Source organism: Pseudomonas sp. GX19020, assembly GCF_023371075.1.
Classification (GTDB): Bacteria; Pseudomonadota; Alphaproteobacteria; order Rhodobacterales; family Rhodobacteraceae; genus Pseudogemmobacter.
This window is the reverse complement of sequence record NZ_JAMCCR010000012.1, coordinates 56,587-110,392: the sequence shown is the minus strand read 5'-3', so window position 1 is coordinate 110,392 and position 53,806 is coordinate 56,587. Positions and strand designations below refer to the sequence as shown.

Annotated in this window: 62 protein-coding genes, 1 tRNA gene and 3 pseudogenes (2 of these 66 running past the window's edge); 40 read left to right on the top strand and 26 right to left on the bottom strand. The window is 62.6% G+C overall.

Going from position 1 to position 53,806, the window contains the following annotated elements; all coding sequences use genetic code 11:
* Positions 1-225, top strand: partial view of an ABC transporter permease gene (locus tag M3484_RS17120; protein WP_249498440.1) — the end only. Its footprint begins 501 nt before the window's first position; only the last 225 of its 726 coding nucleotides appear in the window; its start codon lies beyond the left edge, outside the window; its stop codon occupies positions 223-225.
* The gene (locus M3484_RS17115; RefSeq protein WP_249498434.1) at positions 225-1,001 is read left to right on the top strand and encodes an ABC transporter permease; all 777 of its coding nucleotides are present in this window, start codon (positions 225-227) and stop codon (positions 999-1,001) included. The genes M3484_RS17120 and M3484_RS17115 overlap by 1 nt, the downstream gene beginning before the upstream one ends.
* A 14-nt stretch (positions 1,002-1,015) precedes the next feature.
* On the opposite strand, the gene M3484_RS17110 is transcribed toward M3484_RS17115, so the two are convergent.
* Positions 1,016-1,645, bottom strand: coding sequence for a TetR/AcrR family transcriptional regulator (locus tag M3484_RS17110; RefSeq protein ID WP_249498432.1), 630 nt, complete (start codon positions 1,643-1,645; stop codon positions 1,016-1,018).
* A 168-nt stretch (positions 1,646-1,813) separates the two neighbouring features.
* Between M3484_RS17110 and argB the strand changes: the two genes are divergently transcribed.
* From argB to rpmE, 15 genes and pseudogenes are all read left to right on the top strand, one after another.
* Complete coding sequence (gene argB / locus M3484_RS17105) at positions 1,814-2,716, top strand: acetylglutamate kinase (RefSeq protein ID WP_171909535.1); 903 nt, start codon at positions 1,814-1,816, stop codon at positions 2,714-2,716.
* Positions 2,717-2,839: 123 nt separating this feature from the next.
* Complete coding sequence (locus M3484_RS17100) at positions 2,840-3,502, top strand: hypothetical protein (RefSeq protein WP_249498430.1); 663 nt, start codon at positions 2,840-2,842, stop codon at positions 3,500-3,502.
* Complete coding sequence (locus M3484_RS17095; RefSeq protein WP_092899162.1) at positions 3,499-4,002, top strand: SixA phosphatase family protein; 504 nt, start codon at positions 3,499-3,501, stop codon at positions 4,000-4,002. Before M3484_RS17100 ends, M3484_RS17095 begins: the two co-directional genes overlap by 4 nt.
* Positions 4,003-4,089: 87 nt before the next feature.
* Complete coding sequence (locus M3484_RS17090) at positions 4,090-5,040, top strand: aldo/keto reductase (protein WP_249498429.1); 951 nt, start codon at positions 4,090-4,092, stop codon at positions 5,038-5,040.
* 208 nt (positions 5,041-5,248) lie between these two features.
* Positions 5,249-6,772, top strand: coding sequence for a signal recognition particle protein (ffh, locus tag M3484_RS17085; RefSeq protein ID WP_249498427.1), 1,524 nt, complete (start codon positions 5,249-5,251; stop codon positions 6,770-6,772).
* Positions 6,773-6,840: 68 nt separating this feature from the next.
* Positions 6,841-7,308 carry a GNAT family N-acetyltransferase gene (locus M3484_RS17080; protein WP_249498426.1) on the top strand — a complete coding sequence of 156 codons (468 nt, stop codon included), beginning with the start codon at positions 6,841-6,843 and terminating at the stop codon, positions 7,306-7,308.
* Positions 7,305-7,823 carry a GNAT family N-acetyltransferase gene (locus tag M3484_RS17075; RefSeq protein WP_249498425.1) on the top strand — a complete coding sequence of 173 codons (519 nt, stop codon included), beginning with the start codon at positions 7,305-7,307 and terminating at the stop codon, positions 7,821-7,823. The genes M3484_RS17080 and M3484_RS17075 overlap by 4 nt, the downstream gene beginning before the upstream one ends.
* On the top strand, positions 7,820-8,359 hold the full coding sequence (locus M3484_RS17070) for a GNAT family N-acetyltransferase (RefSeq protein ID WP_092899154.1): 540 nt from the start codon (positions 7,820-7,822) through the stop codon (positions 8,357-8,359). The genes M3484_RS17075 and M3484_RS17070 overlap by 4 nt, the downstream gene beginning before the upstream one ends.
* A complete protein-coding gene (locus tag M3484_RS17065; protein ID WP_092899152.1) occupies positions 8,352-8,648 on the top strand; it encodes a chorismate mutase in 297 nt (98 codons plus the stop codon). Before M3484_RS17070 ends, M3484_RS17065 begins: the two co-directional genes overlap by 8 nt.
* Before the next feature lie 49 nt (positions 8,649-8,697).
* A pseudogene (gene rpsP, locus M3484_RS17060) lies at positions 8,698-8,925 on the top strand (30S ribosomal protein S16); the annotation flags it as partial.
* Between the two features lie 182 nt (positions 8,926-9,107).
* Positions 9,108-9,614: a ribosome maturation factor RimM gene (gene rimM, locus M3484_RS17055; RefSeq protein WP_249498424.1), complete on the top strand. Its 507-nt coding sequence runs from the start codon at positions 9,108-9,110 to the stop codon at positions 9,612-9,614.
* A 392-nt stretch (positions 9,615-10,006) separates the two neighbouring features.
* Positions 10,007-11,014: a hypothetical protein gene (locus M3484_RS17050; RefSeq protein ID WP_249498423.1), complete on the top strand. Its 1,008-nt coding sequence runs from the start codon at positions 10,007-10,009 to the stop codon at positions 11,012-11,014.
* Between the two features lie 124 nt (positions 11,015-11,138).
* Positions 11,139-12,005: a tRNA (guanosine(37)-N1)-methyltransferase TrmD gene (trmD, locus tag M3484_RS17045; protein WP_249498422.1), complete on the top strand. Its 867-nt coding sequence runs from the start codon at positions 11,139-11,141 to the stop codon at positions 12,003-12,005.
* Positions 12,006-12,413: 408 nt separating this feature from the next.
* Positions 12,414-12,788, top strand: coding sequence for a 50S ribosomal protein L19 (gene rplS, locus M3484_RS17040; RefSeq protein WP_092899142.1), 375 nt, complete (start codon positions 12,414-12,416; stop codon positions 12,786-12,788).
* An 11-nt stretch (positions 12,789-12,799) separates the two neighbouring features.
* The gene (rpmE, locus tag M3484_RS17035; RefSeq protein WP_092899140.1) at positions 12,800-13,021 is read left to right on the top strand and encodes a 50S ribosomal protein L31; all 222 of its coding nucleotides are present in this window, start codon (positions 12,800-12,802) and stop codon (positions 13,019-13,021) included.
* A gap of 7 nt (positions 13,022-13,028) precedes the next feature.
* On the opposite strand, the gene M3484_RS17030 is transcribed toward rpmE, so the two are convergent.
* Positions 13,029-13,208 carry a hypothetical protein gene (locus M3484_RS17030; RefSeq protein ID WP_249498421.1) on the bottom strand — a complete coding sequence of 60 codons (180 nt, stop codon included), beginning with the start codon at positions 13,206-13,208 and terminating at the stop codon, positions 13,029-13,031.
* 355 nt (positions 13,209-13,563) lie between these two features.
* Between M3484_RS17030 and M3484_RS17025 the strand changes: the two genes are divergently transcribed.
* Positions 13,564-14,373 carry a division plane positioning ATPase MipZ gene (locus M3484_RS17025; RefSeq protein WP_249498419.1) on the top strand — a complete coding sequence of 270 codons (810 nt, stop codon included), beginning with the start codon at positions 13,564-13,566 and terminating at the stop codon, positions 14,371-14,373.
* On the opposite strand, the gene M3484_RS17020 is transcribed toward M3484_RS17025, so the two are convergent.
* Positions 14,342-14,509, bottom strand: a complete 168-nt coding sequence (locus M3484_RS17020; protein ID WP_249498417.1) for a hypothetical protein — start codon at positions 14,507-14,509, stop codon at positions 14,342-14,344. The two genes, M3484_RS17025 and M3484_RS17020, sit on opposite strands and share 32 nt — an antisense overlap.
* 548 nt (positions 14,510-15,057) lie before the next feature.
* The gene (locus M3484_RS17015) at positions 15,058-15,438 is read right to left on the bottom strand and encodes an ArsR/SmtB family transcription factor (RefSeq protein WP_249498416.1); all 381 of its coding nucleotides are present in this window, start codon (positions 15,436-15,438) and stop codon (positions 15,058-15,060) included.
* 239 nt (positions 15,439-15,677) lie between these two features.
* Between M3484_RS17015 and M3484_RS17010 the strand changes: the two genes are divergently transcribed.
* The 5 genes from M3484_RS17010 to M3484_RS16990 all read left to right on the top strand — a co-directional run bounded on the left by M3484_RS17010 (position 15,678) and on the right by M3484_RS16990 (position 18,311).
* A complete protein-coding gene (locus tag M3484_RS17010; protein WP_249498415.1) occupies positions 15,678-16,046 on the top strand; it encodes an AtpZ/AtpI family protein in 369 nt (122 codons plus the stop codon).
* 2 nt (positions 16,047-16,048) lie between these two features.
* Entirely contained in the window at positions 16,049-16,810 is a 762-nt protein-coding gene (locus M3484_RS17005) for a F0F1 ATP synthase subunit A (RefSeq protein ID WP_249498414.1), read from the top strand.
* A gap of 61 nt (positions 16,811-16,871) precedes the next feature.
* Entirely contained in the window at positions 16,872-17,108 is a 237-nt protein-coding gene (locus M3484_RS17000) for a F0F1 ATP synthase subunit C (RefSeq protein WP_092899130.1), read from the top strand.
* Positions 17,109-17,194: 86 nt separating this feature from the next.
* Complete coding sequence (locus M3484_RS16995) at positions 17,195-17,746, top strand: F0F1 ATP synthase subunit B' (protein WP_249498413.1); 552 nt, start codon at positions 17,195-17,197, stop codon at positions 17,744-17,746.
* A gap of 4 nt (positions 17,747-17,750) precedes the next feature.
* Positions 17,751-18,311, top strand: coding sequence for a F0F1 ATP synthase subunit B (locus M3484_RS16990; RefSeq protein ID WP_249498412.1), 561 nt, complete (start codon positions 17,751-17,753; stop codon positions 18,309-18,311).
* A gap of 79 nt (positions 18,312-18,390) precedes the next feature.
* Here M3484_RS16990 and M3484_RS16985 read toward each other — a convergent pair whose 3' ends face one another.
* From M3484_RS16985 to M3484_RS16960, 6 genes are all read right to left on the bottom strand, one after another.
* Positions 18,391-19,065, bottom strand: a complete 675-nt coding sequence (locus M3484_RS16985; protein WP_249498411.1) for a phosphoribosylanthranilate isomerase — start codon at positions 19,063-19,065, stop codon at positions 18,391-18,393.
* Positions 19,062-19,424, bottom strand: a complete 363-nt coding sequence (locus tag M3484_RS16980) for a lipopolysaccharide assembly protein LapA domain-containing protein (protein WP_249498409.1) — start codon at positions 19,422-19,424, stop codon at positions 19,062-19,064. Before M3484_RS16980 ends, M3484_RS16985 begins: the two co-directional genes overlap by 4 nt.
* A 99-nt stretch (positions 19,425-19,523) precedes the next feature.
* Complete coding sequence (gene ihfB, locus M3484_RS16975) at positions 19,524-19,805, bottom strand: integration host factor subunit beta (RefSeq protein ID WP_092899121.1); 282 nt, start codon at positions 19,803-19,805, stop codon at positions 19,524-19,526.
* Between the two features lie 340 nt (positions 19,806-20,145).
* Positions 20,146-22,218 (bottom strand): 30S ribosomal protein S1, encoded by a 2,073-nt coding sequence (gene rpsA, locus M3484_RS16970; RefSeq protein ID WP_283258477.1) that lies wholly within the window; start codon positions 22,216-22,218, stop codon positions 20,146-20,148.
* 608 nt (positions 22,219-22,826) lie between these two features.
* On the bottom strand, positions 22,827-23,198 hold the full coding sequence (locus tag M3484_RS16965; RefSeq protein ID WP_249498406.1) for a hypothetical protein: 372 nt from the start codon (positions 23,196-23,198) through the stop codon (positions 22,827-22,829).
* 78 nt (positions 23,199-23,276) lie between these two features.
* On the bottom strand, positions 23,277-23,891 hold the full coding sequence (locus tag M3484_RS16960) for a (d)CMP kinase (RefSeq protein WP_092899117.1): 615 nt from the start codon (positions 23,889-23,891) through the stop codon (positions 23,277-23,279).
* A 135-nt stretch (positions 23,892-24,026) separates the two neighbouring features.
* On the opposite strand from M3484_RS16960, the gene trpB reads away from it, so the two are divergent.
* Positions 24,027-25,259: a tryptophan synthase subunit beta gene (trpB, locus tag M3484_RS16955; protein ID WP_092899115.1), complete on the top strand. Its 1,233-nt coding sequence runs from the start codon at positions 24,027-24,029 to the stop codon at positions 25,257-25,259.
* The gene (locus M3484_RS16950) at positions 25,256-25,591 is read left to right on the top strand and encodes a lysozyme inhibitor LprI family protein (RefSeq protein WP_249498405.1); all 336 of its coding nucleotides are present in this window, start codon (positions 25,256-25,258) and stop codon (positions 25,589-25,591) included. The genes trpB and M3484_RS16950 overlap by 4 nt, the downstream gene beginning before the upstream one ends.
* Before the next feature lie 8 nt (positions 25,592-25,599).
* Here M3484_RS16950 and M3484_RS16945 read toward each other — a convergent pair whose 3' ends face one another.
* The 3 genes from M3484_RS16945 to M3484_RS16935 all read right to left on the bottom strand — a co-directional run bounded on the left by M3484_RS16945 (position 25,600) and on the right by M3484_RS16935 (position 27,686).
* Positions 25,600-25,989 carry a group III truncated hemoglobin gene (locus M3484_RS16945; RefSeq protein WP_249498404.1) on the bottom strand — a complete coding sequence of 130 codons (390 nt, stop codon included), beginning with the start codon at positions 25,987-25,989 and terminating at the stop codon, positions 25,600-25,602.
* 42 nt (positions 25,990-26,031) lie between these two features.
* The gene (locus M3484_RS16940; protein WP_092901948.1) at positions 26,032-26,409 is read right to left on the bottom strand and encodes a DUF2237 family protein; all 378 of its coding nucleotides are present in this window, start codon (positions 26,407-26,409) and stop codon (positions 26,032-26,034) included.
* A gap of 62 nt (positions 26,410-26,471) precedes the next feature.
* Positions 26,472-27,686: an FAD-dependent oxidoreductase gene (locus tag M3484_RS16935; protein ID WP_249498403.1), complete on the bottom strand. Its 1,215-nt coding sequence runs from the start codon at positions 27,684-27,686 to the stop codon at positions 26,472-26,474.
* Positions 27,687-27,903: 217 nt separating this feature from the next.
* On the opposite strand from M3484_RS16935, the gene ileS reads away from it, so the two are divergent.
* Together ileS and M3484_RS16925 are read left to right on the top strand one after the other, a co-directional pair.
* The gene (gene ileS / locus M3484_RS16930) at positions 27,904-30,843 is read left to right on the top strand and encodes an isoleucine--tRNA ligase (protein WP_249498402.1); all 2,940 of its coding nucleotides are present in this window, start codon (positions 27,904-27,906) and stop codon (positions 30,841-30,843) included.
* Positions 30,844-31,201: 358 nt separating this feature from the next.
* Positions 31,202-31,789, top strand: a complete 588-nt coding sequence (locus M3484_RS16925; RefSeq protein WP_249498400.1) for a hypothetical protein — start codon at positions 31,202-31,204, stop codon at positions 31,787-31,789.
* A 115-nt stretch (positions 31,790-31,904) separates the two neighbouring features.
* On the opposite strand, the gene M3484_RS16920 is transcribed toward M3484_RS16925, so the two are convergent.
* The gene (locus tag M3484_RS16920) at positions 31,905-32,108 is read right to left on the bottom strand and encodes a YjiS-like domain-containing protein (RefSeq protein ID WP_249498397.1); all 204 of its coding nucleotides are present in this window, start codon (positions 32,106-32,108) and stop codon (positions 31,905-31,907) included.
* Between the two features lie 102 nt (positions 32,109-32,210).
* On the opposite strand from M3484_RS16920, the gene M3484_RS16915 reads away from it, so the two are divergent.
* From M3484_RS16915 to M3484_RS23820, 4 genes are all read left to right on the top strand, one after another.
* Complete coding sequence (locus M3484_RS16915; RefSeq protein ID WP_249498395.1) at positions 32,211-33,140, top strand: LysR family transcriptional regulator; 930 nt, start codon at positions 32,211-32,213, stop codon at positions 33,138-33,140.
* Positions 33,141-33,242: 102 nt separating this feature from the next.
* Complete coding sequence (locus M3484_RS16910) at positions 33,243-33,848, top strand: DUF1176 domain-containing protein (protein ID WP_249498394.1); 606 nt, start codon at positions 33,243-33,245, stop codon at positions 33,846-33,848.
* Positions 33,845-34,291, top strand: a complete 447-nt coding sequence (locus M3484_RS16905) for a methylated-DNA--[protein]-cysteine S-methyltransferase (protein ID WP_249498393.1) — start codon at positions 33,845-33,847, stop codon at positions 34,289-34,291. Before M3484_RS16910 ends, M3484_RS16905 begins: the two co-directional genes overlap by 4 nt.
* Before the next feature lie 67 nt (positions 34,292-34,358).
* Entirely contained in the window at positions 34,359-35,195 is an 837-nt protein-coding gene (locus M3484_RS23820) for an EamA family transporter (RefSeq protein ID WP_092899097.1), read from the top strand.
* Between the two features lie 145 nt (positions 35,196-35,340).
* On the opposite strand, the gene M3484_RS16895 is transcribed toward M3484_RS23820, so the two are convergent.
* The 4 genes from M3484_RS16895 to M3484_RS16880 all read right to left on the bottom strand — a co-directional run bounded on the left by M3484_RS16895 (position 35,341) and on the right by M3484_RS16880 (position 40,115).
* A complete protein-coding gene (locus tag M3484_RS16895) occupies positions 35,341-36,045 on the bottom strand; it encodes a CDP-alcohol phosphatidyltransferase family protein (RefSeq protein WP_171909531.1) in 705 nt (234 codons plus the stop codon).
* Positions 36,046-36,091: 46 nt separating this feature from the next.
* Positions 36,092-37,054 carry a tyrosine recombinase XerC gene (locus M3484_RS16890; protein ID WP_283258476.1) on the bottom strand — a complete coding sequence of 321 codons (963 nt, stop codon included), beginning with the start codon at positions 37,052-37,054 and terminating at the stop codon, positions 36,092-36,094.
* A complete protein-coding gene (locus tag M3484_RS16885; protein WP_092901939.1) occupies positions 37,051-37,761 on the bottom strand; it encodes a DUF484 family protein in 711 nt (236 codons plus the stop codon). The genes M3484_RS16890 and M3484_RS16885 overlap by 4 nt, the downstream gene beginning before the upstream one ends.
* 164 nt (positions 37,762-37,925) lie before the next feature.
* Positions 37,926-40,115, bottom strand: a complete 2,190-nt coding sequence (locus M3484_RS16880; RefSeq protein ID WP_249498391.1) for a primosomal protein N' — start codon at positions 40,113-40,115, stop codon at positions 37,926-37,928.
* A 122-nt stretch (positions 40,116-40,237) separates the two neighbouring features.
* Here M3484_RS16880 and fsa point away from each other — a divergent pair, with 122 nt between their 5' ends.
* Together fsa and M3484_RS16870 are read left to right on the top strand one after the other, a co-directional pair.
* Complete coding sequence (gene fsa, locus M3484_RS16875) at positions 40,238-40,891, top strand: fructose-6-phosphate aldolase (RefSeq protein ID WP_092899093.1); 654 nt, start codon at positions 40,238-40,240, stop codon at positions 40,889-40,891.
* Between the two features lie 239 nt (positions 40,892-41,130).
* Positions 41,131-41,949, top strand: a pseudogene (locus M3484_RS16870) (IS5 family transposase).
* Between the two features lie 8 nt (positions 41,950-41,957).
* Here the strand turns inward: M3484_RS16870 and M3484_RS16865 are convergent.
* The 6 genes and pseudogenes from M3484_RS16865 to M3484_RS16840 form a co-directional block, all read right to left on the bottom strand.
* Positions 41,958-42,089: pseudogene (locus M3484_RS16865) on the bottom strand (IS481 family transposase); the annotation flags it as partial.
* 95 nt (positions 42,090-42,184) lie between these two features.
* Positions 42,185-43,048 carry a DNA alkylation repair protein gene (locus M3484_RS16860; RefSeq protein ID WP_249498388.1) on the bottom strand — a complete coding sequence of 288 codons (864 nt, stop codon included), beginning with the start codon at positions 43,046-43,048 and terminating at the stop codon, positions 42,185-42,187.
* Positions 43,045-43,302, bottom strand: a complete 258-nt coding sequence (locus M3484_RS16855) for a hypothetical protein (protein WP_249498386.1) — start codon at positions 43,300-43,302, stop codon at positions 43,045-43,047. Before M3484_RS16855 ends, M3484_RS16860 begins: the two co-directional genes overlap by 4 nt.
* Positions 43,295-43,855 carry a helix-turn-helix domain-containing protein gene (locus M3484_RS16850; protein ID WP_349306283.1) on the bottom strand — a complete coding sequence of 187 codons (561 nt, stop codon included), beginning with the start codon at positions 43,853-43,855 and terminating at the stop codon, positions 43,295-43,297. The genes M3484_RS16855 and M3484_RS16850 overlap by 8 nt, the downstream gene beginning before the upstream one ends.
* 22 nt (positions 43,856-43,877) lie before the next feature.
* On the bottom strand, positions 43,878-44,030 hold the full coding sequence (locus M3484_RS16845) for a hypothetical protein (RefSeq protein ID WP_249498476.1): 153 nt from the start codon (positions 44,028-44,030) through the stop codon (positions 43,878-43,880).
* Between the two features lie 148 nt (positions 44,031-44,178).
* Positions 44,179-44,262 (bottom strand) — tRNA-Tyr (locus M3484_RS16840).
* A 190-nt stretch (positions 44,263-44,452) separates the two neighbouring features.
* Here M3484_RS16840 and rlmB point away from each other — a divergent pair.
* The 5 genes from rlmB to M3484_RS16815 all read left to right on the top strand — a co-directional run bounded on the left by rlmB (position 44,453) and on the right by M3484_RS16815 (position 49,324).
* Positions 44,453-45,229, top strand: a complete 777-nt coding sequence (rlmB, locus tag M3484_RS16835; protein WP_249498385.1) for a 23S rRNA (guanosine(2251)-2'-O)-methyltransferase RlmB — start codon at positions 44,453-44,455, stop codon at positions 45,227-45,229.
* Positions 45,230-45,644: 415 nt separating this feature from the next.
* Positions 45,645-46,937 carry a crotonyl-CoA carboxylase/reductase gene (gene ccrA, locus M3484_RS16830; RefSeq protein WP_249498383.1) on the top strand — a complete coding sequence of 431 codons (1,293 nt, stop codon included), beginning with the start codon at positions 45,645-45,647 and terminating at the stop codon, positions 46,935-46,937.
* A gap of 179 nt (positions 46,938-47,116) precedes the next feature.
* On the top strand, positions 47,117-47,293 hold the full coding sequence (locus tag M3484_RS16825) for a hypothetical protein (RefSeq protein ID WP_249498382.1): 177 nt from the start codon (positions 47,117-47,119) through the stop codon (positions 47,291-47,293).
* Between the two features lie 123 nt (positions 47,294-47,416).
* On the top strand, positions 47,417-48,958 hold the full coding sequence (locus M3484_RS16820) for an ATP-dependent DNA helicase (protein WP_249498381.1): 1,542 nt from the start codon (positions 47,417-47,419) through the stop codon (positions 48,956-48,958).
* Between the two features lie 129 nt (positions 48,959-49,087).
* Positions 49,088-49,324 (top strand): Lrp/AsnC ligand binding domain-containing protein, encoded by a 237-nt coding sequence (locus M3484_RS16815; protein WP_249498379.1) that lies wholly within the window; start codon positions 49,088-49,090, stop codon positions 49,322-49,324.
* Between the two features lie 576 nt (positions 49,325-49,900).
* Here the strand turns inward: M3484_RS16815 and hpbA are convergent.
* Positions 49,901-51,937, bottom strand: a complete 2,037-nt coding sequence (hpbA, locus tag M3484_RS16810) for an N-methyl-L-proline N-demethylase HpbA (protein ID WP_249498377.1) — start codon at positions 51,935-51,937, stop codon at positions 49,901-49,903.
* A 122-nt stretch (positions 51,938-52,059) separates the two neighbouring features.
* On the opposite strand from hpbA, the gene M3484_RS16805 reads away from it, so the two are divergent.
* Entirely contained in the window at positions 52,060-52,698 is a 639-nt protein-coding gene (locus M3484_RS16805; protein ID WP_249498373.1) for a TetR/AcrR family transcriptional regulator, read from the top strand.
* A 38-nt stretch (positions 52,699-52,736) separates the two neighbouring features.
* Positions 52,737-53,522 carry a YdcF family protein gene (locus M3484_RS16800; protein WP_249498372.1) on the top strand — a complete coding sequence of 262 codons (786 nt, stop codon included), beginning with the start codon at positions 52,737-52,739 and terminating at the stop codon, positions 53,520-53,522.
* A 77-nt stretch (positions 53,523-53,599) separates the two neighbouring features.
* Here the strand turns inward: M3484_RS16800 and M3484_RS16795 are convergent, their stop codons facing one another.
* A protein-coding gene (locus M3484_RS16795; protein WP_249498371.1) for a quinone-dependent dihydroorotate dehydrogenase crosses the window boundary here: on the bottom strand, positions 53,600-53,806 show its end. It continues 855 nt past the right edge of the window; the window shows 207 of its 1,062 coding nt (coding positions 856-1,062); its start codon lies beyond the right edge, outside the window — the gene reads right to left on this strand; it ends in the stop codon at positions 53,600-53,602.

The window sequence follows — 53,806 nt, the reverse complement described above, 5'->3', positions numbered from 1 at the left end:
TGGTTGATCGCGACCAAGGACACGGCATTGATGGCGATTGTGGGCTTTAACGAGCTGACCCTTGCGACCCGCCAGGCGGCAAACACCACCAAGGCCTTCTTCACCTTTTTCATCGCAGCAGGGCTGATTTACCTTGTGATTACTTTGATTTCGACCTGGGGCTTCGCGCGCCTGGAACGCTGGGCACGGCGCGGCGATCCGCCTCGCCAGACAGGAGGGCGCTGATGAAGGCGCTGCTGCAACCGCATCGCATCATCATGATGCTGATCGCCGCAGGTCTCGTGCTGTGGATCTGCCTTGCCGGCCGCTGGGACTGGCTGGGAGAGCCGAAATACCAGACCCTGATCCTGCAGGGCATCTGGCGCACCATCTGGCTGATGGCGCTTTCAGTGCTGATCGGGTTCACTCTTGCGGTGCCGCTTGGCCTCGCCCAGGCCTCGGGGCCATGGTATCTGGCGGTTCCGGCCCGCGCCTTCTGTACCGTGATCCGCGGTACGCCGCTTTTGTTGCAGATCTGGCTTTTATATTACGGGCTGGGCTCGCTTTTCCCTGGTATCCCCTGGATCCGCGAAAGCGAGCTTTGGCCGGTTTTGCGCCAGGCCTGGCCCTATGCGCTGCTGGCCTTGTCGCTGTCTTACGCGGGTTATGAGGGCGAGGTGATGCGCGGGGCCTTTGCTTCGGTGCCCCGTGGCCAGATCGAGGCCGCCCGTGCCATGGGGATGCCGCGCCACAAGATCCTGACGCGGATTTCCTTCCCCCAGGCGCTGCAAAGCGTCTTGCCGACCCTCGGCGGGGAAACTGTGCTTCAGCTGAAAGCCACGCCACTGGTCGCGACGATCACGGTGCTGGAGATCTATGCCGCTTCCAGCCGGGTCCGCCAGGATCTGTTGATTACCTATGAACCGCTGTTCTTTGTCGCAGCGGTCTATCTGGCGCTGGCCGGTGTGATCGTGCTGGGCTTTGGCTGGCTGGAAAGCCGGCGTCCGCGCCGTACCGCCTGAGGGTGCGATCCGGATCAGGGCAAAAGCGCGTGGACCAGCGCCATACACCCCTTAAGCCCGTGGCGGATCCCTGCATCATCACGCCGGCGCATCCAGTCCAGCCAGAGCCCGTCCAGCGTGGCCATCAGCGTGTCGGTCAGCAAAGGCACCTGCGCCCGGCGCGCGGGATCGTCGCCTGCGACCGCCAGCAAAAGCCCCTCAAGATCGCTGCGATAATGCCCGTAAAGTTCGGATTCGGTCGCAGCAATCACCCCGGATGTCAGCGCAGCCGACCAGAGATCAATCCGGAGCCGCAGGTGACCGGCGTCAAGAAATTCTGGTGTGAAAGCTGCGTCGAGAAACCCGGCAAGCCGGGCCAGAGGCGGCGCATCTGCGCAACCGGCATTGGCGGTGCTTTCGCGCAGGCGCCCCGAAAGGCGGCGATAGGTCTCGGAGAGGACTTCGTCCATCCCACTGAAATTATATGTAATATGCCCCAGTGAGAAACCGGCTTCAGCCGCAACCTTGCGTGCGGTAAGGCCGGAATATCCGTCCCGGCGCAGCACCCGCTCGGTCGCGTCGAGGATCTCTTCGCGACGGTTGATATTCGCCTCGCTCAGTTTGCGGGGCGCCTTTGCTGCGCGGGATTTGTCTTCTGCACTCAAGACTTCGCTCGCTTAAATCACCTTATCAATGCCGGAGGGCATAGCCTTTGCGGAACCCTGAGTCAAAACCGCGCCCGGATCCCTGCGCAAAACCATCCGGGCCGGCTGTGCGGTGCTTGGCAAGGGGGCGTGAAAGTCCTATGGGGCAAAGGCAACCCGGAGGCCATCATGAAGCAGCAGACCCTGACCATGCAAGACGCCCAGAACACCGCGAAAATGCTCTCGGAAGCACTGCCCTATCTGCAGCGATATGAGGATGCGGTGGTCGTCGTGAAATTCGGCGGCAATGCGATGGGCGATGACGGGGCGATGGCCGAATTCGCGCGCGATATCGTGTTGATGAAGCAGGTCGGCCTGCATCCGGTCGTGGTGCATGGCGGCGGGCCAATGATCAATGAGATGCTGTCGAAACTGGGCATCAAATCGGAATTCGTGCGCGGCAAACGGGTGACCGACAAGGCGACGGTCGAAGTGGTCGAGATGATCCTCTCGGGCCTTGTGAACAAGCGCATTGTCCAGGCGATCATGGATGCGGGCGGGCGCGCGGTCGGGATTTCCGGCAAGGATGACGATCTTATGGTCTGCGAGGCCGATGATCCTGAACTGGGCTTTGTCGGCCGCCCGGTCGAGATGAATGTTCAGGTGCTGCGCGACCTTTACCTCGCCGGGATCATCCCTGTGGTGGCGCCGGTGGCGACCGGCATGAATGACAATGAGACCTTCAACGTGAATGGCGACACCGCGGCCGGTGCAATTGCCGGCGCGCTGCAGGCCGACCGGCTGCTTCTTCTGACCGATGTGGCCGGGGTGAAAGGGGCGGATGGCGAGGTCATGACCTCGCTTTCCCCGCAAGAGATCCGCCAGCTGACCAGCGACGGCGTGATCGCAGGCGGCATGATCCCGAAAACCGAGACCGCGCTGAAGGCGATCGAAGAAGGGGTGCGGGCGGTGACCATCCTCGATGGCCGCATTCCGAATGCGGCGCTCCTGGAACTCTTTACCGATCACGGGGCAGGCAGCCAGATCCGCTCGACCGAACCCCGGGTGAAACCGCGCGTGAAACGCGGCTGAGCGGTCGCTTCTGACAAAGCGCGGAAGCTTCCGGCGGGCGTATTTAAGTCAGGAGGAAGCCAGTTTCTTCCTGACTTAAATACCCCGGGGGCGGGGGCTGGCCCCGCCTGCGAGAGGTCTGGCATGGCAGTGGCGCCGCTGAACAATCCTGAGGAGCTGGAAGCGCTGCTCGCGCCGCATTTCCTGACGCTGCTCGGAGGGTTCAGCCCTGATCCGCAGGAAGCGGGGTTTCCCAAAGGGACAAAGACGCTGTTGCTCCTCGGGCCGAAGGAGCCGGGGTTTTGGCCGCATCTCACCTCACAGCCGGAATGGGACGGGCGGCCCGATCCGGTGGATCGCTGGTCGCGCCGGGTGATCGGGCGCCTGGCCTGTGCCATTGGCGCGAAAGCGCTGTTTCCCTTCGGTGGGCCTCCCTGGCATCCGTTCTATGCCTGGGCCTTGCGGTCGGGGCGGGTTTGGGACAGTCCGGTCCGGCTGCTTGTCCATCAGGACCAGGGTCTGATGGTCAGTTTCCGCGGCGCGCTGGCGCTGAAACAGCGGCTGGAACTCAGCCCGGGTGTAAAGCCCTGCGAGGATTGTCCCGCCCCTTGCCTGATAGCCTGCCCGGCCGGAGCGCTCGGGGGCCAGGGCTATGACGTTCCCGCCTGCCACGCCTTTCTGGATCAGCCTGCCGGCGCCGATTGTCTCAGTTCCGGCTGCATCACGCGACGCGCTTGCCCGGTGTCCTCTCGCTATGCAAGACTGGCGGAACATTCAGCCTATCATATGAGACAGTTCCACACATGAAGCGCCTGATCCTGATCCGCCACGCAAAATCCAGCTGGGACGAACCGACCATGGCGGATCACGACCGCCCTCTCAATGATCGCGGCAAAGTGGCGGCAACGGATCTCGGACAATGGCTTGCCTCGCGCGGCTATGTTCCGGGGCAGGTGCTCTGTTCAGACGCGCTGCGCACCTGGGAGACCTGGTCGGGCCTTGCCAGAGAACTGCCCGAAGGACCGCAGCTGGAGCTGAAACCGGCGCTTTATCACGCGGGTCCGGATGTGATGCTGACCGTGCTGCGCAAGGCGCAGACTGACTGTGTCATGATGCTGGGACATAACCCCGGCATTGCCGAATTCGCCCATCGCCTGGTGTCGAAAACGCCGATTTCCTCGCAATTCACCCGCTATCCGACCGGCGCCACCCTTGTGGTTGATTTCGACGCAGCCAGCTGGGGCGAGGTCGGCTTTGGCCAGGGTATCACGGTCGATTTCATCGTGCCGCGCGAAATCGGGGCCTGACGGCATATCCGTGACCGCCGGGGGCTTGCATGCGGGCGGGCCGGCGGGCAGGGTCGTCACAGATTTCTGACCAGGACGGAGAGAGCCATGGAACGGCGCGATGCAGGCAAAAGCGGGCTGAGCTTCATGCCGCTGGTTTTTGGCGGCAATGTCTTTGGCTGGACCATCGACGAGGCGCAATCCTTCCGGGTGCTCGATGCCTTTGTCGATCATGGCTTTGACGCCATCGACACGGCGGATGTCTATTCCTCATGGAAGCCCGGCAATAAGGGTGGCGAATCAGAGACGATCATCGGCGCCTGGCTGAAAGCACGGCCCGGAATGCGGCAGCGGGTGAAGATCTTTACCAAGGTGGGTTCCGATCTGGGGCAGCCGGGGCAGAAAGGGCTTTCTTCGGGCTGGATCGCCGAGGCGGCCGAAAACTCGCTCAGGCGGCTCGGGGTCGAGAGCATCGATCTTTATTTCTCGCATTGGCCCGATGCAGAGGCGCGTCATGAAGATACGCTTGGCGCCTATGACAGGCTGCTGAAGGCGGGCAAGATCAAAGCCATCGGCGCCTCGAATTACGATGCGGCCTTGCTGGGCGCGGCGCTGAAGGCGGCGGGAAGTTCGCTGCCGCGCTATCAGGTGATCCAGCCGGAATATAATCTCTATGACCGGGGCGAATTCGAAGGCCCGCTGCGCGATCTTTGCCTGGCCGAAGGCATTGGGGTCGTGACCTATTTCAGTCTCGCCTCCGGGTTCCTGTCGGGCAAGTACCGCTCGAAAGCCGATCTCGACAAATCGGCGCGGGGTGATGCGGTCGAGAAATATCTTGACGCAAAGGGGCTGCGGATCCTTGAGGTGCTGGATGACGTGGCATCTGCCCGTAGCGCGAAACCGGCCGAAGTGGCGCTGGCCTGGGTCATGGCGCAGCCCGGCATCACCGCGCCGATTGCCTCGGCCACCTCGGTTGATCAGGTGGCAAGTTTCGCCCGCGCGGCTGATCTCAGCCTCTCGTCTGACGAGCTTGCTGCGCTGACCGCAGCCGGCGACTGACGGCAGCACAACCCGCCTGTACTTGACTCTCGCCCCCGCTTTGCTTAATCGCGGGGGTAATTCCCCGGAGGCAAAAGCTTCCGGTCCCTTGGGCATTGCCCGGGATCGCCATCCGTCAGCGCGTTTGCGCCCACGGGTGCGAAACCGCTTTGTCCCATCCCGGTCGCCGCCCCATATCGGGGAAAATCTGTCACGCGAGGAGCCGCGCATGTTTGAGAGCCTTTCAGAACGCCTTGGCGGCGTCTTTGATCGCCTGACGAAACAGGGCGCGCTGACTGAGGACGATGTCATCTCGGCGATGCGCGAGGTGCGGATCGCGCTGCTCGAGGCGGATGTCTCGCTGCCGGTTGCCCGCGACTTCATCAAGCGGGTGCAGGAAAAGGCCACGGGGTCGGCGGTCACCAAGTCGATTACCCCCGGCCAGATGGTCGTCAAATTCGTGCATGACGAACTGGTGCGGACGCTCCAGGGCGATGGACCGGCGGATGCGCTGAAGATCGACAATTCGCCCGCAACCATCCTGATGGTCGGTCTGCAGGGCTCGGGGAAAACCACGACCACCGCGAAGCTGGCGAAACGTCTGAAAGACCGCAATGGCAAGCGCGTGCTGCTGGCGTCTCTGGATACGCAGCGCCCGGCCGCTATGGAACAGCTGGCAATTCTCGGCACTCAGATCGGCGTCGACAGCCTGCCGATCGTCAAGGGCGAGAGCGCGGTTCAGATCGCGAAACGTGCGAAGACGCAGGCGAGCCTTGGCGGCTATGATGTGCTTTTCCTCGATACCGCAGGCCGTCTGCATATCGACGAAGTCTTGATGGATGAGGTCCAGTCGGTCCGCGACATCGCGCAACCGCGCGAAGTGCTGCTGGTGGTTGACGGCCTGACCGGACAGGACGCGGTCAATGTTGCGACCGAGTTTGACGGCAAGGTCGGGATCTCGGGCGTTGTTCTGACCCGGATGGATGGCGACGGGCGCGGCGGCGCGGCGCTGTCGATGCGCGCCGTCACCGGCAAACCGATCCGTTTCGTCGGCCTTGGCGAGAAGATGGATGCCATCGAGACCTTTGACGCCGAGCGTGTCGCGGGCCGTATCCTTGGCATGGGCGATATTGTCGCCCTGGTGGAACGCGCGCAGGAGACCTTTGAGGCCGAACAGGCGGAGCGGATGGCGAGGCGCTTCTCCAAGGGTATGTTCAATATGAACGACCTGAAGATGCAGCTTGATCAGATGCTGAAAATGGGCGGCATGCAGGGGCTGATGGGGATGCTTCCCGGGATGGGCAAGCACCAGGCTGCTGCGGCCGAGGCCGGGCTGAACGATTCCATGCTGAAGCGTCAGATCGCGCTGATCAATTCGATGACCAAAAAGGAACGCGCCAATCCCGATATGCTCCAGGCGAGCCGCAAGAAGCGGATCGCATCGGGTGCCGGGCTTGAGGTGCAGGACCTGAACCGTCTGCTGAAACAGCATAAGCAGATGGCCGATATGATGAAGAAGATGGGCAAGGGGGGCATGATGAAAAACATGATCAAGCAATTCCTTGGCAAGGGCGGTGGCATGCCGGACCCGTCGAAAATGTCGCCCGAGCAACTGGCCGAACTGGCAAAAGGTGTGCAGCAGGGCGCGGGCGGCATGGGTGGCCTGCCGGGGCTGGGCGGCGGCTCGATCCCGGGGATGCCGCGCGGCGTGACCCTGCCGGCCGGGCTTTCGGGGATGATGCGCAAGAAATGACCGCTCTTTCGGCAAATGTTGCAAATCTGCAAGCGCCTGTTCTGGAGACAGGCGATTTGCGGCTGCGCATGCCGAAATTGTCTGATTTTGAATATCGCGCGGCTTTCTATGCCTCGGACCGTTCGGGCTGGGAGGGCGGGCCTTTGTCGCGTAACGCGGCCTGGCGTCTCTGGGCGTCTGAGGTCGGGCAATGGCCGCTGATGGGCTATGGCCCCTTCACGGTCGAAGACCGGGACAGCGGCGCCTATCTGGGCGAGGTCGGGATCTATCACCCTGCCGAATATCCGGCGCCGGAGCTTGGCTGGTTCGTGGTGCCGGAGGCCGAAGGCCGGGGCGTTGCGGCCCGGGCCGCGCGGGCAGTGCTGGACTGGCTGGCAGGGGCCACCGACTGGCCTTTCATCACCAATATCATCGATCCGGGCAATCAGCGCTCCATCGCGCTCGGGCTGCGGATCGGCGGCGTGATTGATGCGACATTGCCGGGGATCGACCCGGGTGATGTCGTGATCCGCCATGATCTGAGGGTGGCAGCATGAGCTTTCCGATCCTCACCTCGGACCGCCTGGTACTGCGCGCGCCCGAAGCCGGTGATGTGGCCCGCTTTGTCGCCTTCGCGACTTCGGCGCGGGCGCGGTTTGTCGGTGGCGCGAAGACCGCCGCTCAGGCGTTCGAAAAATTCGCCGGTATGATCGGGCAGTGGCATCTGCGCGGCTATGGCCGGTTCACCATCACCGATCGCGCCAGCGGGGCGGCGCTTGGCCATGTCGGGCCGCTGCATTTCGACCCCGCCACGCCGGTCGATCTGACCTGGTCGCTCTGGAGCGCCGAGGCCGAAGGGCAGGGCATCGCCTCAGAGGCCGCGCAGCTGGTGCAGACCTGGATGGTCGCGGATCCGCGTTTCACCAGGGCGGTGACCTCGATCCACCGCGACAACCACGCTTCAATGGCGATTGCCCGCAAGATCGGCGGCACGCCCACCGACCAGCCCTCGCCGCATATCGCTGATGCGAGCATCTGGCATTTCCCGCTGACGGCGGAGGCGACCGCATGATCCTGCTTTCCGGTGCGCCCGTGCTGAACACCCTGCGCCTGACACTTCGCGCGCCTGAAGAGCGCGATCTGCCGGGCTTCATCGCCTATATGGCAAGCCCCCGTGCGGTATTCACCGGCGGCCCGGCCACGGCTTCGGGTGCGTTCCAGACATTCGCGACCGTGATCGGCCATTGGGTTCTGCGCGGCTATGGGCTGTTTGCCGTGACGCTTACGGAAACCGGTGAGGCGATCGGCCTTGCCGGCCATCTGAACCCGCCCGCCTGGCCCGAGCCGGAACTGGCCTGGAATCTCTGGGATCCGGCGCATGAGGGTTATGGCTATGCCAGCGAAGCAGCCTTCGCCATTCGTGACCACGCTTTCGGCGCGCTTGGCTGGAACACGGCGATCAGCATGATCGCGCGCGACAATCACCGCTCGATGGCCCTGGCCCGCCGCCTTGGCGCGGCTCCCGAGCGGGATGACGAGATTTTTGGCAAGCCGATGACGATCTGGCGGCACCCGCGCGCGCCGCAACCGGAGAAACAAGATGAGTGATCCCGTCGCCCGCGCCGCTGAGCTGCTGAAAGAACATCGCGAGTCGATTGACCGGCTGGACGCGATTCTCGTTTATACGCTGGCCGAAAGGTTCAAGCATACGCAATCGGTTGGCCGGCTGAAGGCCGCGCATGACCTTCCCCCATCCGACCCCGCCCGCGAGGCGCGTCAGATCGAACGTCTGGAAAAGCTGGCCGATGAGGCCCGTCTCGACCCGGAATTCGCCAAGAAATTCCTGACCTTCATCATATCCGAAGTCATCAGGCATCACGAGAAACTGCAAAAATAAGCGGGTTTGACCCCCGCGAAACAGACATCTGAAGGAGATACCCATGTCTATGAAAATCCGTCTCGCCCGTGGCGGCTCGAAAAAACGCCCGTTCTACGCAATCGTTGCGACCGATTCGCGCATGCCGCGCGACGGCCGCTTCATCGAGAAGCTGGGCACCTACAACCCGCTGCTGGCAAAAGACAACGAGGCCCGCGTCGTGCTGAATGTCGAGCGTATCCAGTACTGGCTGAGCCAGGGCGCCCAGGCGACCGACCGCGTGGCCCGCTTCCTGGAATCGGCTGGCCTGAAAGAGAAAGCCGTCCGTTCGAACCCGAAATCGGCCGTCCCGGGCAAAGCAATGGCCGAGCGCGCTGCCAAGAAAGCCGCCCGTTCGGAAGCTCCGGCTGCTGCCGAAGCGTGATCATACTACGGATGGCCCTTTCACCGGGGCCATCCGTTCCAGGACTGGAGCGGGCTATGTCTGACGACCGGATTTGTGTCGGTTCCATCGCGGGTGCCTGGGGGGTCCGGGGCGAGGTGCGGCTGAAAAGCTTTTGCGCTGAGCCGACCGATATTGCCTCCTACGGCCCGCTTTTCACCAAAGACGGCAATCGCAGCTTTGCGGTGACCCTGACCAGGCCGGTCGCAGGGGCCATCGGGGCGCGGCTGTCTGGCATCTCGACCAAGGAAGAGGCCGATGCCCTGCGCGGGACCGAGCTTTATGTCGCGCGTGACCGTTTGCCGGGCCTCCCGGATGATGAATTCTATCACACCGATCTGATCGGGCTTGCGGTGAAAGACACCGGCGGCGCGAGTCTCGGGACGGTGATCGCGGTCCATAATCACGGGGCGGGGGATCTGATCGAGATCCGGCTCACCGAGAAAGCCGCGCCGCTGCTTCTCCCCTTCACACAGGCAACCGTGCCGACGGTTGATCTTGCACGCGGAGTGCTGATCGTCGATCTGCCGGAAGGTCTGGACTGACGCCGGATCTGACTGCCGGCCAGCAGGTCTGTTATGCGCGGCAGAATGTGGCGGTCACCGAGCCCCGCCTTTTGTTCCCTGTCTTTTGTGAACCATGCCAACGCCACAGGCGTTAAGGCATTTTCTGACCTGCCACAGCTTCCGCCGTGGTTCCGGAAACGTGGCGGCCAGTGCGCCTTTGTTATTACCTTCTCCGGCAGAAACTTTTTTCAAACCTCCCGGATTTTCCAGGGCCCGCCACGGCGCGGCCTTGTTTTTGCCTTGGCTGGTCTCTCTCGTTGAAATCGTCCGCTGCGGGTCGTGATCTGCAGGGCCGGCTCATGCCTCGTCAGCGGCAGGGTCGTGATGGAAACAGGGCGGATCGCAATCCGCATCGGCGAAAGGGACGCGTCGTGACGCATCGGAAGCGGCTGATACAGGCGACAACTGTTCTCCTTTACATGGGGCCGCTGCTGGCCGGACTGGCCGGTCTCGGGGCGGCCTATCTGCCGCCCTTCGTGGCCTTCTTCATGCTCTGGCTGCTGATGCTCCGACCGCATCAATGGCCGCAACGCTTTGGCGAGTGGCTGACCCTCGGGGCGGGGCTGGCGGCGCTGACGCTCCTGTGTTCGCAGATCCTTTTCGTGGCCTTACTGTTCGGGGTCGGGCGTGGCATCGGTGGCGTGCTTGGCTTTGTGCCGCTGTTCAACCCTTTGCTGCCCGTGGCGCTGTCGCTTGTGGCACTGCCGCTGCTGCGGTTGGCTTGGGGGCCAGAACTGGCACTGGTGACTGGCAAAACCATCGATCAGCTGCTCTGGACCGATCAGGCAGATGCCGGGCCACCGCGCCCGGTTCCGGCTTCGGCCGAGGCTGCGCTCTCTGACCTGTTTGCCCTGGCCGAGGATGGCGAAACCGAGGTCGGGGTCATGCTGGAACAGCTCGAACATTTCCTCGATACCGGTGATATCTGGTCGCGGCTTGCGGCACTTACGGCGGCACTGAATGACGGCCCCGCGAACCAGCATCTGGCCCTCAGAACGGCGGTCATCCTGAAAGCGACAGAGCCTTTCCCGGATGCGAATTATACGGTGCCGGGTAAGATGCGGATGGCCTTTGCCGCGGCCGGATGCTCGGAGGAACTTCTGTCGCTCCTGTCGTTGCGTGTCCGGGCGCTTTTGCAGAGGATCCCGGCGATGGCCCCTTACTTTCCACCGGCAGGCGTAGTCCGGGATCTCGCCGGGGGCTGCGAAGGCAGCGCTGCGGCGCGCGCTTTGCGTGACCTTGCGGCGGCACTGGCAGCGGCCGGAGCGCCAGCGCAGTCATCGGGTCAGGCAAGCGAAACGGCGCGGAGCATGCCCGCCGCCGCACGACCGGTCACCCCTGGCTTTGTACAGACGGTTGTCGGTGCCCGGCAGGCCTGAAACGCAGGATCCCCTGCGCGAAGACCTTGTCTCGGTTGAAGCGGGCAGATCGGAACGCCGCTCCGCCCTGGTGATTTCACCCAGGACCCTTTCGTGACGACAGGTTTCGCGCTAGAGCGGGGCCATGAGCGAAGAACCCGGTAAACAGCAAGCGACTGGCGGAGGACCTGAGGGTCCGGGGAACGGGCCTGCCCCCGACCGCAGCCATGGCAAACTGAAGATCAGCGCTTCCCTGAAGCCGCGTGATCTGATGCAGGAGCCGCGTATTCTGCACGGGGCGTTCGAAACCCGGATCGTCACCCTGTTCCCCGACGCTTTCCCCGGCACGCTCGGTCTCTCGCTGACCGGCAAAGCGCTGGAGATGGGGCGCTGGCGACTGCAAACCTTTGATCTGCGCCAGTTTGGCGAAGGCAGGCATCGCAATGTCGATGATACACCGGCGGGAGGTGGCGCGGGGATGGTGCTGCGGGCGGATGTGACGCATCGTGCGCTGTCTGCAGCGATGGATGGCGTGCGCGCCAGTCGTGCCACCTGGCCACTGATCTATCTCTCGCCACGCGGCCGGCCGTTCGATCAGTCAATGGCGCGCCGGTTTGCGGCGGGCGAGGGGATGACGCTGCTTTGTGGCCGCTTCGAAGGGGTCGATCAGCGTCTGCTGGACCATTGGCAGATCGAGGAGGTCAGCCTCGGCGATTTCGTAATGACCGGGGGCGAGATTGCGGCCCAGGCGGTGCTGGATGCGACACTGCGGCTTCTGCCCGGCGTGCTGGGCAATGCAGAATCGGCCGTGGAGGAGAGTTTCTCCGACGGGCTGTTGGAGCATCCGCAATATACCAGACCGGCAGAGTGGGAAGGCCGGGTCATCCCGCCGGTTCTGATGTCGGGCAATCACCGTGAAATCGCCAAATGGCGCCAGGCGCAATCTGAGGAAATCACTGCGGCGCGGCGGCCCGATCTCTGGGATGCGTTTCGCGCGCGGAAGGGGCGGTAAGGGGGCCAGCCCCCTCGCGCGTGCCGCGCTCACCCCCGGGATATTTAAAGACAGATGAAATGCGGAGAAGGGTTTTCATCTGTCTCTAAATATCCCCGCCGGAGGCATTCCCGGCAGGATGCCGGGAAACGGTCTTCTCTCTGTGAGACGCTTGACCGGACCAGTGTCCGGCCCTATAGCCAGCGGGTCCGGGGTGAAAGCCTGTCGGACCCGATTCCTTATGTCTGATCGAACCGTCTTCTTCGGCGGGGGCAGGCAGGGCGCGGTACGCTGAAAAGCAAAGTAAACCGAACCGATCTCCGGCGGGCCGGTCGCGCAACGCGCGATGCAGGGACCCGAAAGAAGACCAGGAGCTCTCGGCCAGGATCACCTCTGCGGGCAAAAACCGCAGGCATATGGAGAAATGCGATGAACCTGATCGCTCAGATCGAGGCGGAGCAGATTGCCGCCCTCGATAAAAAGATCCCTGATTTCAAGGCCGGCGATACCATTCGCGTCGGCTATAAAGTGACCGAAGGCACCCGTTCGCGCGTGCAGGCCTATGAAGGCGTCTGCATCGCCCGCAAAGGCGGCGCGACCCTCGCGGCCTCGTTCACCGTCCGCAAGATTTCCTTCGGGGAAGGTGTGGAACGTGTGTTCCCGCTTTACTCGACCAATATCGATTCGATCGATGTGGTCCGCCGCGGTAAAGTCCGTCGCGCCAAGCTGTATTACCTGCGCGCACGCCGCGGCAAATCGGCCCGTATCGCCGAAGACAGCACCTATAAAGCCAAATCGGAATAAGGAGAGCCGAGATGAAAGAGGGCATTCACCCCGAATATCACTTCATCGAAGTGAAAATGACCGACGGCTCGACCTATCAGACCCGTTCGACCTGGGGCAAAGAGGGCGATACCATGTCGCTCGACATCGACCCGCTGGCGCATCCGGCCTGGACCGGCCAGTCGGCCAAGCTGATGGATACCGGCGGCCGCGTGTCGAAGTTCAAAAACAAATATGCAGGCCTTGGTTTCTGAGCCCGGATCACAGAAGAAAGGGCGCATCTCCGGATGCGCCCTTTTGCTTTTCATCGCGCTCATCGCTGCCTGGCAAGCTCAGGCGAATTAGCCGTCCTGCTATGCTGGCATCTGGTATCAGGATGGCGCAACGCGCGGCCAGTGCCTGCGCAAAGCTGTCTCTTTCCTGGTGAAGCCAGAGCAGCATTCTCTGGAAATCGTCAGGCAGGCAGTTGCGTGGGGGCGACGGGCTAGGTGATCCCGCATCATTCGCTATATGGCGTATTTGAACGCGACAGACTGATTTTCGACAGCAACCTGTTTCCAGCACTACCGCCAGGAGCCACTATACAGATACGGCTCTTGCTGATGGAAGCGGGCCATCTCTGCCCTGGCGATTCCCGACCTGGTGAGAGCGACCTGTCCTCAGCGCTTTTCCGGCCATGTGTCCCGGCCACTGGCAATTGAGCGGTCCCGATTACGCGGAAAATCGGAAAAAAGATCTTTCCCTTTTGGCGCGTCCTTGCCAATAGACAGGCTGAACAGCGCGGAGAGCCACTGCCATGGCACATATTATCGTTGTCGGAAATGAAAAGGGCGGCTCGGGGAAATCGACCACTTCGATGCATGTGGCGACGGCACTTGCGCGGATGGGGCATCGGGTGGGCGCGATGGATCTCGATCTGCGCCAGCGCAGCTTTGGCCGCTATGTCGAGAACCGCCGGGCCTTTCTTGCGAAAGCCGGGCTGGATCTGCCCTCGCCGGATTACCGCGAATTGCCCGAAGTCGATGAGCCAAGCCTCGTGGATGGGGAAAACCCGTTCGACCAGCGTCTGACGGCGGCGGTCTCGGTGCTGGACCCGGTCAAAGATTTCATCGTGATCGACTGTCCCGGCAGCCATACGAGGCTGAGCCAGGTGGCGCATTCGCTGGCCGATACGCTGATCACGCCGCTGAACGACTCTTTCGTTGATTTCGACCTTCTGGCCCGGATCGATCCGGAATCCGGTAAGGTCAAAGGACCATCGATCTATGCCGAGATGGTCTGGGGCGCGCGGCAGTTGCGGGCGCAGGCCGGGCTGAAGCCGATCGACTGGATCGTTTTGCGCAACCGTCTGGGCGCCCAGGCAATGCATAACAAGAAGAAAGTCGGTGCCGCGCTGGAGGATCTCTCCCGCCGTATCGGCTTTCGTGTGGCGCCCGGATTTTCCGAACGCGTGATCTTTCGCGAATTGTTTCCGCGAGGGCTTACGTTGCTTGACCTTAAGGATACCGGGGTCGAGCAGATGAACCTCTCCAACGTGGCCGCGCGGCAGGAACTGCGCGACCTGATCAACGCGCTCAGGCTTCCTGCTGTGACGGCTGCGTTCTGAACAGCACCGCGCGCGAGACCGACACCTGGCGCACCGCGTCGAGCCTTTGCAGCCGGGCGTCGAAAGCGGCATCGACATCGGGATCGACGGCACGTTTCGCGGTCAGGCTGCGCAGAAATTCAAGTGCCTTGGTCATGAGGGCGTTCCTTCAGTTCCCGGCCCGCTGCCGGCTTTGCGGCTGGCAATGGGCCCATTCGTTTTCCTGAGCCAGAGGATCGCCGCGAACCGGGGCAGGTTTGTGGCAGCCTCCGGTTGAAACATGGGCCTTGGCCGTGGTGTTTTGGACAGACTGTTTCCGGTTGCAAAGGAATCCTCTGATGCCCGGCGCGAGCTCCGGGCACGACTGACGCCACTGGCAGCATCCATACTGTCGCAGGCGACCACACTGACGGCGGTGCCGATCGGCCTGCCCCATCCTTCTTCTGGCGAAGCGGCTTTCGCCGTGCAGGCCCCTTGCCTCGGTGCGGAACCGGTTGCAGCCGTGTTACTTGCCGGCCCTTCGGGGCAGGTGGCCGGGGTCAGGCAGTCAAAAGCTGACCTGTTGGAGGATGGAATGCCGCGCAACGCCATTAGCAAAGGGCAAAACAACCTGATGGTGACCCCCGCAACGAATGGTTGCGCGCCTGACTGCTGGGGCAGGGGGGGGCGCCGCCTGCAGCGTCTCCACTGAGGTGCTTTCTGTTCCTAAATATCCCCGTCGGGGGCTTCTTCCGGGGGGAGGGGCTCGGTTTCAGCTCCGGCGAGCTCATTTTCCAGAAAACGTTCGAACTGGTCCAGGTCGAGGGGCTCGAACTGGCCGAAGGCCTGCATCCAGACCGAGGCGCCGCGCAGGGCGTCTGGCTCGAGCTTGCACCAGATCACCCTTCCGCGCCGCTCGCGCGTGATCAGACCGGCATCCGCGAGCACTCCGAGATGTTTTGATATGGCAGCAAGGCTGATCTCGAACGGATGCGCCACATCGGTCACCGCCATATCATCCTCGAGCAGCATCGCGAGAATCGCGCGCCGCGTCGGATCGGCGAGCGCGGCGAAGACGAGGTCCAGCTGAGCGGAGGCGGAAAGCATGCCGCAGTATCGCGGGCAGGGCGGGCGGGCGCAACAGGCGATAATCAACCGTTTCGTTGAATATTGGCATGGGGCGTAAATCGCGATCCCGGTCCCGCGGAGACCGGAAAAAAGAAAAGACACGAATCACATATTTATGGAATTTCAAATGGTTGCAGAGGGTTGTCCCGCGATCACGCAAGGTTGACACCCTTCCCCCCGCCGCATAGAACCCTCGCAAATGTCATGGGGTGGCGAAAATGGCTTCGGAACCCGATCCCGACAGGCTCAGGGCGCTGGAAAAGCGGCTTGGTGATTTGCGGGGCAGGCCGAAGTCGGACAAGACCTCTGTGGCGAAGGGCCTCTCGCATGGCGAGCTTGCCTGGAGAATGGTGATCGAACTTGCAACCGGCATTATGGTCGGGGCCGGGATCGGTTATGGGCTGGACAAGCTGTTCGGCACGCTTCCGTTCCTCCTGGTGATCTTCTCGCTTCTGGGGTTCGCTGCGGGGGTGCGCACCATGATGGGCACCGCGCGGGAAGTGGCAGAAAAACGTGCGGCCGAGGCCGCAAGGGATGACAAGGCGGCAAGGGCAGAGGCCGGCGCCGCACCGGGTGAAGGGAACTGATCGTGGCGGCAGAAGGCACGGCTGAGGGCGGAAGCGGTTTTTCGATCCATCCGATGGATCAGTTCATTGTGAAACCCCTCTGGGGCGATGGCCCCGTGGGCACGTTCACCGTCACCAATGTGACGCTGTGGATGGGGGTCGCACTTCTGTGCATCTTCGCGCTGTTCGTGCTGGCGACCCGTCATCGCGGCATCATCCCGACCCGTCTGCAATCGGTCGCCGAAGTGTTCTACGGCTTTATCCATAACATGGTTGAAGAAGTCGCTGGCCATGACGGGGTGAAGTATTTCCCCTATGTCATGACGCTCTTCCTCTTCATCCTGCTTTCGAACCTCCTTGGCCTCCTGCCGATGAGCTTCACCACCACCTCGCATGTCGCCGTGACCGCGTCCCTCGCGCTCCTGGTGTTCTTCGGCGTCACCCTGATCGGGATTGCACGCAAGGGTCTGGGCTTCTTCTCGATGTTCTGGGTTTCCTCGGCGCCGCTCGCGCTGCGCCCGGTTCTCGCCGTGATCGAGATCATCTCCTACATCATGCGCCCGGTGTCCCACTCGATCCGTCTTGCAGGTAACCTGCTGGCAGGTCACGCCGTTCTCAAAGTTTTCGCGGGCTTTGCCTCGATGGCGATCATCTCGCCGCTCGCGATCGCAGGTGCCGTCGGCATCTACGCGCTCGAGGTGCTCGTGGCCTTCGTTCAGGCCTATGTCTTCACCATTCTGACCTGCGTCTATCTGAAAGACGCTGTGGGCGACGCGCATCACTAAGCGTCACCCCTGACGGTCCGAACCTCAACTCAGCCAAATCCAAATACAGGAGTATTCGACCATGGAAGGCGAAATCGCAGCTCTCGGCAAATACATCGGCGCTGGCCTCGCGGCTTTCGGTCTCGGCGGTGCTGGCATCGGTGTGGGTAACATCGTTGGCAACTTCCTCGCCGGCGCTCTGCGTAACCCCTCGGCCGCTCCGGGCCAGACCGCCAACCTCTTCGTTGGTATCGCTTTCGCAGAAGCTCTCGGGATCTTCTCGTTCCTGATCGCTCTGCTGCTGATGTTCGCAGTCTGATCTGCTTCTGACGTAAAAGTGGGAAGCGGCGCGGGTCGGAAACGGCTGGCGCCCTTCCTGTTCAGAAGGGATCGACGGAGAGCAGAATGGCAACGGAAACCCACGGCGTTAACTGGCATGCAGAATGCCTTTATGACGCGGGCGGCGCCAAAGGGATGCCGCAGCTCTGCACCGACTGGATGCCCAACCAGATCTTCTGGCTTGCGGTCGCCCTGGTGGTGTTGTTCGTGATCCTCTCGCGCATTGCCCTGCCGCGCATCGGCGCGGTTCTGGCCGAGCGCAAGGGAACGATCACCAATGATCTCGCCGCGGCCGAAGAGCTGAAGCTCAAGGCGCTCGAGGCCGAGAAAGCCTATAACGAGGCGCTGGCAACGGCCCGCACCGAGGCTGGAAAGATCGTCGCGGCGGCGAAGGCCGAAATCCAGAAAGACCTGGATGCGGCGACCGCGAAAGCCGATGTCGAGATCACCGCACGGGCAGCAGAGTCCGAGGCGAAGATTGCAGAGATCCGGGCCGGTGCGGAAGAGGCGGTTCAGGCCGTCGCGAAAGACACCGCGAAGGAACTGGTTGCAGCGCTTGGCGGTACCGCCGATGCGCGTTCGGTAACGGCGGCGATTGCTGCCCGGCTGAAAGGGTAAGGCGATGAAAAAACTTCTCATCACTGCCGCAGCCCTTGTAAGCGCTACGCCCGCACTTGCGGCGTCGGGCCCGTTCTTCTCGCTGGGCAATACGGACTTCGTCGTCCTGATCGCCTTCCTGATCTTCGTCGGTATCCTGATCTATGCAGGTGTTCCGGGATTGCTCGGGCGGCTTCTCGATAAGCGTGCGGTCGCGATCAAGGCCGAGCTGGACGAGGCTAGGGCGCTGCGCGAAGAGGCCAAGTCGATCCTCGCTTCCTATGAGCGCAAGCAAAAGGAAGTGATCGAACAGTCGGACCGCATCGTGGCTTCGGCCAGGGATGAGGCCCGGGCCGCAGCCGACAAGGCGCGTGCGGATCTGGCCATCTCGATCGAGCGCAGGCTGAAGGCCGCCGAAGAGCAGATCGCTCTGGCAGAGCAGACCGCTGTTCGTCAGGTGCGTGAGCGCGCTGTGGCAGTTGCGGTTGCGGCGGCAGGCGACCTGCTGGCGAAGAACAGCAGCGAAGAATGGGCGGCAGCGTCGATTGAGGACGCGATTGCCCAGGTTGACGCCAAGCTGCACTGATCAGCGACACAGAATTGAAAAAGCCCCGGCGCGTCAGCTCCGGGGCTTTTCATTGTCTGAGCGCCCCGCAGGCCGGGGGTCAGCGCAGTTTCGGGATCGCGGGCTCTGCCGGGCCAAGGGCTGCGCGGGCAAAGGCGCGGATCCTGTCGAGATCCTTGACACCAGGCGCGCTTTCCACACCGGAAGATACATCGACCTGGCGCGCATTGGTCAGGCGGATCGCCTCGGAGACATTCTCCGGCGTCAGGCCGCCGGCCAGCATCCAGGGCTTCAGCCAACGCCGCTGCGCCACCAGCCGCCAGTCAAAGCTCAGCCCGTTGCCGCCGGGCAGGGCGGTACCTTTCGGGGGCTTGGCATCGATCAGCAGCTGATCGGCCACCAGCGCATAATCCATCAGCGGGGCCAGATCGCTCTCATCTGCCACGCCCACCGCCTTCATCACCGGCAGGCCGAACCGCGACCGGATTTCGGCCACACGCTCGGGCGTTTCGCTGCCATGGAGCTGCAGCATATCCAGCGGCACCTCTGCGAGGATGCTGTCGAGCAGGCTGTCATCGGCATCGACCACCAAAGCGACCTTGCAAAGGCCCTCAGGTGCGCTCAGCGCGGCCTCACGGGCCTCTGTCAGCGAGACATGGCGCGGGGATCTGGGAAAGAAGACAAAGCCCACATAGGCGGCTCCGGCGGCGGCGGCGGCTGTGACCTCGGCTGCATGGCGCAGGCCGCAGATCTTGACCCTGATGGGAGAGCTCACTTCCGGTCGTCCCCGGCAAGAATCGCAAGAACCTCGTCCCGGGGGGGCACGGAATTGCTGTCTTTCAGGACGGCGAGTTCCTTCTCAAGCCGCGCCACGGTTTTGGTCTGGACCTTTGCCGCCTGGCGCAGACGCATCTCGCGCATCCATTCCCAGATGAAGCCGACCAGGATGCCGATGGCCACCGATCCGAGGATCACGACAAAGAGCGGCATAGACCAGCCGCCCGCGGTGCCGAGCATATTGCCGATGCCTTCGGGCAGGAGCCGCAGCTGGACCTGTCCGCGATTGGCCAGGGCAAGCGTCAGCAGCACGAGGCCGGTGAAACCGATGAAGATAAAGCGCAGGTAACGCAGCATGATCCGCTATCCGTCAGTCAGGAACCGGGCAGGCAAAGTCTGCCCCTCGGGCCGGAATATCGGGCTTAACGCAGCGCTGTTCAACCCGGCTTGCGCCGATCAGCGGCCGTTGAGCCGGTCGCGCAGCAATTTGCCGGTCTTGAAGAAGGGGACGCGTTTGTCCTCGACTTCGACGGCCTCGCCGGTGCGCGGGTTGCGACCGGTGCGGGCGTCCCGCTCTTTGACCGAGAAGGCACCGAAGCCGCGCAATTCGACCCGGTCTCCGCGCGACAGCGCTTCGATGATCTCTTCGAAAACCGTATTCACGATCCGCTCAACATGGCGTTGGGTCAGATGCGGGTTCTCGTCTGCGATCTTCTGGATCAGTTCCGAGCGGATCATCCGGTCACTCCCCTTCGCGACATTGTTTCGGCCAGGATGTGGCAGTCTGCCCCGGCGCGTCTGTGATCATAAAAGCAGAAAATCCGGATGAGGCAAATGAAAACAAGCACCTGGCCGCGATGAGATCCGGTGACCCGGTGCTGAAAAGCCGCTTGACGGTCTGATTGAGCCCTTTGTCGACCCGTGGCAGCACCCGGATCCGGTCTGTGGCAGCGCTGACCTGCGAATCGGGGGCGCGCAAAAGAAAAAGGCCGGGGTGGATTTCCCCAGCCTTTCCTGTCTTACTCTGTCCAGGGCTGTGACGCCGCCAATTGGTTCTGGCGGCGCTTCAGCCTTTGGCTCAGCGGTCGCCCTTCAGCGCGGCGCCGAGGATGTCGCCGAGCGAAGCGCCCGAATCCGAGGAACCGTATTGCTGAACAGCTTCCTGCTCTTCGGCGATCTCGCGTGCCTTGATCGACAGGCCCAGCTTGCGGGTCTTCGAATCGACATTGGTCACGCGCACATCGACCTTGTCGCCCACCGAGAAGCGCTCGGGGCGCTGGTCGGCGCGGTCACGTGCAAGGTCCGAACGACGGATGAAGTTCTTCATGCCGTTGTAATCGACCTCGACGCCGCCTTCTTCGATGGCGGTGATGGTCACGGTGATGATCGAACCGCGCTTCACGCCGTCAACAGCTTCCGAGAAGGTGTCTTCGCCCAGAGCCTTGATCGAGAGCGAGATACGCTCTTTGTCGATGTCGACTTCGGAAACCGCTGCCTTGACGATGTCGCCCTTGCGGTATTCCTGGATGGCCTCTTCGCCGCGCTTGTCCCAGGACAGGTCGGAGAGGTGAACCATGCCGTCGATGTCGTTGTCGAGGCCAACGAACAGACCGAATTCGGTGATGTTCTTGACTTCGCCTTCGATGGTCGAGCCAACCGGGTGGGTCTCAGCAAAGACTTCCCACGGATTGCGCATGGTCTGCTTGAGGCCGAGGGAAACGCGACGCTTGGCCGAGTCGATCTCGAGAACCATGACTTCGACTTCCTGCGAGGTCGAAACGATCTTGCCGGGATGCACGTTCTTTTTGGTCCAGGACATTTCCGAGACGTGAACGAGACCCTCGACACCGGCTTCCAGCTCCACGAAAGCGCCGTAATCGGTGATGTTGGTGACGCGGCCTTTGTGGACCGACGAGATCGGATAGGCTTTTTCGACCGCATCCCACGGATCGTTCTGGAGCTGCTTCATGCCCAGGCTGATACGGTGGGTTTCTTTGTTGATCTTGATGACCTGGACCTTGATGGTCTCGCCGATCGACAGGATCTCCGACGGGTGGTTCACACGGCGCCATGCCATGTCGGTGACGTGCAGCAGGCCGTCAACGCCGCCGAGGTCAACGAAGGCACCATATTCGGTGATGTTCTTGACCACGCCGTCCACAACCTGACCTTCATGCAGGTTGCCGATGACTTCTGCGCGCTGTTCGGCACGGCTCTCTTCGAGGATCGCACGACGCGACACCACGATATTGCCACGACGACGATCCATTTTCAGGATCTGGAACGGCTGCTTCATACCCATCAGCGGGCCGGCATCGCGCACCGGGCGCACGTCGACCTGCGAACCCGGAAGGAAGGCAACAGCGCCGCCCAGGTCCACGGTGAAGCCGCCTTTGACGCGGCCGAAGATCGCGCCTTCGACGCGGATCTCGTCAGCATAGGCTTTCTCGAGACGATCCCAGGCTTCTTCGCGGCGGGCTTTCTCGCGCGAGATGACAGCTTCGCCACGGGCATTCTCGACGCGGTCCAGATAGACCTCGACGGTGTCGCCAACATTGATCGACGGAGCTTCGCCGGGATTGGCGAATTCTTTCAGATCGACGCGGCCTTCCATTTTGTAGCCGACGTCGATGATGGCCTGGCCCGCTTCGATTGCGATGACCTTGCCTTTGACAACCGTGCCTTCATCGGGGGTGTCAATTTCGAAGCTTTCCGCAAGAAGGGCTTCGAATTCGTCCATAGCGTTTTTAGCGCACATAAGTTGTTGTTTCCTTTTGATGGTTTTCTGGCCATGCGGTTGGCTCCGCCGGTCTTTGGTGGCCCTGTGGGGAAAAGCGCAGCTGTCCGGGTGAAACCGGGACGATACGACTTTCTCACGGGATGCGGCCCTATAGCCGGAATAGGCGGCCGGGGCAAGGAAAAGCGCCCTGAATCCCCGACAGGTCCCCGTGAAATACGCGTGTTTCAGCCGGTCGGTGCAGGCCGACCCGCGAAAGCATTGCCCACCGGGAAGGATCGGCCCGCGCGTGACCGCGGGTGAGGCTGACGGGCATGGGCTGGCGCAGGGCCCCGGGTGGGGCTTTCCATGAAAGGATAGCGCCCCATCATCGCGGTGGTGATCCCGATGGCGCCCTGGTTCCTGACCTGACAATGGCTGCCAATGCCCTTAGCGCGTTTGCGCGCATATCGGTCACCCTGAGTCCGGCCATCCCATCGCGCTCATAGTGTTGGCGCGCCACGATCATGCAGGCGGCGAGGATGATCAGTGCCGCATTGAGGCTGAGCCGCCGGACCGGAAGAGACCCCCGGCGGCAGTGAATGCAGGGTGCCGCGGACCGTGCAGGCGCGCTCCTGGCACTGACAGGCTGGCTGTGATCGCTGCCGGTCACAGCACAGGTCGTGAAATGCTCTATATCGGGGTCGGTTCCCCTTGCGCATTCGGCGAGGGGTTTCAGCGTGGCCGTGCGCGACAAAGCCGCTCAGCAGCGTCAGACCGGACGGCGTGGCGCGCAAGACCTGATTGCTCCGGGCTGGCAGTGCCGGGGTCGAAGACCGGGTTGCCAGAGCCGATATGGCTCAACCCGGTCGCGCCACGGGCATCCTTAACCCCGAATTCCGGCCAGGATTCTGATTGCAAGCCGGTCGGGTGCGGGTCCGGAAAAGCGCGGTCATCACCCCTGCCTCCTGCGCGTCGGAAAGAAGCACCGGAAAGGGCAGAATGTCGGTCAGGATCCCCGGTCCCTGAACGACAGCAGGCGCTTACACATCGCGCCGCTCCGACAGAGGGGCATCACCGCCTTCGGTACCGGAGATCATGGCCATCCGCTCTTCAGGCAGCTTCATCGCGAAAAGCCCGATATATTCCGCAACCCGCCCGAATACGCCCTGGTCCGAGGCGAAGAATCGCGCATGCCGGTCAGTTCTGTCACCGCCGATTGCGGGAGATGACCGCGCGTATCGTTTCCCGGCGGGATCGCTTGAAAGATCGGGCCCCGATTTAACCGGCAAAGTCGCGGCCTCGCCGCCAAAGGCTATGCCGAACCTCTGCTCGCGAATCCGGGAAATATCGCACAACAAAAGGCATTGCGGCCTGAAGATCTCTGGAGCAGGGGCATCGGTTCTGGAGATCATCTTCCCCCATCCGGAGAAATCCAGGGGCTGCCAGGGAGCATGATCCGCACGCGCCTTGCCGGTCAGCTGCCCCGCCTTTTACCCGAGGCCGCGCACTGTCAGGGCTGCCGCGACAAGATCGCTCGCTGCCGCCACGGCCTCGTCAACCGTCAGCGAACCGGTATCGAGCAACACCGCATCTGCCGCCGGCCGCAAAGGGGCCTCGGCACGGTCCCGGTCGCGCAGGTCACGCTCCTCGACCTCAGCCAGCACCGCAGCAAGGCTCTTCGCCGCCGCCTCGCCGCCGATCTCAAGCCAGCGCCGCCGCGCCCGGATTTGCGCGCTGGCGGTCACAAAAAGTTTCACCTCGGCCCCCGGACAGATCACCGTGCCGATATCGCGCCCGTCCAGCACCGCACCACCCTCGCGCCGGGCAAAATCGCGCTGAAACTCCAGAAGCGCCGCGCGCACTTCGGGGATAACTGCGACCCGACTCGCCGCCTGACCCGCTTCAAGGCTGCGCAGATCATCGCGCGCCAGATCCGCCGCGCTCAGCCCCCGCGCCGCCGCCACCGGATCGCCGCCTCTGAGGCCCACCGCCCGGTACAGCGCCCCGGTATCCAGATGCGCAAAGCCGAACCGCTCCGCCACCGCCCGGCTGATCGTGCCCTTGCCCGCCGCCGCCGGCCCGTCAATTGCCACTGTAAAGATCACCAGACGCTCCTGAAGCCAATTTCATCTGTCTATAAATATCCCGGGGGTGAGCCGCAACGCGGCGAGGGGGCAGGGCCCCCTTTTCCCCGCGCGCCAAGGGCGCTACACCAGCAAAGACAGCACGAGGGGAACACCATGGCCGATGACGGTATCAACAGCTTCATGACCGGCCCGGACGAGCGCGGCCGCTTCGGCATCCATGGCGGGCGTTTCGTTTCGGAAACCCTGATGCCGCTGATCCTCGATCTCGAAGCCGAATATGAACGCGCGAGAACCGACCAGAGCTTCTGGGACGAGATGGCCGATCTGTGGAAATACTATGTCGGTCGCCCGAGCCCGCTTTACTACGCGCCGCGCCTTACCGAACATCTCGGCGGCGCAAAAATCTATCTCAAGCGCGAAGAGCTGAACCATACCGGCTCGCATAAGATCAACAATGTGCTGGGCCAGATCCTGCTTGCGCGGCGCATGGGCAAAAAGCGCATCATCGCCGAGACCGGCGCCGGCCAGCATGGCGTGGCGACCGCGACCGTCTGCGCGCGGTTCGGCCTGAAATGCGTGGTCTATATGGGCGCCCATGATGTCGAACGCCAGGCCCCGAACGTCTTCCGCATGCGGCTTCTGGGGGCCGAGGTCGTCCCGGTCACGTCCGGTCGCGGCACGCTGAAAGACGCGATGAATGATGCATTGCGCGACTGGGTCACCAATGTGCGCGACACTTTCTACTGCATCGGCACGGTTGCCGGCCCGCATCCCTATCCGGCTATGGTCCGCGATTTCCAGTCGATCATCGGCAAAGAAACCCGCGAGCAGTTGCAGGAACAGGAAGGCGAGGGCCGCCTGCCCGACACCGTCATCGCGGCCATCGGCGGCGGCTCGAACGCGATGGGCCTCTTCCATCCTTTCCTCGATGATCCGTCGGTGAAGATCATCGGCGTCGAAGCCGGCGGCAAGGGCGTGGATGAGCGGATGCAGCATTGCGCCAGCCTTACCGGCGGCCGCCCCGGCGTGCTGCATGGCAACCGCACCTATCTGTTGCAGGATGAGGACGGTCAGATCCTCGAAGGGTTCTCGATCTCGGCCGGCCTCGATTATCCCGGTATCGGGCCGGAACATTCCTGGCTCCACGATGTCGGTCGCGCCGAATATGTCTCGGTCACCGATGACGAGGCGCTCGCGGCGTTCCAGCTTCTGTGCCAGACCGAAGGCATCATCCCGGCGCTCGAGCCCAGCCATGCCCTGGCCCATGTGACGAAATACGCGCCTGGCCTGCCGAAGGACCATATCATCGTGGTCAATCTCTCGGGGCGCGGCGACAAGGACATCTTCACCGTCGCCCGCCATCTCGGTGTCGAGATCCAGGGGTGAGGCGCGCGCTGTCGCTTGCCATTCTGCTGTCGCTGCCGCTCCCGGCGGCGGCGGCCAGTTTCGATTGTAGCCTTGCAGGGCTCAGCCCGAATGAGCGCGCGATCTGCGACAATCGCGACCTGAACGACGCCGATGTGGAAATGGCGACGCTGCTGAAATTTCTGACCGGGCTTTTTGCCATGGGGTATCGGGGCGAGATCCTCGATGATCAGGCGGCCTGGTTGCGGCAGCGCATGGCCTGTGAGGCCGATATCACCTGTATCCGTGCCGCTTATGCCAAACGCATCCGGGCGTTGCAGGCGATCTATGACGGGATCGACCGACCGCTCTGATCGCTGATCTATTTCAGTTTCGGGATGCCGCCATATTCCTGCAGGCCGAGGCTGAGCCCCCTCCCGATCCGATGCGCAAGCGCCGACCAGGCGCGGGCGGTTTCCTGCGGCAGGCGCCGGGCCAGCACCTCGTCAAAAAGCTTCAGCCAGGGGATGAACATGCCGGCACGGACATTGCCGGCTGCTTTATGGACGGCCATCGGATTGCCATCATAGCCCCGCTCCATCAGGATCGCATTGCGCCAGAAGGCGACGATCTTTTCCTCATGCTCCGGCCAGTCTTTTACATGGGCACCGAAGACCGGACCAAGCACCGGATGCGCCCGGACCTCCCGGTAGAAGTCATGAACCACGCCACGCAGCTCAATGTCGGAAATAGGAAAGCGGGCGAGGGTCATAGAGCAGGCTTTCGGGCTGAAATGTTCGATAAGTGAAAGCGCTCAGGCTTCCCCATCACTCGCATACAGCTTCAGAACCTCCAGCGGAACCAGGTCGAGTGTCGCATGATGCGTCGCCTTGAGGCGCAGCTTCGGCGCCGCGCCCTCGTCATGTGCCTGGGCAAAGCGGCTGGCACAGAGGCACCACTGATCCCCCGGCTTCAAACCCTGAAAGCCAAATTCCGGACGGGGTGTCGAGAGGTCATTGCCGAGATATTTCGACAAAGCAAGGAATTCTGCCGTCATCTCGGCGCAGACCGTGTGCCGCCCCTGATCGCCCGGCCCGGAATTGCAGCAGCCATCGCGGAAGAAGCCGGTGAGCGGGCGGGTCGAACAGACTTCCAGCGGGCCGCCCAGCACATTGATCGACGGGTATTTCATCACATGCTCCCTTTCGCGGCCCAGCCTGCTGAAAGCGCCCGGCCCGGTCAAGGGGAGGCAGGTCAGGGCCAGCGTTTCGAGGCCAGAGGCGGTACGAGATGCCCCGCCACCAGCCGCGTCAATATCTGCGGCACCGGTGGTACCAGCGAGATCCGGGCCAGGAACAGATCCCGGATCTGTGGCAGCAGCCGGCTGTCCGACTGATAGGCCGGGGTCAGGAACTGGCTGAACAGCTGGTAGATCCGCACATGCCAGCGCCGCATCCTGGCATAGGCGGCGGGCGCATCATCTATATCACCGCGCAGCGCCTCGCGCAGGGCCAGCGCATCGAGCAGCGCCATATTCGCGCCCTGGCCAAGCTGCGGGCTGGCGCGATGCGCACTGTCACCGATAAAGACCAGCCCCGGCGCATAAGGCCGGCCCAGCGTGCCATGGCTGTAGAGCGCTGTCGTCATCTGGCCGGCATGATCCAGGCCAGTCAGGAAGGGCTGCATCTCGGGCCAGAAGGCGCTGGCCTCGGCCTTCCAGGCTTGGAAACGTGCCTCACCCCAGCCCGCCAGATCCGCACGCGGCATCGACCAGAAGACAGCGGCGCGGGCGCCCGCCTCGCCGGGCAGGCGGCCGATGGGCATCAGACCGGCCATGCGGCTTGCGCGAAAGTAACGCTGGCGCAGCTGATCCTGGCCCTGATCAGATCCTTCGGGCCAGGGCACATGCGTCCAGATTGCGCCATAGCCAAGCTCCCGCGCCTTTAAAGGCGACAGCGCAGAACCCGCGCCGGAGGCATCGATCACCAGGTCAAAACCGCCGATCTCGCCGCTATCCGAGACCAGCATCCGCCGGCCCTGGCGCAGCGGTGCCTCGCGCACCGTCTCGCCGGTGATCAGTGTGACAGGAGAGACCTCCATCGCCTGCCAGAGCACATGGAAGAGGCTTGCGCGATGCATCGCACAGGCCGGATCTGTCGCCGGGTAATGCACATCAAGCGCGACGCGGCTGCGCGTGGCGCCTGAAAGCTGGTCGACCGACCAGCCCCGCATCCGCCGGAGCGGCGCCCCGAGCGCACGGGCCGCATCGCCCTGACCCAGCTCATCCAGCACGGCCAGGCCCACTGGCTGCACCACCAGCCCCGAGCCCAGCGGGCGCGGCGTCGCAAACCGCTCGACCAGCGTGACCCGGTGGCCGTCGCGCGCAAGCAGGCTTGCCGTTGCCAGCCCGCCCATGCCGGCGCCCACCACCGCGATCTCAAGCGCTTTTGCCGTGCTTTTCCCCGTCATCATCCTCACCCAGGCTCTGGACCAGGTCCCGGCCCGCGACTATAAGCCGACCCCATGTCGTATTCTTTTGCGATCCTCGCCCGGACCCCGGGTGTCCGAATTAGCGGCCCGGCGCGCTGAACACCAGCACGCCGGGAGATTTCGCGCGGACCAATCCTGCTGCGTGACGCGCAGGCAAGGGGCGCCCCAAAGCCAACATTCCAGAGGACCGCATCCGATGTGCGCCGAAACCACCGCTGAAACGGGTGTCGACTACCGCGACACCGTATTCCTTCCCGAGACCGATTTCCCGATGCGCGGCGACCTGCCGAAGCGCGAGCCCGAATGGCTGGCCCGCTGGGCGCGGCTTGACGTCTATAACCGCCTGCGCGCGAAACCGGGCCGCCCGTCTTTTGTGCTGCATGACGGCCCGCCCTATGCGAATGGCCATCTTCATATCGGCCATGCGCTGAACAAGACCATCAAGGACATCATCACGCGCTCGCATCAGATGATGGGCCATGACGCGCGCTATGTGCCGGGCTGGGATTGCCACGGTCTGCCGATCGAATGGAAAATCGAAGAGCAATACCGCGCCAAAGGGCTGAATAAGGACGATGTGAGCACCGTCGATTTCCGCCAGGAATGCCGCCGCTTTGCCGAGGGCTGGGTTGATGTCCAGCGCGAGGAATTCAAGCGGCTCGGTGTCTATGGCAACTGGGAGGATCCCTATCTCACAATGGCTTATCATGCCGAGGCGGTGATCGCCCAGGATTTCATGAAGCTTTTGATGAACGGCTCGCTCTATCAGGGGTCAAAGCCCGTCATGTGGTCGCCGGTCGAGAAAACCGCACTGGCCGAGGCTGAGATCGAATATCACGACCATACGAGCCACACGGTCTGGGTACGGTTCCGCCCTGCATCCGCAGCAAGCTTCCCGGAGCTGGATGGCTGCATCAATACCGAGCTGCTGAATGCCTCGGTGGTGATCTGGACCACCACGCCCTGGACGATCCCGCAAAACCGCGCGGTCGCTTACGGGCCGGAGATCGCTTACGGTCTGTACCGTGTCGATGCCGCAGATGAGAAATCGACGGCCGTGGTCGGAGAGACCCTGGTGCTGGCCGATGCGCTGGCCGAAGGCGTTAAGGCTGCGGCAAAGGTCGAGGCCTGGACCCGTCTGCGCGATGTGAACGCGTCGGAATTCGAAGGCGTGATCCTGCGTCACCCCTATCACGGGGTTGAGGGCGCGAATGGCGAATGGGATTATGACGTTCCCATGCTGCCGGGCGACCATGTCACCGATGATGCGGGCACCGGCTTTGTCCATACCGCGCCGAGCCATGGCGATGACGACTATCAGATGGGCGTCAGGTTCAGGCTGCCGATGACCTATAACGTCACCGAAGACAGCTCGTATCGCGCCGAACTGCCGCTGTTCGCGGGCCAGCACATCATTCTTGCCGATGGCAAGGAAGGCCCGGCCAATGTCTCGAATATCAAGCAGATGGCCTATGCGGGCGCGCTGCTGGCCAAGGGCAAGGTCAAGCATTCCTACCCGCATTCCTGGCGCTCCAAAGCGCCGGTGATCTTCCGCAACACGCCGCAATGGTTCGCCGCTATCGACGAAAAGCTGAATGACGGCTTTGGTGAGTTCGGCGATACGATCCGCAAACGCGCCCTGACCTCGATCGAGGATCTGGTGGAATTCACCCCGGTTTCGGGCAAGAACCGCCTGCATTCGATGATCGAGCACCGTCCGGACTGGGTGCTGTCGCGTCAGCGCGCCTGGGGTGTGCCGCTGACCTGCTTCACCAAAAAAGGCGCTAAACCGACCGATCCGGATTTCCTGTTGCGCAATGAAACCGTCAACAGCCGCATCTTCGACGCCTTTGAAAAAGACGGCGCCGATGTCTGGTATGTGGACGGGTTCAAAGAGAAAGCCCTCGAAGGCGTGGTCAATCCGGCGGATTATGACCAGGTCTTTGATGTGCTCGATGTCTGGTTCGATTCTGGCTCGACCCATGCTTTCGTGCTGCGTGACCGCGCCGATGGCACCGATGACGGCATCGCCGATGTCTATATGGAAGGTACTGACCAGCATCGCGGCTGGTTCCATTCGTCTTTGTTGCAGGCCTCGGCCACGCGTGGTCGCGCGCCTTACCGCAATGTGGTGACGCATGGCTTCACGCTGGATGAGAAGGGCATGAAAATGTCCAAATCCATCGGCAACACGGTCGCGCCGCAAGAGATCATTGCCGAATATGGCGCTGATATCCTGCGGCTCTGGGTGGCGCAGACCGATTACACGCTGGATCAGCGGATCGGGCCGAAGATCATCAAAGGCACCGCCGACAGCTATCGCCGGCTGAGGAATACCCTGCGTTTCATGCTGGGCGCATTGTCCGGCTTCCAGGAGACCGAGCGCCTCGAAGCGGCGGAAATGCCCGAGCTGGAGCAATGGGTGCTGCACCGCCTCGCCGAACTCGATGCTGAAGTGCGGCGCGAATACCGTGCCTTCAACTTTGCGGGCGTGTTCCAGACGCTCTTCAACTTTGCGACTGTCGACCTTTCGGCCTTCTATTTCGACATCCGCAAGGATGCGCTTTATTGCGACGCGCCCGACAGTATCCGCCGCCGGGCCGCGCGCACGGTGCTGGATCTTTTGTTCCAGCGCCTGACGACGTGGCTCGCGCCGATCCTGCCCTTCACGATGGAAGATGTCTGGCTCGCGCGCCATCCGGGCGAGGACAGCTCTGTCCATCTCGAGGATTTCTTCGAGACACCGGCAGGCTGGAAAAACGATGCCCTCGCGGCGAAATGGGATGGGATCCGCGCTGCCCGCCGCGTCGTGACCGGTGCGCTGGAAGTGGAGCGTACCGCCAAGGTGATCGGTGCCAGCCTTGAGGCGAAGCCGGTGGTCCATGTGGCGGATACGGCGATGCTGGCGGCGCTGAATTCGGTCGCCTTTGCCGATATCTGCATCACCAGCGGCATCCGCGTGACCGATGCCGCCGCGCCGGACGGGGCTTTCACCCTGGCCGATGCACCGGCGGTGAAAGTGGTCTTTGCCCCGGCGGAAGGCGCGAAATGCCAGCGCTGCTGGCAGATCCTGCCCGATGTCGGAAGCCACAAACATCCCGAGACCTGCGCGCGCTGTAACAGCGTCCTGGGCTGACATAAGCCCCCGGGCACCAGAAAGGCCGCATCGCAGGATGCGGCCTTTCTCTGTTTCGGGCGGCCCCCACCCATGCAGATCAGCGGAATGGGGCAAGCCAGGTGGAAAGGCCTTTAGCGCCGACAATCCGGCCAGATCCCTGAAGAAGGCCAGTTGCCCGGCTCAGTGTAAATCCATCAGCCCGTCCGGTAACAGGCGTCGGAACAGCCGCTACAGAACGTTCAGGAGCAAAAAGAACCCGGGGCGCGACGGGTGACCTGACGTCTTTGGTCGCGGGATTACCTTAGTTTGTTCCGATTTCGGCCAGGATCAGGGTGTCTGTGAACGGATCAGTTCCACAGCCAGAGGTGCAAGGCCCATGAATATGCAGGTCAGCGATATTGCCGGGCGTCAGTCTCTCGACCTTTCGCGGCTGTTCTTTGGGGATGTGTTGCTGGTCGGGCTCGCCCTGATTGCCGGGCAACAGTCGCCCCGGATGCGCGTGGTATCCGTCACCGACCGCCAGCCAATCCGCACGCGCGAAAGCTTCAGCGCCGAATATCAGGAAGTGCCCTCAAGGCCGCAGCAAAGACGCAGCACGCAAAAGGTGAAGGGTGAGATCTTCGGCGATGATGTCACCTTTAAGATGGCCACCGGGCCGTCGCGGATGTTCAAAGTGCCGTTGCCGGATGCGAGGAAGGCCGGTGCCCAGGCCATCCGCATGCAGCTGCCGCAGCTGATTGCATTGTTTTACCGCGACCAGGCCGAGGGGATGCGCGATTCACTTTACACGCTGACCGCAAAGCGCGGTTTCCTCGCCATGTCGCCCGAGATCGAATTTCAGATCGGTGAGGATCTGTTCCGGATCGACCGCAACCGCGCCACCGTGACCCGTGCGGGCGAGACAATGATCGACCTCAGCCGGGAAGAACTGCGTCAGAAAGCGGCGGAAGCCGGCTATATCTGACCGGCACCCCCTTTCCCGCAGCGCCGGAAGGGAATGAAAAAGACGCCAGCGGCAATCGCTGGCGTCAGAGTTTTCGTCACCGACAGGAGACGATCAGAAAGCTTGCGGTCAAAACTCAGGCGGCGCGTTTCGTACCAAGCCAGAGCGGCAGGAGAACCTGCGCATTGGCGGCGCCGGTATCGGGCGCCAGGCCCTCATGCATGGCCATCAGATCGCCACGGGTCAGGCCGATATCGTCCAGCAACCGGTCATCCGCGCGATTAAGCAGGAACGCGGTAGAGCGGCGCATCTGCATCTGCGATTTCAGACGGGTGAACATTTCAGCCTCCTTGGAATTACCCCACCTGTATCGCTCTGGTTTTGACATTTCACAAACGAATAGATTTAATGGGTTTCATGATTTTCATTTATAGGTATGGCGATGCCGCACCCTCATCTTGAAAGTGATCTGATGCGCGGCTTTCTCGCCGTGGCCGAGGCCGGCTCGGTGACGCTTGCGGCGGCGCGGCTGGGCCGGACACAATCGGCCGTCAGCCTGTTGATCCGGCGGCTGGAGGAAAATCTTGGCCAGCCCTTGTTCCAGCGGCTTGCGCGCGGCGTCAGCCTGACGGCGCGGGGTGAACAGCTCTTGCCCTATGCGCAGCGTGTGGTGGCATTGCTGGATGAGGCAACGCTGGCATTGCGGGAAAAACCGCTGACCGGGCCGGTCCGTGTGGGCATTCCGGATGAATATTCCGGCACCATCCTGCCGCGTGCGCTTGCCGCCTTTGACGAACGCCATGAGGGGCTGCAGGTCTCGGTCCTGTGCGACCATTCCGAAAAGCAGCTGGAGGCGCTGGAGGAGGACAGGCTGGACATCGCGGTGATCCATGACACCAGTTATTTCCAGGAAGGCGAGCTTCTGGCCATCGACCCGACGGTCTGGGTGACCTCGATGACCCATATGCAGCATCTCAGAAGGCCGCTGCCGGTCTCGGTCTATATCGAAAGCTCCTGGTGTCGCGAATTTGCCGAAGCGGCGCTGAACCACCAGGGGCTGCGCTGGCGGCGGGCCTGGTATTGCGATGTGGCCAGCGGCATGCGCAATGCGGTAACGAATGGCATGGCGATCTCGCCGCTGTCGCGGTCGACGATCCCGGTCGGATGCCGCGAACTGACGGTGGAAGAGGGGTTCCCGGCGATTGATTCGGCACGGGTGCTGCTGCGGCGCAATCCGCGGGGCGGCTCGGCGGCGATCGAAGGCATGGCGGCGGTTCTGCGCGAGGCGTTCCGGCCCCTCGCCATGGCGCGCGCCCCGGGCACCGAAGAAAAGATCGCGCCGGAGCGCAGCGTGCTGGCGCCCCGCTGCTGACCCATGCCGTCTTCCGGATCAGGCGGGAGCGGATCGGGCAGGGCGCGGCGCTTGGCAGCGGGGGGCCGACATGCCAGTCTCGCATGTGAAGGAGACCCTCTGATGCGAAAGATCCTGTTTCCGCTGCTGCTGGCGACGGCCAGCCCGGCCTTCTCCCAGCCGGCGCTGCCGGAGGATGCCATCGCCATTGCGGCTTTTTCAGCGACCTTTGCCGAAGAATGCACCGGGGCGTTTTCCGAAGATGGCCGGCTGCTCAAGCCCCCGAAGCGGTTCGAGGTCGAAAGCCCCGGCAGCTGGGGCGATCCGATCCCGAGGGTGGTCTGGGAGTTTCAATGCGATATCTACGCCTATAATACCTCGCAGGTCTTCATGATCTCCACCGATCAGGGAGGAGCGATTCCGGTGGGCCTGACCCGGCCAACGCTGAAGATCGAATATGACGAGGAGGCCGCGGCGCCCGGCGAGGCGGATAGTGTGGTGAGCCTTTTGGAAATCAATGGCTGGAGTGCGGATCTGCTGGCGATCAACGCCGGTTTCGATCCTCAAACGCTGCAGATTTCCTCCCATACCTTCTGGCGCGGGATCGGGGATGCCTCGGATGCCGGGATCTGGCGGCTGCAGGATGCCGCCTTCCGGCTGGTGCGCTATGAGGTGGATGCCAGCTATGATGGCGAGAGCAATCCCGTCACCCTGGTGAATTTCGAATGAAGAATTTTTGCCTAACTCCCTTTGGGCCGGTCTCATTGCGCGATGATGGCCAGCAGATCACCGCATTGGTCTGGGGCGAGGGCGAGGCCGGGGCAAGCGCGCTGCAACGCGAGGGGATCGCGCAGCTCTCGGCCTGGTTCGAACGCCGGCTGGTGCGGTTTGACCTGCCGCTTGACTGGGGCAGGGGGCTGCATGAAAAGGTCCGCCGCGCGATGGTGGCGATCCCGCAGGGCGAGACCCGCACCTATGGCGAGATCGCGAAGCTCACAGGCGCGCCCGCACAGGCTGTGGGCCAGGCCTGCGGCGCCAATCCGATCCCGATCATCATCCCCTGCCACCGGGTGCTGGGCGCAAAGACGCTGGGAGGCTTTTCCGCCCCGGGCGGTGTCGAGACCAAGGTGGCACTGTTGCGGTTCGAGGGAGCGGCAGGGCTTCTGATATGAGCCCGCTTGCCGCCGCCGCCGCCGCGTGCCAGAGATCGGCGTAACGGAACTGTAACGGTTTTTTATCGTGACCTTTGGCGTCTTTCTCGCTGTCATGGCAGCGGCCTTCCTCCATGCGCTGTGGAATGCGCTGATCAAGCTGGGCACCTCAAAGATCGGTGCGATGGTGGTTCTGTCGGTGATGGAGGTGCCGATCGGCCTTGGCGTTGCCTTTTTCATGGGGCCGATCAACCCGGCGGCAATCCCCTGGGTGATCGCGGCGGGGATCACGCATTTCGCCTATAAGTACTTTCTCAGCTATGCCTATGAGCGCGGGGATCTGAGCCGGGTCTACCCGATTGCGCGTGGCGCGGCGCCGATGCTGGTGACGGTGGCGGGGGTATTCCTGCTGACCGATGTGATGAGTTCGCGCCAGTATCTCGCCATTGCGGTACTGGCGGCGGGGATCCTGATGATGGCGCGGGGCGTGTTCGCAAGCGATGAGAACCGCAAGCTTGTGCCCTTCGCGCTCGGCTCTGCACTGGCGACGGCCTGCTATACGCTGATCGACGGCCAGGGCGCGAGGATTTCGGGCAATGCCGTGTCCTATATCGCCTGGGTTTTCGTGGCGGATGGGCTGATTTTCTCGCTGGGAATGCTGGCCATGCGCGGCCGCAAAGTGGTGCCGTTGGGCTTTCAGGCCTGGAAGATGGGAACGATCGGTGCCGCCGCGAGCTTCGGCGCCTATGCGATTGCGGTCTGGGCCATGACCATTGCCCCCATCGCGCTGGTGGCGGCGCTGCGCGAAACCTCGATCCTGTTCGCGGTGCTGATCGGCTGGCTGGTCTTTGGCGAGCGGATGAGCCGGGAAAAGGCTGCGGCGGCGCTTGTAATTGTGGCCGGCGTGATCCTGACAAGGGTGTAAGGGAGGGGGCCAGCCCCCTCCGGCCCTTACAGGGCCTTACCCCCGGGATATTTATGGACAGATGAAATAATCAGAAAAGCAGATTTCATCTGTCTCTAAATATCCCCGCCGGAGGCTCCCACCGCCAGGCCAGAGAGAGACCGGTCTATCTGACGCGGCGAATTCCCTCGGGAATGATCTGCTGCAGGATACCTGCAAGGGCGAGATAGAGCGAGGTCACGATCAGCCCCCAATGGGCGAGGCTGCCTTCCGCGAAATCCATCCAGGCCGCCCAGGCGGCAAAGACGATCCACGCGACCGAGACCGGCAGCGAGACATTGCGCCAGCGTTTGGTCCGGGTCGGGTGGATGAATTTCAGATTGGTGAACATGGTCACCGTCAGCGCGATCACGAGGGCCAGGATCACCCCTTGCGAGGGCGCGACCGCAAACAGCACCAGCACGACCATATTCCAGCAGGCGGGAAAGCCCGCAAAGCTTTTGTCGCGGGTCTTCATCCTTGTATCGGCGAAATAGACCACCGAGCCGAAGACGATCACGATGATCGCGATCCAGCCCGTCCAGCCGGTCAGCAGCCCCGATTTGAACAGGGCATAGGCCGGGATGAACACATAGGTCAGATAATCGACGATCAGATCCATCAGCACGCCGTCATAGGTCGGCCAGTTTTTCTGCACATCGAATTTGCGCGCCAGCGGCCCGTCGATCCCGTCGACAATCAAAGCGACGACGAGCCAGAGGAACATCAGGCTCCATTTGGCCTCGACCGCAGCCAGCATCGCCAGCATTGACAGCACCGCGCCAGAGGCGGTCAGCAGATGAACGGAAAGGGCTTTATAGCGGTCTGACATCACAAACTCATGAAGCAATAGCACCGAAAATGCAATCTCCGGCGGGTCAGGAAACCCCCCGTTGCGGCGAAGAATGCGCACGGGGATGCGCGGCTGCATAGACATCCATCAGCCGCGCGGCGTCAACCGCCGTATAGGCTTCGGTGGTCGAAAGCGAGGCATGGCCCAGCAATTCCTGGATCGAACGCAGGTCTCCACCCGCCGAAAGGAGGTGAGTGGCGAAGCTGTGGCGCATAGCGTGGGGCGTGGCGGTTGCGGGAAGGCCAAGCTGCAGCCGCGTCTGTTCCATCGCTTTCTGGATCAGCCGCGGGTTCAGCGCACCACCGCGGGCGCCCCGGAAAAGCGCGTCTGCCCCGGTGATCTGAAAGGGACAGAGCCGGACATATTCGGCAACCGCCGCCCGCGCTGCCGGCAACACCGGCACAAGTCGCGTCTTGCCGCCCTTGCCGGTGATCCTGAGCATATCGGGCAGCGGCTGGTCGGCGCCGGTCAGCGACAGCGCCTCGGAAATCCTGAGGCCGCAGCCGTAAAGCAGCGTCACCACCGCCATATCGCGGGCCTGCTGCCAGTCGGTCCGCGCCTGTAACGAGACGGTTTCGATCATCCCGAGCGCCTGGGCCTCGCTGAGTGGTCTTGGCAGGCGGCGGCGGAATTTCGGGCTCCGCGCCGAGAGGATCACGGTTGCCTCGCCCAGCCCCTCCTGCCGTTCGGTCAGCCAGCGCGCGAAGCTGCGCACCGAAGACAGTGCCCGCGCCAGCGAGCGCGCCGAGAGCCCGCGTCCGCGCTCATGGGCCATCCAGGCCCTCAGGTCGGACTGGCTCATGCCGGCAATGGTTGCCGGCCCGGCCGGCTCGCCGTGATGCGCGGCGAGAAAGCCCATCCAGTTCACCACATCATGGCGATAGGCGATGATCGTGTGACCGGAGGCATTGCCCAGTGCCGAGAGCCCGGCCAGCCAGTCGCTCAGCGCTGCCCGCATCTGTGGTGTCAGCGCGGTGAGATCATTCATGACAGGAACCGGCGCATGGAGCGCTCGAAAACCCCCGCGAAGAAGGCCAGGAGATCGGTGCCCTGGGTCGGGCGGAACTGATGCGGGTCTTCTGCGCCAAGCGCCAGCATCCCCGGCAGCCGGCCCTGGCCGAAATCGAGCTGCAAGAGCGCCTCGGAACGGATAAAGCCGTGGCCGCCATAGATGCGGTCGCACCCGGCCTGCACCTGGGCGGACACGGGGCGCAGCGTCACGCTGCGCGAGGCGGTCTTGCGGCCTGCGGCGATATAGCCGCCGGTAAAGCCGGGCTCGGCGATCAGCAGCACATTTTCCAGCCGGGACAGCGCCTGATCTTCGGCCTGTTCGCCGCCGCCCGCACTTTCCAGCACCAGCCGCACCCGGTCGACGCGCAAAGTCGCCGCGACCTCCCCCGAGAGACCGGCGAGAAAACCGGCGAAATCCGGCGGGTCAAGCATCTGCAGAATGGCGCGGTGGATCTGATTGGTGCCGGCAAGGTTTTCATACGCGGCGGAAATCACTGAGCGATGGGTGTCTTCCAGCCGCTCCAGCCTTGTCTCCAGCCGCTGCATGGCAATGCCGCGCAGGTCAATGACATTGGAGCCCATCGCCCGCTCATTTGCCGCTACCAGGGCATTCATGAGGTCGCGGTCATCCAGCAGATTTTCCGGCTCCGCAAGGATGCGGTCGCGCAAGTCAGGTTCGATCATTGAAAGCTGCTCGGTGTTTTTCGTTGTTCGGGGCCAAATATAGCAAAAAAGGGAAAGGCTGAGGAAGTATTTCCTTTCACCCCGGCGCATACGGCCCTGCGCGTGGCATATCTGCCTCCGGCAATCCCCCTCGAAGCAGTTGGGGCAGCCCCAGCTTCGCAGGGTTACAGAAAGCTCTGCGGGTCGATGTCGATGGCGAGGCGGACGCCCTTCGGTTGCCGGGTCTGTCTGAGCCAGGCCGCAATCGCATTTTGCAGCGCCGCGCTTTTCGGAGCGCGGATCAGCAGGCGGACACGGTGGCGGCCGCGGACGCGGGCAATGGGGGCGGGGGCCGGGCCGAGCACTTCGCCCCCCACCTGGCGGATCGGGCCGTCCGCACGGGCGAGATCGGCACCGAAATCAAAGAGCGGCTGCAGATCGGGGCCGGAGAGGATGATGCCGGCAAAGCGGCCGAAGGGCGGCGCGTTTGCCTGGCGGCGCTCATCGGCCTCGGCCCGCCAGAAGGCTTCTTCATCGCCGCCGAGAATGGCGCGGATCACCGGATGTTCGGGCTGATGGGTCTGCAGCCAGGCCTCGCCCGGTTTCTCGGCGCGCCCCGCACGCCCTGCCACCTGACGCATCAACTGGAAAGTGCGTTCGGCCGCGCGCAGATCGGACCCTTGCAGCCCGAGATCGGCGTCGATCACCCCAACAAGCGTCAGATGCGGGAAATTATGCCCCTTTGCCACGATCTGCGTGCCGATGATGATATCGGCGCCGCCCGCCGCGATCTCTTCTATCTGAGCCTTCAGCGCCCGGGCCGAGCCGAAAAGGTCCGAGGATAAGACCGCCACCCGTGCCTCGGGGAAGCGCGCGATGACCTCTTCGGCCAGCCTCTCTACACCGGGGCCTATTGCCGCCATCCGGCCTTCGACGCCGCAGGACGGGCAACTTTCCGGCACCGGTCTGGTCGCGCCGCATTGATGGCAGACAAGGCGTTTGAGGAAACGGTGCTCGACCATTCGCGCGTCACATTGGTCGCAGCCGACCTGCTGGCCACAGGCGCGGCAGAGCGTCACCGGCGCAAATCCCCGCCGGTTGATGAATAAGAGCGCCTGTTCGCCCGCCTTGACCCGCGCCTCGACACCCTTTGCCAGCGCCTCCGACATCCAGCGATCCGCCGGCAGTTTCTCGCTTCGCATGTCGATGGCGCGCATCGCGGGCATCTCGGCCGCCCCGAAGCGCGAGGTCAGATCCAGCCGCAGGTAGCGGCCCTGGTCGGCATTGACCCAGCTTTCGAGCGAGGGCGTCGCAGAGGCCAGCACCACCGGGCAATGGGTGATCGAGGCCCTGAGAACCGCCATGTCGCGGGCATTATAAAGCGCGCCTTCTTCCTGTTTGTAGGAACTGTCATGTTCTTCATCGACCACGATCAGCGCCAGATCCTGAAAGGGCAGGAACAGCGCCGAGCGCGCGCCCACCACCAGCCCGACATCGCCGGTGCCGGCCATTTTCCACAGGCGGCGGCGCTCGGTTTGCGTCACGCCGGAATGCCATTCGCCGGGGCGGGCGCCGAAGCGGGCCTCGACGCGGGCCAGAAAATCGGCGGTCAGCGCAATTTCGGGGAGAAGAACCAGCGCCTGGCGGCCCCGGCGCAAGGCCTCGGCCACGGCTTCGAGATAGACTTCGGTTTTACCGGACCCGGTGACGCCTTTCAGCAGGACCGGCTGGAAATCACCCTTGCCGACCATCTCGCGCAGCGCCTCGCCGGCGGCGATCTGGTCGCCTGAAAGCCGCCCGGGCCGCAGCGCATCCAGCTTCGGATAGGGCAGATCGCGCGGTGCCTCTTCCTCGGAAATCACCCCGAGCTTCACCAGCCCCTTGACGACCGAGGCCGAGACCGAGGCGGCTTCTGCCAGCTCGCCTGGCAGAACCGAGGCGCCGCCGAACTGGCGCAGCGCTTCGATCACGCGGTGGCGCGCATCGGTCAGCTGGTTCGGCACCGGCCCGCTCAACCGCAACACCTTGCGCATCGAGGGCGGGTCCGTCAGCCCCGGCGCGCGCGTCGCAAGCCTGAGCATCGAGGGCAGCCAGGTCATGGTATAGTCGGCGGATCGTGTCAGGAACTGGCGCAGTTCGGCCCGCATTGGCGGCACATCAAGAACCTGCCGGATATCGCGCAGCTTGGCGCGGTCGAAATCGCCAAGCCCCGGCCCCCAGACCACGCCCAGCACCCGGCGTGGGCCCAGCGGCACCTCGACGAAATCGCCGGTGCCGCAGCCGCCCTCCGGCGCGCGGTAATCCAGAAACGGCCCGAGCGGCTCGGTGGTCAGCACCGTCACCGTCTCGCCCGCCTCGAAAACCCGTTCTGCCATCATTTCCGTTAGCGCTCACATTTCCGGGGCCGGACCCTCTTTCGTCCAGGGCCGCTTTGCGGTAATAGCTCTCCCGACCCCCTTTCTCCACCCACCTGGCCGCCCAATGGGAGCATGACGCCATGAAATTCTTTGTCGATACCGCTGATGTGGATGCCATCCGTGAGCTGAACGATTTCGGGATGGTGGATGGTGTGACCACCAACCCTTCGATCATCCTGAAATCCGGACGTGACATCCTGGAAGTCACCAAAGAGATCTGCTCGATCGTCGCTGGCCCGGTTTCGGCCGAGGTCGTCGCCGAGAAGGCCGATGACATGATCGCCGAGGGCCGCAAACTGGCCGAGATTGCGTCGAACATCACCGTCAAAGTGCCGCTGACCTGGGATGGTCTGAAAGCCTGTAAAGTGCTGACGGATGAGGGCAGGATGGTCAATGTGACGCTGTGCTTCTCGGCCAACCAGGCGCTGCTGGCGGCGAAAGCCGGTGCGACCTTCATCTCGCCCTTCGTTGGCCGTCTGGATGATATCAACCTCGACGGGCTGGATCTGATCCAGGATATCCGCACTATCTATGACAATTACGGGTTTGAGACCCAGATCCTCGCGGCCTCGGTCCGCACCGTGAACCACGCGAAAGACTGCGCGCTGATCGGGGCTGACGTGATCACCGCGCCGCCTTCGGTGATCAAGGCGATGGCGAACCATGTCCTGACCGATAAGGGTCTGGAGCAGTTCGCGAAAGACTGGGCCAAAACCGGGCAGAAAATTCTCTGATCCTGCTCTCGGGCCGCGCCGGAGGGGGCTTTGCCTCCCCGGCGCGCCTCATCGACTTCTGCCGGCTGGCTCAGGCCGGTGTTCCCGGTCGATTGTGCGACGCCGATGGGCCGCAAAGGGCCTGGCGGATGAGGGATCCGCCTTGTGCTGCGCGCTGTCTTTTCATGCGTTAGGTCGTGTTAACAAAATGGATTCCACTGGTCCGCGACCTATGATTCAAGCTCATCTCTACGTGGGAGATGAACTTGGCGTTCAACCTGATATCCGACGATGAGTGGACCTTCTTCGAGGGCTTCATTCGTGCCGTCCGGCACCCGAACGGGCGGCAACCTGCGGACCATCGTCTTGTTCTGGATGGAATTTTCTGGCGGAGCGCAAGCCGCCACTGGTTCGAGGCGCAGCGCGACACAAGGACTGGTGCGCCATGGCGTGATCTGCCCGAAAAGTTCGGCAAGTGGTCCTCGGTCTACCGCCAGTTCTGCCGCTGGACCCTGGCCGGACTGTGGGAGGATATCCTGGACGCACTGAACCATGCAGGGATCGCGCCGGACAAGCTCCAGATGGTCGACAGCACTGTGATCCGCTCCCATCCTCTTACGGCGGGCGCAAAAGGGGGACTGCTGACAAGAGGCTCTTGGCCGTTCGAGAGGTGGCTTCTCGACCAAGATCCACCTCCGCGTCAACGGTGCTGGCCTCCCGATGAGGACCGAGATCACGCCAGGGCAGGATTCCGACTACACCGGCTATGATATGGTGATGGCCGACAACCTGCCGCAGCCAGCAGTTCTGGTCGCCGACAGGGGCTACGACTCTGATAAAATTCGGGAAGACATCGAGAGCCGCAACGCCTGCCAATGATCCCAATGCGAAAGAACCGAAGGGTGCGCAAGGCTGTCGACATGACCATCTACACCCTGCGCAACATGGTCGAGCGCTGCTTCAACAAGCTGAAAAACAGCCGTCGGCTGGCAACACGCTACGACAAAACCGCAGACAGTTTCCTCGGCTTCGTAGACGTTGCCTGCATCAGGCTATGGCTTCGACATTTGTCAAAATGACCTAGGACGTTGTCGGTCAAAACAGTGTGGATCCGATAGGGCATCGCTGCGATCAGATCGCGCAGGAACTGGGCCGAAGCCAACTTGCCAGCCTTCTGAACAAGGCGAACGAAGGCAAACTTCGAACGCCTGTTCAAAGCAGATCACGCTGTTCCTGGAGCGCCGCGCAGACTGTATTCAAGTAGATATGAACTTGATGACAAGCGATGCGTGTCGTGTCGCGTGCCATTCCGGATCAGTGATCCGACATTGACAGGATATCGAATGCCGTTTTGGCTGCCGTCTGCCCATTGATGATCAGTTCCACCTCATGGCATCCCGGATGGTGGCGGCGCGTGCTGAAGTCCTGAATCGGCTGTTTGATGCTGAGCGTGGCGTCACGGCGGCCGGCGAGCGTAAATGTTTTGAGCTTGAAGACCTTTGCAGCGGTTTTGCCGTTGGGGCGGACGTAGTGAATGCGGTAGTCGGCGACAATTTGCTGGGTTTCCGACGATGTGGATGCTAATCGGGCGGTCATCGTGATAACATCACCGAGCTGCACTGCATTTGGCGTTATGGTAAAATTGGTCACGTCAATTTCGCCGCCGTATGCAACGCCCAAGAGCGCCAGCGCGCGCGGATCACCCGTTTTGATAAGCGTACGCAAGGCATGGCGCACGATCCAGGCTGTTCGAGGATCGTCCTGCGGCCAATATGCAAGACGATCAACTAACCAATCCGGCCGATCCTTGGCGATGTCGTTGAGGTGGTTCGCGACCGACTTGCGGACATAGAGGTTTGGGTCGGTCTTCAGGCGCTCCAGAATCGGCATCGACAGTGTCGGGTCTTTTTTCAAGGCGTCGACTCGGGCTGCCCAAGGCAGTCTTGGCCTGCCGCCTTCGCTGGCGAGTCGACGAACATGGTAGTCGGCATGGCCGCTCCATTCCAGCATTGCGGCCAGGGTGCGGGCGGGGTCAATATTCAGAAATGGACGGATCGCGAACTCGGCGGATCCGTAACGCGTCAGATCAGCCAGCGCCGAGAGCGACAGTTCGAAATCGTCAGTGCCGTATCGCGCAACGAACTCGCTGATGGCGACTGCCTGAAAGCCATGCGTCACAATCGCGGACCCATGTCGCGAACGATGGCGAGGGCTGCGCCATAATCGGCGGGCAGCGCCGTATGGAGCGCGTCGGCGATGTGACGCAGCCGTTCCATGATGGAAAGGTTGTCGAGGTTATCAGATGCGTTTCGCAGAAAGGCGGTGCGGTCAAATCCTGATGAGCTGGCTTGGCCCGCAGCAGCAATGACCTCCAGCGCCTGCGAGCCGAGGATATCCTTTACGAGGGGACGAGAAGGCGAGGCATCAGTCATTAAAGGGTCTTTCCGGGCGGATTCGAGGACGTGTCGGCCATCGATCAGGGGTCGCAAGGCTCAGGCTTTTGTTCGCAAGGGAGCGAGCGACGCCGGGGCATGGCTGGTTAAATCGCGCGGCGTCGCGAAGCGGGGACATGCCGAACATGCGTGAATACTCGCGATTGAACTGGGACGCGCTCTCATAGCCAACGGAGAAGGCGACCGCCGTGACGTCGCGAGATTCGAAGATCAATATCCTGCGCGCTTGCAACAAGCGCAGCCTCTTTTGGTACTGGATCGGCGTCATCGCCGTTATCGCCCGGAAGTGGCGATAGAAGGCGGCGCTACTCATCCCGGTCATCGACGCAAGTGCCTCCACGCGAAGCGGTTCATCAAAATGGGTTCGAACCCAATCGATCGCACGGCGGATTTGCGACAGGCGGCTGTCGACCCGAGCGATTTGCCGAAGCATGTCACCTTGTGGCCCCTGCAGGATCCGGAAGAGAATTTCCTTCTCAATCAATGGGGCCAGTATTTCTACCTCAGCCGGGCGGTCGATCAGCCGCATCATTCGCAGCCATGCGTCTATCAACTCAGGTGTGGCCGGAGATAACGGTTTCAACATGGTTGTCCGTGTTTAGGGATAGCCAAACCTGTTTACGCGCCTCGACGGCTGCGTAGCGTTTGGGAACCTTGCGCACCATGCAGAAGCTGCCAGCGCGGAACATAAGGGGAATCATCTTCATGCCTCCGAACACCCCCAACAAGAAGGATTCGGGGGAGGTGACGGGTTAGCAGAAAGGTTAGCAGATTTCTCGGAGTGAGCTGGTAACCTAAGAGGATGCGGTTTCACTTCAATCTGGTAAGTGATTGTTTTCGCTTGGAGATTTGAAGTGGTGGGCGACCCTGGAATCGAACCAGGCATGAGTCTCCTCGGCGGAGTTACAGTCCGCTGCCGCACCTTGCAGCACGTCGCCCACAGTGCGGGCTTACTAGATTCTCCTCTCTGCCCCGTCAATGCCCTATCACCGCTTTTGTGACGATCTTTCGCACGACCGGCGCAAGGCCTGGCACCTGATCCGCTTTTGCCTTGCGCTTTTCGCTGGATTCGGCCTTTTGTCCCCGGAAATCTATGATGCGTGATCTGGAGCCAGACGGGGATAGTGCGATGAAAAAACCAGCCTGGGTGGTCGATAAGGAACGTGCAAAGCGGGCAGAGGCGAAAGAGACCGTCTGGCTTTTCGGTCTGCATGCCGTGCGCGACGCGCTGTTGAACCCGAAACGCGAGAAACTGCGCCTCGTGGTGACCAAGAACGCATTCGACAAGCTGGAAGATGCGATCCTCGCCTCGGGGCTTGAGCCGGAACTGGTTGACGCGCGGTCTTTTGATGTGCCGATTGATCCGGGTTCTGTGCATCAGGGCGCCGCGATGGAGGTGAAGCCGCTCAACTGGGGCAGCCTTGAGGAGGTCGCGGTCTCGGGCGAGGGCGCGCCGCTCGTGGTGCTGCTGGACCGGGTGACCGATCCGCATAATGCCGGTGCGGTGCTGCGTTCGGCCGAGGTGTTCGGAGCGCGTGCCGTGATCGCGCCGCGCCATCATTCGGCGCCGGAGACCGGGGCGCTGGCAAAAACCGCCTCTGGCTCGCTGGAGCGGCAGCCCTATCTCAGGGTCACCAATCTTGCCGATGCGATGAATGAACTGCGCGATATGGGCTTTTTGCTGATCGGTCTTGCCGGCGAGGCCGATCTGACGCTGTCGGATGCGCTGAGCCAGGCCGGAACGCGACCGGTTGGCCTGGTGATGGGCGCTGAAGGCCCCGGCCTGCGTGAAAAAACCCGCGATACCTGCGATCTGATCGCGCGCATTCCGGCGGCGGGCGGTTTTGGCAGTCTCAATGTCTCGAATGCGGCGGCGGTGGCGCTTTACGCGGCCTCGATCCGTTAAGGGAGAGGCATCTGCGGTGGGGCGGTTTGATCACAAAGATGCGAACGCCTCTTTAATGCAGCAGTAATGTTTCTAAGTCACAGTCATGAGGCACGGGATCTGGAACCCCCGTACCTTGTTTGCACTGTCCCTCGTTCCGCACCTGGCGCCCGCGCGATCTGCGCAGGGCGCCTTTTTCTTTTTCGCTGGTTTCTTTGCATCGTCCCGGATTGTGGGCGCGCTTTTTTCTGCGCCGGGGTGACTGCGGGACGGGCAGCGGCGCTGCTCTGACCGGTCTGCAGATGGCGCCGCAACGCGGCGGACATAAAGTTACCCAAAATATCCAAATGAGGTTGCATTGTTGCGTCGTGGATTTTAAACCTCCTGACAACGGCCCGCTGATTCTGCAGCGCGGCACGAAATCAGGAGTTCGCCCATGGCACTGGACAGGCAGGCACCGATCATGACCTATGATGCCCCCAAGAAAGATCTCTACGAGATTGGCGAGATGCCGCCGCTCGGTCATGTTCCTGAGAAGATGTATGCCTGGGCGATCCGTCGCGAGCGTCATGGCGACCCGGAAAGCGCGATGCAGCTTGAGGTGGTCGACACCTGGAAGCTCGACAGCAATGAGGTGCTGGTGCTCGTGATGGCGGCCGGGGTGAACTATAATGGCGTCTGGGCCGGTCTCGGCGTGCCGATCTCACCGTTTGACGTGCATAAACAACCCTATCACATCGCGGGTTCGGATGCTTCGGGCATCGTCTGGGCGGTGGGTGACAAGGTGAAGCGCTGGAAGGTCGGCGATGAGGTTGTGATCCATTGCAACCAGGATGATGGCGACGACGAGGAATGCAACGGCGGCGACCCGATGTTCTCGCCGACCCAGCGGATCTGGGGATATGAGACCCATGATGGCTCATTCTCGCAATTCACCAAGGTTCAGGCGCAGCAGCTGATGGAGCGCCCGAAGCACCTGACCTGGGAAGAAGCCGCCTGCTACACGCTGACGCTGGCGACCGCTTACCGGATGCTCTTCGGCCACGCGCCGCATGACCTGAAACCGGGGCAGAATGTGCTGGTCTGGGGGGCGAGCGGTGGCCTCGGATCCTACGCGATCCAGCTGGCAAATACGGCGGGTGCCAATGCGATCGGCGTGATCTCGGATGAGAGCAAACGCGATTTCGTCATGTCACTGGGCGCGAAAGGCGTGATCAACCGCAATGAGTTCAAATGCTGGGGGCAGCTGCCGAAGGTGAATTCGGACGAATACAATGTCTGGCTGAAAGAGGCGCGCAAATTCGGCAAGGCGATCTGGGACATCTTCGGCAAAGGCGTCAGCCCGGATATCGTGTTCGAACATCCGGGCGAGCAGACCTTCCCGGTTTCGTCGCTGGTGTGTAAAAAAGGCGGTATGGTGGTGATCTGCGCCGGCACCTCCGGCTTCAACTGCACCTTTGACGTCCGTTACATGTGGATGCATCAAAAGCGCCTGCAGGGCAGCCATTTCGCGCATCTGAAACAGGCTTCGGCCGCCAATAAGCTGATGTGCGAACGTCGCCTTGATCCCTGCATGTCCGAGGTCTTTCCCTGGGCCGAGATTCCGCGCGCGCATACGCTGATGTGGAAGAACCAGCATAAGCCCGGCAATATGGCCGTGCTGGTCCAGGCGCCGCGTACCGGGCTCAGGACTTTTGAGGATACGCTGGAAGCCAGCCGCAATCGCTGATCAGGCTTGTCACCGATCAGACCAGATGAACAGCGCCGTATCCGCAGAGGATGCGGCGCTGTTCATCTTTGGTTGCGGGATTTATGGTTATGGCAACAGTTTGTTCAGGAAGTGGCGGGTACTCTCGTCTCTGGGAGGAATGTTAGGAATGTTCGGGTTTCCCTGTTTCAGGTGACAGTATGGGGCACGACTGGGTTTTCGATGTCCTGAAGGACTTGCGGGCTTACGCGCTGACGAACGACCTTCCGGCGCTGGCGCAGAAGGTCGAGGAGGCTTTGCGCACCGCAGAGCTGGAGATCGGAACGCCTGCGACGAAGGACGGCAAGCGCCCGAAACCCAAAGGGCTGCCACACTGATCTTAGCGATGCCGGCTGTTCTCGCGCGTGAGGTTTCAGTGCATCGCGATCTGGTCCGCGCTGCACCTTTGAAGAGCTTGGCGCCGCTGGCGCTTGCTTGCGGCAAAGGATAGTCTGCGCGCCATGCAGGCACTGGCCCCCACTTTTTCCGACGATCAGGCCGAGGCCTGGGACCGTATTTCCTCCGGGTTGAAATCCCAAGGGGTTGATATCGACAATGGCATATTGCTGCCGCCGGGCGAGGGGCGTGCCTCTGTCATGGCGGTGATCGGCAAGGCGGGGTCGGGGAAAACGCTCCTGCTTGCCGAACTCTACAAGGCGCTGAAAGGCGTCGGGGTCGAGATCGTCTCGGGCGACTGGGAAGGCAAGCGCCGCAAGGAGCGCCGCAGCCTCGCGATCCTTGCGCCGACCAATAAGGCGGCCTCGGTTCTGCGCCAGCGCGGCGTGCCGGCAACCACCATCCACCGCATTTTGTATACGCCGCTCTATGATCCGCAATATGAACGGATCGCTGAATGGCTCTCGGGCCAGGCTGAACGGCCTAAGGTCGAGGGGCTGACCGAGGAAGCGCTGGACCGCGCCCATGCTTTTTATCAACAGGTTGCGTCGATCCCGGGCGCGCTGGCGGCAGCGGGGCTGAAAGGGTCTGATTTCATCCAGGGCTGGAAGCGGCGGGAAGATCCGCTGGATATCGGCTTTGTTGATGAGGCCTCGATGCTGGATGAACGCCAGTTCAACGATTTGCAGGAGATTTTCCCGCGTCTCGTGCTGTTCGGCGATCCGGCGCAGCTGGCGCCGGTGGGGCAGTCGGGCAAGATGGTGTTCGAGGGGCTGGAGGCAAAACAGCGGCTGAATCTGCACCGGATCCACCGTCAGACCCAGGACAATCCGATCCTCGATCTCGCCCATGCGCTGGCCGATGACAGCATCGGCTTTGACGACTTTGAGCGGCTGGTGCGCGAAAAGGCGGGCCAGGATGACCGTGTCATATGGTCGGAACGGGTCGATGCGGATCTGATGGCGCGCTCGCCGGTTCTGGTGTGGCGCAATGCCACGCGGGTCAAGCTGATCACCGCTTTTCGCCTCGGCCATGACGCCCCGGCCGATGATCTGATGCCCGGCGAGCCGCTGATCTGCGACGGCATTGAGTTGCCGCTCAAACACCGCAAGAAACGGGTGGATCTGGAGGCGCGCGGTCTGATCAAGGGCGCGCAGGTGATCTATCTGGGGCCGGGCAACCGCTCGGGCTTTGCGAAACTGCATGTGCTGGGGGCGGAAGATCCGCAGCTTTCGGTCGCCTCGATCATCAAGATCGAACGGCCGGAGGAGGAGGAACCCTTTATTCCCCATGCCCATACGATGGGGGCGGCATTCTTGCATGGGGCGGCGGTGACGATCCATAAGGCGCAGGGCTCGCAATGGCCGGAAGTGCAGGTGTTTGCGCCCGATCTCGCGGCGGCAGCCTGGGCGAACCGGACAGAAGCGGGCGTACCCTTGTGGAAGCGCCTGGCCTATGTGGCCATCACGCGGGCTGAGACGCGGTTGCATTGGGTGGTCAGAAACCGGCTCGCGCGGCCAAAACAGATATTGGGAATCTCCGACCTGAAGGCGGCGCCAAAGCTGGAACTGAAATCCGAAGACGACAGGGCCGACGCAGGCGCATGACGCGGGCGGCCCGGAGTTTTTTCAAAAACTCCGGCACGATTTCTTGTAAGAATTCGTTTCGCGGTTGCGGGGGGATTTCCCTTTGGCCAGCGCGGCGCTAGGCTGCGGCGAAAAAGAGAGGGTGCTCCCATGTCACTGGTTTTCGTTCAGATACGCTGCACACCGGGCCGCACTTACGAGGTCGCAGATGCAATCTGGGACCGGGAAGTCGTCAGCGAGCTCTACTCGACCAGCGGCGATTTCGACATTATCGCCAAGGTCTACATCCCCGACGGGGAAGATACCGGCCATTACCTGTCGTCAAAGCTTTTCGACATTCCCGGCATCCAGCGGACCCTTACAACCATGACCTTCCGCGCTTTCTAGCGTACCAGCACCTTCCGGGCCGCGGTCATGTTCAAGCATCAGGTCTGAAAGCGCCACGCCGATCAGAGGCGACATGATCCGGGGCACTGCCATCGCCTTCAGATCGCTGCCGTCCCCGAGACTGATCGGCAGTTGCGCAGGGGGCACCGCCGCCATGACGTCGTCGGCGGTTGAACGATGTGGACGGGTGATCGCCTTCTGCGCCATTGCCGTGACCTAAGTCACGAAAGAGGTACAGATATCCAACAATTCTACCGATATTGCTGCGCCCGATGCCAACCGCAACCGTACAGAATGCAACAATCGGTCATTCACCTCCTCGGTCCCGACCTTGGCTTTCGGCAGTCAGGCTACCCCCATTGCCTTTGGCAGATGGTTTGCGATGGTCGAGGTCTGCGGCGGAATGAAAGCGCGCGCGATCCAGGCTCCTTATGCCGGCCACCCGAGATCGGATCCTCAGAAGAACAGGCGAAGGGCAGGAGCATGCCGCCGCAACATACGGCCGGCGGCCTCGCCCGACTATCCGTCGCTGACGCGATTGCGGGGCTGTCTGACCCGCTGAAGTCATGGCAGCGGTTACAGATCCTTAACCAGTCTGAGCGCGTCATAAATCGCCGCATGGGTGTTGCGCGCGGCCACCGCATCGCCGATCCGGAACAGGCGGAAGGCACCTTCCGGGTTCGGCCGCAACGTCTGAAACCCGCCGGTCGAGAGCGCCTCGTAATCCACCTCGCCCAGGTTCGAGGACAGCGGTTTCAGCGCGAAATAGAGATCGTCAAGCGGCCTTGTGCCATGGTTCACCACCACCTGATCCACCAGGCGTTCGCGCCGGAAGTCGCCGTAATCACTGCCTAAAACTGCACGCAGCCGGTTGCCTTCACGTGCGACCGACATCAGGCGCCAGGTCACGGTAAAGGTCGTGTCGCGCTTTTGCAGATTGCGCATATAGGGCACGAGATTCATCGCCATCACCTCGGGCGAGAAGCTGCGATCCGGCGTCACGATCTCGACACTTGCCCCGGTGGCCGAGATCAGATCGGCGGCCTGCAGCGCCGCATGGTCGCCGGCATCGTCATAGACCAGCGCGCTCGCCCCCGGCTTCACATCGCCCGCGAGTATATCCCAGGTCGAGACCACCAGGTCATTCCCGGCCTCCAGCACTTCGGTGTGGGGCAGGCCGCCGGTGGCGATGATCACCTCATCGGGCCGGGTCGTCAGCACCGTTTCCGGATCGGCAAAAGTGTTAAAGCGGAACGTCACCCCCTTCGCCTCGCATTGCGCCATGCGCCAGTCGATGATCGAGATCATCTCGCGCCGCCGGGCATCCTGTGCGGTCAGGCGGATCTGGCCACCGGCGCGGTCTGCAGCCTCAAGCACCGTGACGGCATGACCGCGGGCAGCAGCCACCCGCGCGGCCTCCATTCCCCCGGGGCCGGCACCGATGATCGTCACCCGCTTTTGCGCCGGGGCGGGGGGGATGTCATGCGGCATCGTCTCTTCGCGGCCCGAGGCGGCATTGTGCAGGCAGAACGCCATGCCGCCCTGATAGATGCGATCAAGACAGTAATTTGCGCCGACGCAGGGGCGGATGTCGTCCTCGCGCCCTTCGCGCAGCTTCCTGACCATATGCGGGTCGGCGAGATGCGCGCGGGTCATGCCGACCATATCCAGCTTGCCAGAGGCAATTGCATGGCGGGCGGTCGGGATGTCGGGGATGCGGGCGGCGTGGAAGGTCGGAAACCCGGTTGCGGCCCGGATCTCGCCCGCAAAATCAAGATGCGGGGCCGAGGGCATGCCCTGGACCGGGATCAGATCGGTCAGGCCCGGATCGGTGTCGATATGACCCTTCACCACATTCAGGAAATCGACCAGCCCGCTGTCGCGCAGGCGCCGCGAGACCTCTATCCCCTCGGCCGGCCCCATGCCGCCTTTCAGATCCTGGTCGCCGGTATAGCGCAGCCCGACGATGAAATCCGGCCCGCAGCGGTCGCGAATGGCGCGGAGCACGTCAAAGGTGAAGCGCAGCCGGTTGTCGAGATCGCCGCCCCAGGGCGCGTCGAGATCGTTGGTCAGGGGCGACCAGAACTGTTCCAGCAAATGGCCGTAGGCTTCCAGTTCGATCCCGTCGACGCCCGCCGCCTTCATCCGCTCGGCCGCGTCGGTGAAATCACGGATCACGCGGGCGATGTCCCAGTCTTCCATGCGCTTGGGGAAGGCGCGATGCGCCGCCTCGCGTTCATGCGAGGGCGCCAGAACCGGCAGCCAGTCGCCCTTGTCCCAGCGGGTGCGACGGCCGAGATGCGTCAGCTGGATCATCACCGCTGCGCCATGGTCGTGACATTCATCGACCATCTGCTTCATCCAGCCGACCACCTCATCTTTCCAGGCGAGGATATTGTTGAACACCGGCGGGCTGTCGCGCGCGACACTGGCCGAACCTGCCGTCATCGTCAGCGCAACCCCCGCTTTGGCGCGTTCGACATGATAGGCGCGGTAGCGGCCTTTCGGCATCCCATCCTCGGGATAGGCCGGTTCATGGCTGGTGATCATGATCCGGTTTCTCAGGGTCAGATGTTTCAGCTGAAAGGGCTGGAGGAGGGGGTCATTCGACATATCGGGCAAACCTGCTGGACCTGTTGATGGCGAGGATGAAAGAAATGTTCACATGTGTCAAGTTTAAGGGCATGGGTGAACATTGCGTTGCGCCAGAGGGGCGCAACGGCTAGGATCTGGCCATGGAGACAGGCGATATTCCCGAAACTGGCTGGCGCGGCTCGCCGGAAATCTGGCTCGAAGCGGCCTATGCGGCGCTGATCGAGGGCGGCATTGATCAGGTCAGAATCCTGCCGCTGGCAGTGCAGCTGGGCCTCGCGCGGACAAGTTTCTACTGGTATTTCAAGGATCGCCAGGCGCTGCTGACCGCCCTGGCAAAGCGCTGGGAGGCGCGCACCACCGGTCCGCTGCTTGCCGCCTGTAATGCTTACGCGGCGTCGGAGGCCGAGGCGCATCTGAATGTGATCTCGCTTTTTCTTGACCGCGCGGTGTTTGATGACCGGCTGGAATTCGCGGTGCGGGGCTGGGGGTTGCAGGATTCCGATATCGCCGGGCGCATCCGCGAGGCCGATCAGCAACGCCTCGATGCGCTTTGCGCCATGCTGATCCGCTGGGGCCACGCGCCCCATGAGGCCGATGTGCGCGCCCGTGCCATCTATCTGACGCAGATCGGATATATCTCGATGCAGGTCAGCGAGAGCCTTGCCGAGAGGATGCTGCGCATTCCCGATTATGTCGCGATCTTCTCTGGCGGTCCGCGCCCCGATCCGCAGGAACTGGCGCGGTTTCATGCCCGTCACGGGTTCTCGCCGCCCGGCTGAGGCTTGCCCATGCCCCCTTGCCGGGGCAGAAGACATCTATGGATACACTTTTCTTCGTCGCTTCGAAACTCATCTGGGGTCTGATCGGCCCCGAGAGCTGGTTTTTCATCGGGCTGGTTCTGGCCGTATTCGGCCTTCTCTTCGGCAGGCGCCGCCTGGCGGGCTGGTCTCTGGGCCTGACGCTGGGTTTTGCCCTGAGCGTCGCGATTCTGCCGGTCGGCGATATGGCGCTGCGGCCGCTGGAAGAACGCTACCCGATCCCGGACCTGCCGCCTGAGGTCACCGGAATTATCGTGCTCGGCGGTGCAGAGGACGGGACCTGGACCGTCCAGGGGCCGCAGGTGCGTTTTAACGAGGCCGCCGAACGGTTCACCGAAGGACTGCGACTTGCGAAACTTTACCCCGAGGCAAAGCTTCTCTTTACGGGCGGGATGGGCTCGATCGGCAATATCGAGGCGATCCGGGTGCCGCCGGAGCGGACCACCGCGAGCGTCTTCTTTCTGGAACAGGGTATTCCGCCGGCGCAGCTGGTGATCGAATCGGCATCGCGCAATACAGCGGAAAATGCCCGTCTCAGCTATGAGACAATGCAGCCGCGCCCTGGCGAGACCTGGATCCTCGTGACATCGGCCTTCCATATGGAACGTTCGGTCCGCACGTTCCGCGCCGCAGGCTGGACGGAAATCCTGCCCTGGCCGGTGGATTTCCGGGCGCGGCCCTTCCGCTGGGGTGTCGGCTGGAATTTCGCCTATAACCTCCGGCAGCTGTCTGTCGCGGCAAAGGAATATGTCGGGCTGCTGGCCTACAGCCTGACCGGACGCTGATGCCCGGACGCTGATGACCGTGCGGTAATGACGCAGGCATCAGTGACGGACGTTTCAGCGACGGGCGCGCTGCAGGCCTAGAGCCAGCTTCCCCGACCGCTGCCGACCGCATCCTTGACCGAGGCAAAGCCCTCGCGCGCGAGGATCGCATCAAGCCCGGTCGCGATCCGGCTGATCAGCGAGATCCCGTCATAGACCATCGCCGTATAGACCTGCACCGCCGAGGCGCCGGCGCGGATCTTCTCCCAGGCCTGTTCGGCCGAGCCGACACCGCCGACCCCGAC

Excerpts from the sequence above, each read along its gene's own strand:
- M3484_RS17115 (WP_249498434.1), top strand. The coding sequence starts at position 225 with ATGAAGGCGCTGCTGCAACCGCATCGCATCATCATGATGCTGATCGCC.
- argB (WP_171909535.1), top strand. The coding sequence starts at position 1,814 with ATGAAGCAGCAGACCCTGACCATGCAAGACGCCCAGAACACCGCGAAA.
- M3484_RS17100 (WP_249498430.1), top strand. The coding sequence starts at position 2,840 with ATGGCAGTGGCGCCGCTGAACAATCCTGAGGAGCTGGAAGCGCTGCTC.
- M3484_RS17095 (WP_092899162.1), top strand. The coding sequence starts at position 3,499 with ATGAAGCGCCTGATCCTGATCCGCCACGCAAAATCCAGCTGGGACGAA.
- M3484_RS17090 (WP_249498429.1), top strand. The coding sequence starts at position 4,090 with ATGGAACGGCGCGATGCAGGCAAAAGCGGGCTGAGCTTCATGCCGCTG.
- ffh (WP_249498427.1), top strand. The coding sequence starts at position 5,249 with ATGTTTGAGAGCCTTTCAGAACGCCTTGGCGGCGTCTTTGATCGCCTG.
- M3484_RS17080 (WP_249498426.1), top strand. The coding sequence starts at position 6,841 with ATGCCGAAATTGTCTGATTTTGAATATCGCGCGGCTTTCTATGCCTCG.
- M3484_RS17075 (WP_249498425.1), top strand. The coding sequence starts at position 7,305 with ATGAGCTTTCCGATCCTCACCTCGGACCGCCTGGTACTGCGCGCGCCC.
- M3484_RS17070 (WP_092899154.1), top strand. The coding sequence starts at position 7,820 with ATGATCCTGCTTTCCGGTGCGCCCGTGCTGAACACCCTGCGCCTGACA.
- M3484_RS17065 (WP_092899152.1), top strand. The coding sequence starts at position 8,352 with ATGAGTGATCCCGTCGCCCGCGCCGCTGAGCTGCTGAAAGAACATCGC.
- rimM (WP_249498424.1), top strand. The coding sequence starts at position 9,108 with ATGTCTGACGACCGGATTTGTGTCGGTTCCATCGCGGGTGCCTGGGGG.
- trmD (WP_249498422.1), top strand. The coding sequence starts at position 11,139 with ATGAGCGAAGAACCCGGTAAACAGCAAGCGACTGGCGGAGGACCTGAG.
- rplS (WP_092899142.1), top strand. The coding sequence starts at position 12,414 with ATGAACCTGATCGCTCAGATCGAGGCGGAGCAGATTGCCGCCCTCGAT.
- rpmE (WP_092899140.1), top strand. The coding sequence starts at position 12,800 with ATGAAAGAGGGCATTCACCCCGAATATCACTTCATCGAAGTGAAAATG.
- M3484_RS17030 (WP_249498421.1), bottom strand. The coding sequence starts at position 13,208 with ATGCTGCTCTGGCTTCACCAGGAAAGAGACAGCTTTGCGCAGGCACTG.
- M3484_RS17025 (WP_249498419.1), top strand. The coding sequence starts at position 13,564 with ATGGCACATATTATCGTTGTCGGAAATGAAAAGGGCGGCTCGGGGAAA.
- M3484_RS17020 (WP_249498417.1), bottom strand. The coding sequence starts at position 14,509 with ATGACCAAGGCACTTGAATTTCTGCGCAGCCTGACCGCGAAACGTGCC.
- M3484_RS17015 (WP_249498416.1), bottom strand. The coding sequence starts at position 15,438 with ATGCTTTCCGCCTCCGCTCAGCTGGACCTCGTCTTCGCCGCGCTCGCC.
- M3484_RS17010 (WP_249498415.1), top strand. The coding sequence starts at position 15,678 with ATGGCTTCGGAACCCGATCCCGACAGGCTCAGGGCGCTGGAAAAGCGG.
- M3484_RS17000 (WP_092899130.1), top strand. The coding sequence starts at position 16,872 with ATGGAAGGCGAAATCGCAGCTCTCGGCAAATACATCGGCGCTGGCCTC.
- M3484_RS16995 (WP_249498413.1), top strand. The coding sequence starts at position 17,195 with ATGGCAACGGAAACCCACGGCGTTAACTGGCATGCAGAATGCCTTTAT.
- M3484_RS16990 (WP_249498412.1), top strand. The coding sequence starts at position 17,751 with ATGAAAAAACTTCTCATCACTGCCGCAGCCCTTGTAAGCGCTACGCCC.
- M3484_RS16980 (WP_249498409.1), bottom strand. The coding sequence starts at position 19,424 with ATGCTGCGTTACCTGCGCTTTATCTTCATCGGTTTCACCGGCCTCGTG.
- ihfB (WP_092899121.1), bottom strand. The coding sequence starts at position 19,805 with ATGATCCGCTCGGAACTGATCCAGAAGATCGCAGACGAGAACCCGCAT.
- M3484_RS16965 (WP_249498406.1), bottom strand. The coding sequence starts at position 23,198 with ATGATCTCCAGAACCGATGCCCCTGCTCCAGAGATCTTCAGGCCGCAA.
- trpB (WP_092899115.1), top strand. The coding sequence starts at position 24,027 with ATGGCCGATGACGGTATCAACAGCTTCATGACCGGCCCGGACGAGCGC.
- M3484_RS16945 (WP_249498404.1), bottom strand. The coding sequence starts at position 25,989 with ATGACCCTCGCCCGCTTTCCTATTTCCGACATTGAGCTGCGTGGCGTG.
- M3484_RS16940 (WP_092901948.1), bottom strand. The coding sequence starts at position 26,409 with ATGAAATACCCGTCGATCAATGTGCTGGGCGGCCCGCTGGAAGTCTGT.
- M3484_RS16935 (WP_249498403.1), bottom strand. The coding sequence starts at position 27,686 with ATGACGGGGAAAAGCACGGCAAAAGCGCTTGAGATCGCGGTGGTGGGC.
- ileS (WP_249498402.1), top strand. The coding sequence starts at position 27,904 with ATGTGCGCCGAAACCACCGCTGAAACGGGTGTCGACTACCGCGACACC.
- M3484_RS16925 (WP_249498400.1), top strand. The coding sequence starts at position 31,202 with ATGAATATGCAGGTCAGCGATATTGCCGGGCGTCAGTCTCTCGACCTT.
- M3484_RS16920 (WP_249498397.1), bottom strand. The coding sequence starts at position 32,108 with ATGTTCACCCGTCTGAAATCGCAGATGCAGATGCGCCGCTCTACCGCG.
- M3484_RS16915 (WP_249498395.1), top strand. The coding sequence starts at position 32,211 with ATGCCGCACCCTCATCTTGAAAGTGATCTGATGCGCGGCTTTCTCGCC.
- M3484_RS16910 (WP_249498394.1), top strand. The coding sequence starts at position 33,243 with ATGCGAAAGATCCTGTTTCCGCTGCTGCTGGCGACGGCCAGCCCGGCC.
- M3484_RS16905 (WP_249498393.1), top strand. The coding sequence starts at position 33,845 with ATGAAGAATTTTTGCCTAACTCCCTTTGGGCCGGTCTCATTGCGCGAT.
- M3484_RS16895 (WP_171909531.1), bottom strand. The coding sequence starts at position 36,045 with ATGTCAGACCGCTATAAAGCCCTTTCCGTTCATCTGCTGACCGCCTCT.
- M3484_RS16890 (WP_283258476.1), bottom strand. The coding sequence starts at position 37,054 with ATGAATGATCTCACCGCGCTGACACCACAGATGCGGGCAGCGCTGAGC.
- M3484_RS16885 (WP_092901939.1), bottom strand. The coding sequence starts at position 37,761 with ATGATCGAACCTGACTTGCGCGACCGCATCCTTGCGGAGCCGGAAAAT.
- M3484_RS16880 (WP_249498391.1), bottom strand. The coding sequence starts at position 40,115 with ATGGCAGAACGGGTTTTCGAGGCGGGCGAGACGGTGACGGTGCTGACC.
- fsa (WP_092899093.1), top strand. The coding sequence starts at position 40,238 with ATGAAATTCTTTGTCGATACCGCTGATGTGGATGCCATCCGTGAGCTG.
- M3484_RS16855 (WP_249498386.1), bottom strand. The coding sequence starts at position 43,302 with ATGACTGATGCCTCGCCTTCTCGTCCCCTCGTAAAGGATATCCTCGGC.
- M3484_RS16850 (WP_349306283.1), bottom strand. The coding sequence starts at position 43,855 with ATGATGCGGCTGATCGACCGCCCGGCTGAGGTAGAAATACTGGCCCCA.
- M3484_RS16845 (WP_249498476.1), bottom strand. The coding sequence starts at position 44,030 with ATGAAGATGATTCCCCTTATGTTCCGCGCTGGCAGCTTCTGCATGGTG.
- rlmB (WP_249498385.1), top strand. The coding sequence starts at position 44,453 with ATGAAAAAACCAGCCTGGGTGGTCGATAAGGAACGTGCAAAGCGGGCA.
- ccrA (WP_249498383.1), top strand. The coding sequence starts at position 45,645 with ATGGCACTGGACAGGCAGGCACCGATCATGACCTATGATGCCCCCAAG.
- M3484_RS16825 (WP_249498382.1), top strand. The coding sequence starts at position 47,117 with ATGGGGCACGACTGGGTTTTCGATGTCCTGAAGGACTTGCGGGCTTAC.
- M3484_RS16820 (WP_249498381.1), top strand. The coding sequence starts at position 47,417 with ATGCAGGCACTGGCCCCCACTTTTTCCGACGATCAGGCCGAGGCCTGG.
- M3484_RS16815 (WP_249498379.1), top strand. The coding sequence starts at position 49,088 with ATGTCACTGGTTTTCGTTCAGATACGCTGCACACCGGGCCGCACTTAC.
- hpbA (WP_249498377.1), bottom strand. The coding sequence starts at position 51,937 with ATGTCGAATGACCCCCTCCTCCAGCCCTTTCAGCTGAAACATCTGACC.
- M3484_RS16805 (WP_249498373.1), top strand. The coding sequence starts at position 52,060 with ATGGAGACAGGCGATATTCCCGAAACTGGCTGGCGCGGCTCGCCGGAA.
- M3484_RS16800 (WP_249498372.1), top strand. The coding sequence starts at position 52,737 with ATGGATACACTTTTCTTCGTCGCTTCGAAACTCATCTGGGGTCTGATC.